55 protein-coding genes (1 of these 55 running past the window's edge) are annotated in these 57671 nt (G+C 47.9%); 20 read left to right on the top strand and 35 right to left on the bottom strand.

Translation table 11 applies throughout. The annotated features are described in order from the left end of the window. The coding region (locus J2X05_RS00005) for a hypothetical protein (RefSeq protein ID WP_310067069.1) at positions 1 to 386 on the top strand (386 nt) is incomplete at its 5' end. A 56-nt stretch (positions 387 to 442) separates the two neighbouring features. Here the strand turns inward: J2X05_RS00005 and tyrS are convergent. Beyond that, entirely contained in the window at positions 443 to 1750 is a 1308-nt protein-coding gene (tyrS, locus tag J2X05_RS00010; protein WP_310067070.1) for a tyrosine--tRNA ligase, read from the bottom strand. Positions 1751 to 1951: 201 nt separating this feature from the next. Between tyrS and J2X05_RS00015 the strand changes: the two genes are divergently transcribed. Both J2X05_RS00015 and J2X05_RS00020 read left to right on the top strand, forming a co-directional pair. Beyond that, complete coding sequence (locus tag J2X05_RS00015) at positions 1952 to 3367, top strand: OapA family protein (RefSeq protein WP_310067071.1); 1416 nt, start codon at positions 1952 to 1954, stop codon at positions 3365 to 3367. Positions 3368 to 3379: 12 nt separating this feature from the next. Continuing rightward, positions 3380 to 4495: an anhydro-N-acetylmuramic acid kinase gene (locus J2X05_RS00020; protein WP_310067072.1), complete on the top strand. Its 1116-nt coding sequence runs from the start codon at positions 3380 to 3382 to the stop codon at positions 4493 to 4495. A 34-nt stretch (positions 4496 to 4529) separates the two neighbouring features. Here the strand turns inward: J2X05_RS00020 and erpA are convergent, their stop codons facing one another. From erpA to argC, 4 genes are all read right to left on the bottom strand, one after another. Then, the gene (gene erpA, locus J2X05_RS00025) at positions 4530 to 4883 is read right to left on the bottom strand and encodes an iron-sulfur cluster insertion protein ErpA (RefSeq protein ID WP_310067074.1); all 354 of its coding nucleotides are present in this window, start codon (positions 4881 to 4883) and stop codon (positions 4530 to 4532) included. A gap of 74 nt (positions 4884 to 4957) precedes the next feature. Beyond that, positions 4958 to 5338 (bottom strand): bactofilin family protein, encoded by a 381-nt coding sequence (locus J2X05_RS00030; RefSeq protein WP_310067076.1) that lies wholly within the window; start codon positions 5336 to 5338, stop codon positions 4958 to 4960. Positions 5339 to 5360: 22 nt separating this feature from the next. Beyond that, positions 5361 to 6125 (bottom strand): DUF6776 family protein, encoded by a 765-nt coding sequence (locus J2X05_RS00035; protein ID WP_310067078.1) that lies wholly within the window; start codon positions 6123 to 6125, stop codon positions 5361 to 5363. Positions 6126 to 6194: 69 nt separating this feature from the next. Continuing rightward, positions 6195 to 7241: an N-acetyl-gamma-glutamyl-phosphate reductase gene (argC, locus tag J2X05_RS00040; protein ID WP_310067080.1), complete on the bottom strand. Its 1047-nt coding sequence runs from the start codon at positions 7239 to 7241 to the stop codon at positions 6195 to 6197. A 273-nt stretch (positions 7242 to 7514) separates the two neighbouring features. On the opposite strand from argC, the gene J2X05_RS00045 reads away from it, so the two are divergent. The 4 genes from J2X05_RS00045 to hemL are packed head-to-tail and all read left to right on the top strand — an operon-like array spanning position 7515 to position 11580. Continuing rightward, positions 7515 to 9224, top strand: a complete 1710-nt coding sequence (locus tag J2X05_RS00045; RefSeq protein ID WP_310067082.1) for a chloride channel protein — start codon at positions 7515 to 7517, stop codon at positions 9222 to 9224. Positions 9225 to 9240: 16 nt separating this feature from the next. Next, positions 9241 to 9663 carry a protoporphyrinogen oxidase HemJ gene (gene hemJ, locus J2X05_RS00050; protein WP_310067084.1) on the top strand — a complete coding sequence of 141 codons (423 nt, stop codon included), beginning with the start codon at positions 9241 to 9243 and terminating at the stop codon, positions 9661 to 9663. Position 9664: 1 nt separating this feature from the next. After that, the gene (gene thiE / locus J2X05_RS00055) at positions 9665 to 10294 is read left to right on the top strand and encodes a thiamine phosphate synthase (RefSeq protein ID WP_310067086.1); all 630 of its coding nucleotides are present in this window, start codon (positions 9665 to 9667) and stop codon (positions 10292 to 10294) included. Positions 10295 to 10296: 2 nt separating this feature from the next. Continuing rightward, positions 10297 to 11580: a glutamate-1-semialdehyde 2,1-aminomutase gene (gene hemL, locus J2X05_RS00060; protein WP_310067088.1), complete on the top strand. Its 1284-nt coding sequence runs from the start codon at positions 10297 to 10299 to the stop codon at positions 11578 to 11580. 90 nt (positions 11581 to 11670) lie between these two features. On the opposite strand, the gene J2X05_RS00065 is transcribed toward hemL, so the two are convergent. The 7 genes from J2X05_RS00065 to J2X05_RS00095 all read right to left on the bottom strand — a co-directional run bounded on the left by J2X05_RS00065 (position 11671) and on the right by J2X05_RS00095 (position 16944). Further along, positions 11671 to 12270, bottom strand: coding sequence for a Yip1 family protein (locus J2X05_RS00065; RefSeq protein WP_310067090.1), 600 nt, complete (start codon positions 12268 to 12270; stop codon positions 11671 to 11673). A 220-nt stretch (positions 12271 to 12490) separates the two neighbouring features. After that, positions 12491 to 13165: an SCO family protein gene (locus J2X05_RS00070; protein WP_310067092.1), complete on the bottom strand. Its 675-nt coding sequence runs from the start codon at positions 13163 to 13165 to the stop codon at positions 12491 to 12493. Further along, the gene (locus tag J2X05_RS00075) at positions 13143 to 13574 is read right to left on the bottom strand and encodes a copper chaperone PCu(A)C (RefSeq protein ID WP_310067093.1); all 432 of its coding nucleotides are present in this window, start codon (positions 13572 to 13574) and stop codon (positions 13143 to 13145) included. The genes J2X05_RS00070 and J2X05_RS00075 overlap by 23 nt, the downstream gene beginning before the upstream one ends. After that, a complete protein-coding gene (cyoE, locus tag J2X05_RS00080; RefSeq protein WP_310067095.1) occupies positions 13558 to 14493 on the bottom strand; it encodes a heme o synthase in 936 nt (311 codons plus the stop codon). The genes J2X05_RS00075 and cyoE overlap by 17 nt, the downstream gene beginning before the upstream one ends. Before the next feature lie 53 nt (positions 14494 to 14546). After that, positions 14547 to 15626: a COX15/CtaA family protein gene (locus tag J2X05_RS00085; RefSeq protein WP_310067098.1), complete on the bottom strand. Its 1080-nt coding sequence runs from the start codon at positions 15624 to 15626 to the stop codon at positions 14547 to 14549. Then, entirely contained in the window at positions 15623 to 16180 is a 558-nt protein-coding gene (locus J2X05_RS00090; RefSeq protein ID WP_310067101.1) for a redox-active disulfide-containing membrane protein, read from the bottom strand. The genes J2X05_RS00085 and J2X05_RS00090 overlap by 4 nt, the downstream gene beginning before the upstream one ends. Further along, positions 16177 to 16944 (bottom strand): SURF1 family protein, encoded by a 768-nt coding sequence (locus J2X05_RS00095; protein ID WP_310067103.1) that lies wholly within the window; start codon positions 16942 to 16944, stop codon positions 16177 to 16179. The genes J2X05_RS00090 and J2X05_RS00095 overlap by 4 nt, the downstream gene beginning before the upstream one ends. 29 nt (positions 16945 to 16973) lie before the next feature. Between J2X05_RS00095 and J2X05_RS00100 the strand changes: the two genes are divergently transcribed. Continuing rightward, positions 16974 to 17183, top strand: a complete 210-nt coding sequence (locus tag J2X05_RS00100) for a DUF2909 domain-containing protein (protein WP_310067105.1) — start codon at positions 16974 to 16976, stop codon at positions 17181 to 17183. A 22-nt stretch (positions 17184 to 17205) separates the two neighbouring features. Here the strand turns inward: J2X05_RS00100 and J2X05_RS00105 are convergent, their stop codons facing one another. The 12 genes from J2X05_RS00105 to J2X05_RS00160 all read right to left on the bottom strand — a co-directional run bounded on the left by J2X05_RS00105 (position 17206) and on the right by J2X05_RS00160 (position 30502). Next, the gene (locus J2X05_RS00105) at positions 17206 to 18087 is read right to left on the bottom strand and encodes a cytochrome c oxidase subunit 3 (protein WP_310067107.1); all 882 of its coding nucleotides are present in this window, start codon (positions 18085 to 18087) and stop codon (positions 17206 to 17208) included. A 44-nt stretch (positions 18088 to 18131) separates the two neighbouring features. Then, positions 18132 to 18659: a cytochrome c oxidase assembly protein gene (locus tag J2X05_RS00110; RefSeq protein ID WP_310067109.1), complete on the bottom strand. Its 528-nt coding sequence runs from the start codon at positions 18657 to 18659 to the stop codon at positions 18132 to 18134. Between the two features lie 38 nt (positions 18660 to 18697). Further along, complete coding sequence (gene ctaD, locus J2X05_RS00115; RefSeq protein ID WP_310067110.1) at positions 18698 to 20302, bottom strand: cytochrome c oxidase subunit I; 1605 nt, start codon at positions 20300 to 20302, stop codon at positions 18698 to 18700. Between the two features lie 3 nt (positions 20303 to 20305). Next, a complete protein-coding gene (coxB, locus tag J2X05_RS00120; RefSeq protein ID WP_310067117.1) occupies positions 20306 to 21466 on the bottom strand; it encodes a cytochrome c oxidase subunit II in 1161 nt (386 codons plus the stop codon). 654 nt (positions 21467 to 22120) lie between these two features. After that, positions 22121 to 22444, bottom strand: a complete 324-nt coding sequence (locus tag J2X05_RS00125; protein ID WP_310067120.1) for a hypothetical protein — start codon at positions 22442 to 22444, stop codon at positions 22121 to 22123. 99 nt (positions 22445 to 22543) lie between these two features. Next, positions 22544 to 23383 carry a putative porin gene (locus J2X05_RS00130; RefSeq protein WP_310067124.1) on the bottom strand — a complete coding sequence of 280 codons (840 nt, stop codon included), beginning with the start codon at positions 23381 to 23383 and terminating at the stop codon, positions 22544 to 22546. A gap of 149 nt (positions 23384 to 23532) precedes the next feature. Beyond that, the gene (locus tag J2X05_RS00135; RefSeq protein WP_310067127.1) at positions 23533 to 24345 is read right to left on the bottom strand and encodes a symmetrical bis(5'-nucleosyl)-tetraphosphatase; all 813 of its coding nucleotides are present in this window, start codon (positions 24343 to 24345) and stop codon (positions 23533 to 23535) included. Between the two features lie 44 nt (positions 24346 to 24389). Beyond that, positions 24390 to 24758 carry a Co2+/Mg2+ efflux facilitator ApaG/CorD gene (gene apaG / locus J2X05_RS00140; protein ID WP_310067130.1) on the bottom strand — a complete coding sequence of 123 codons (369 nt, stop codon included), beginning with the start codon at positions 24756 to 24758 and terminating at the stop codon, positions 24390 to 24392. A 1-nt stretch (position 24759) separates the two neighbouring features. Continuing rightward, a complete protein-coding gene (gene rsmA / locus J2X05_RS00145; protein WP_310067133.1) occupies positions 24760 to 25599 on the bottom strand; it encodes a 16S rRNA (adenine(1518)-N(6)/adenine(1519)-N(6))-dimethyltransferase RsmA in 840 nt (279 codons plus the stop codon). A gap of 16 nt (positions 25600 to 25615) precedes the next feature. After that, positions 25616 to 26617 (bottom strand): 4-hydroxythreonine-4-phosphate dehydrogenase PdxA, encoded by a 1002-nt coding sequence (pdxA, locus tag J2X05_RS00150; RefSeq protein ID WP_374725237.1) that lies wholly within the window; start codon positions 26615 to 26617, stop codon positions 25616 to 25618. 117 nt (positions 26618 to 26734) lie between these two features. Then, positions 26735 to 28054, bottom strand: coding sequence for a peptidylprolyl isomerase (locus tag J2X05_RS00155; RefSeq protein ID WP_310067136.1), 1320 nt, complete (start codon positions 28052 to 28054; stop codon positions 26735 to 26737). A 15-nt stretch (positions 28055 to 28069) separates the two neighbouring features. Further along, on the bottom strand, positions 28070 to 30502 hold the full coding sequence (locus J2X05_RS00160) for an LPS-assembly protein LptD (protein WP_310069399.1): 2433 nt from the start codon (positions 30500 to 30502) through the stop codon (positions 28070 to 28072). A gap of 294 nt (positions 30503 to 30796) precedes the next feature. Between J2X05_RS00160 and J2X05_RS00165 the strand changes: the two genes are divergently transcribed. Genes J2X05_RS00165 through J2X05_RS00175 form a run of 3 tightly spaced genes read left to right on the top strand, consistent with a single transcriptional unit; the run spans position 30797 to position 33528 of the window. Continuing rightward, complete coding sequence (locus J2X05_RS00165) at positions 30797 to 31867, top strand: aminoglycoside phosphotransferase family protein (RefSeq protein ID WP_310067139.1); 1071 nt, start codon at positions 30797 to 30799, stop codon at positions 31865 to 31867. Then, the gene (gene murU / locus J2X05_RS00170) at positions 31864 to 32610 is read left to right on the top strand and encodes an N-acetylmuramate alpha-1-phosphate uridylyltransferase MurU (RefSeq protein ID WP_310067141.1); all 747 of its coding nucleotides are present in this window, start codon (positions 31864 to 31866) and stop codon (positions 32608 to 32610) included. The genes J2X05_RS00165 and murU overlap by 4 nt, the downstream gene beginning before the upstream one ends. Positions 32611 to 32646: 36 nt before the next feature. Further along, positions 32647 to 33528, top strand: a complete 882-nt coding sequence (locus J2X05_RS00175; RefSeq protein ID WP_310067145.1) for an SPFH domain-containing protein — start codon at positions 32647 to 32649, stop codon at positions 33526 to 33528. 79 nt (positions 33529 to 33607) lie between these two features. Here J2X05_RS00175 and J2X05_RS00180 read toward each other — a convergent pair whose 3' ends face one another. Both J2X05_RS00180 and J2X05_RS00185 read right to left on the bottom strand, forming a co-directional pair. Then, positions 33608 to 34288: a hypothetical protein gene (locus J2X05_RS00180; protein ID WP_310067147.1), complete on the bottom strand. Its 681-nt coding sequence runs from the start codon at positions 34286 to 34288 to the stop codon at positions 33608 to 33610. 35 nt (positions 34289 to 34323) lie between these two features. Continuing rightward, on the bottom strand, positions 34324 to 36165 hold the full coding sequence (locus J2X05_RS00185) for a serine/threonine-protein kinase (RefSeq protein ID WP_310067150.1): 1842 nt from the start codon (positions 36163 to 36165) through the stop codon (positions 34324 to 34326). A 264-nt stretch (positions 36166 to 36429) separates the two neighbouring features. On the opposite strand from J2X05_RS00185, the gene rpsT reads away from it, so the two are divergent. Both rpsT and maoP read left to right on the top strand, forming a co-directional pair. Further along, a complete protein-coding gene (gene rpsT / locus J2X05_RS00190; RefSeq protein ID WP_310067153.1) occupies positions 36430 to 36699 on the top strand; it encodes a 30S ribosomal protein S20 in 270 nt (89 codons plus the stop codon). 288 nt (positions 36700 to 36987) lie between these two features. Then, positions 36988 to 37395: a DUF413 domain-containing protein gene (maoP, locus tag J2X05_RS00195; protein WP_310067157.1), complete on the top strand. Its 408-nt coding sequence runs from the start codon at positions 36988 to 36990 to the stop codon at positions 37393 to 37395. 82 nt (positions 37396 to 37477) lie between these two features. Here maoP and J2X05_RS00200 read toward each other — a convergent pair whose 3' ends face one another. The 3 genes from J2X05_RS00200 to gntR all read right to left on the bottom strand — a co-directional run bounded on the left by J2X05_RS00200 (position 37478) and on the right by gntR (position 42629). After that, complete coding sequence (locus J2X05_RS00200; protein ID WP_310067159.1) at positions 37478 to 39844, bottom strand: GH36-type glycosyl hydrolase domain-containing protein; 2367 nt, start codon at positions 39842 to 39844, stop codon at positions 37478 to 37480. Positions 39845 to 39927: 83 nt separating this feature from the next. Continuing rightward, positions 39928 to 41550 carry an MFS transporter gene (locus J2X05_RS00205; RefSeq protein ID WP_310067160.1) on the bottom strand — a complete coding sequence of 541 codons (1623 nt, stop codon included), beginning with the start codon at positions 41548 to 41550 and terminating at the stop codon, positions 39928 to 39930. A 44-nt stretch (positions 41551 to 41594) separates the two neighbouring features. Further along, entirely contained in the window at positions 41595 to 42629 is a 1035-nt protein-coding gene (gene gntR, locus J2X05_RS00210) for an HTH-type transcriptional regulator GntR (RefSeq protein WP_310067163.1), read from the bottom strand. A 119-nt stretch (positions 42630 to 42748) separates the two neighbouring features. Here gntR and J2X05_RS00215 point away from each other — a divergent pair, with 119 nt between their 5' ends. After that, complete coding sequence (locus tag J2X05_RS00215) at positions 42749 to 43318, top strand: gluconokinase (RefSeq protein ID WP_310067165.1); 570 nt, start codon at positions 42749 to 42751, stop codon at positions 43316 to 43318. 97 nt (positions 43319 to 43415) lie between these two features. Beyond that, complete coding sequence (locus tag J2X05_RS00220; protein ID WP_310067166.1) at positions 43416 to 43709, top strand: hypothetical protein; 294 nt, start codon at positions 43416 to 43418, stop codon at positions 43707 to 43709. An 82-nt stretch (positions 43710 to 43791) separates the two neighbouring features. On the opposite strand, the gene J2X05_RS00225 is transcribed toward J2X05_RS00220, so the two are convergent. The 3 genes from J2X05_RS00225 to J2X05_RS00235 form a co-directional block, all read right to left on the bottom strand. Next, entirely contained in the window at positions 43792 to 45774 is a 1983-nt protein-coding gene (locus J2X05_RS00225) for a PhoX family protein (protein WP_310067168.1), read from the bottom strand. A 12-nt stretch (positions 45775 to 45786) separates the two neighbouring features. Continuing rightward, entirely contained in the window at positions 45787 to 47724 is a 1938-nt protein-coding gene (locus tag J2X05_RS00230) for a phytase (protein WP_310067171.1), read from the bottom strand. Positions 47725 to 47795: 71 nt separating this feature from the next. Beyond that, positions 47796 to 50567 (bottom strand): TonB-dependent receptor, encoded by a 2772-nt coding sequence (locus J2X05_RS00235; RefSeq protein WP_310067173.1) that lies wholly within the window; start codon positions 50565 to 50567, stop codon positions 47796 to 47798. Between the two features lie 249 nt (positions 50568 to 50816). On the opposite strand from J2X05_RS00235, the gene J2X05_RS00240 reads away from it, so the two are divergent. The 3 genes from J2X05_RS00240 to J2X05_RS00250 all read left to right on the top strand — a co-directional run bounded on the left by J2X05_RS00240 (position 50817) and on the right by J2X05_RS00250 (position 53758). Continuing rightward, on the top strand, positions 50817 to 51749 hold the full coding sequence (locus J2X05_RS00240) for a GGDEF domain-containing protein (RefSeq protein WP_310067176.1): 933 nt from the start codon (positions 50817 to 50819) through the stop codon (positions 51747 to 51749). Positions 51750 to 51757: 8 nt separating this feature from the next. Further along, positions 51758 to 52816 (top strand): AraC family transcriptional regulator, encoded by a 1059-nt coding sequence (locus J2X05_RS00245; RefSeq protein ID WP_310067179.1) that lies wholly within the window; start codon positions 51758 to 51760, stop codon positions 52814 to 52816. Between the two features lie 168 nt (positions 52817 to 52984). Continuing rightward, complete coding sequence (locus J2X05_RS00250; protein WP_310067181.1) at positions 52985 to 53758, top strand: EAL domain-containing protein; 774 nt, start codon at positions 52985 to 52987, stop codon at positions 53756 to 53758. Between the two features lie 33 nt (positions 53759 to 53791). Here J2X05_RS00250 and J2X05_RS00255 read toward each other — a convergent pair whose 3' ends face one another. Beyond that, positions 53792 to 54580 carry an AraC family transcriptional regulator gene (locus J2X05_RS00255; protein ID WP_310067183.1) on the bottom strand — a complete coding sequence of 263 codons (789 nt, stop codon included), beginning with the start codon at positions 54578 to 54580 and terminating at the stop codon, positions 53792 to 53794. 130 nt (positions 54581 to 54710) lie between these two features. Between J2X05_RS00255 and J2X05_RS00260 the strand changes: the two genes are divergently transcribed. Next, the gene (locus tag J2X05_RS00260; protein WP_310067186.1) at positions 54711 to 55928 is read left to right on the top strand and encodes an MFS transporter; all 1218 of its coding nucleotides are present in this window, start codon (positions 54711 to 54713) and stop codon (positions 55926 to 55928) included. Between the two features lie 121 nt (positions 55929 to 56049). Here the strand turns inward: J2X05_RS00260 and J2X05_RS00265 are convergent, their stop codons facing one another. After that, the gene (locus tag J2X05_RS00265; RefSeq protein ID WP_310067189.1) at positions 56050 to 56709 is read right to left on the bottom strand and encodes a PEP-CTERM sorting domain-containing protein; all 660 of its coding nucleotides are present in this window, start codon (positions 56707 to 56709) and stop codon (positions 56050 to 56052) included. Between the two features lie 244 nt (positions 56710 to 56953). Here J2X05_RS00265 and J2X05_RS00270 point away from each other — a divergent pair, with 244 nt between their 5' ends. Further along, positions 56954 to 57229, top strand: coding sequence for a hypothetical protein (locus J2X05_RS00270; protein WP_374725238.1), 276 nt, complete (start codon positions 56954 to 56956; stop codon positions 57227 to 57229). Positions 57230 to 57332: 103 nt separating this feature from the next. Here J2X05_RS00270 and J2X05_RS00275 read toward each other — a convergent pair whose 3' ends face one another. After that, positions 57333 to 57671 carry the 3' portion of an esterase/lipase family protein gene (locus J2X05_RS00275; RefSeq protein WP_310067190.1) on the bottom strand. The gene runs 414 nt beyond the window's last position, so 339 of the gene's 753 nt are visible here — the last part of the coding sequence; the start codon falls outside the window, past its right edge — the gene reads right to left on this strand; the stop codon is at positions 57333 to 57335.

Below are 57671 nucleotides of genomic sequence, written 5' to 3' on the forward strand. Positions count from 1 at the left end.
CACTGCATCCGATAATTGGTTTTCGCCAATCACCCTCCGCAAGTGCCCACACGCATTGCTTGATCTGTCTTGTTAAAAAACCGGTTAGCGCTTCGGCTCAACCGTGGGAGGCGCATTATACGCACCTTCTTTCTTTTCGCAAGCGTTTTCTTTTTCAGATTTCGCTTGCCGGTGATTCGCACAAAGCATTTTGCTCCCGCTTTTTCACCGCTCGCCGTGAAGCGAGGCGCGCATATTACGCTATTTTTTTTCTTTGTAAACCCTTAATTTTCTTAATTTTTTACAAAACTGCCAAACTTTCCATCACTGCGCTTTCGCGCTCAACCCTGGCTCGGCAAGGGCGCGCACTATACGAATCCGACCGCACCTGCGCAAGCTCTTTTTAAGCGCCAAACATACTTAATTTCATATGCGATCAATCGACAACCAATACCAACAAAAACTACACAACTTCAAATAAGTGATACTTCTTTTTACCCACCCTTACAAGATAAAAGCGATCAAAAAAAGCACTGCCTAACGCAAAACAATTGGCCGATTGCATGTTGTCGCCGATGGATTTGGCAACACCATTAACGAATACGGCACTTCTAGCCAACGCATCCTTAATTTGCTTTCCTGAAGCAGCCAATTCAGCATCAGCCAATAACTGGGTAAGCGGTAAATCAGCAATTTCTGCGCGGATTAATTTTGACGAAGGCAATCCATCCTGCTGCAACTGAAGGAAGTCTGACTCACTCAAGTTAGACAACTCATCGCTAAACAAGGCCTGTGTGATGCGCTGGGCAGCTAATAGACCAGCGTCACCATGCACAAGCCTGGTCACCTCTTCCGCCAGAATACGCTGCGCCTCCGGTTTGCCTTGGCGAGCCGTATCATCAGACTCTATAGATGCAATCTGAGCAACCGATAAAAAGGTAAAGTAGCGCAGGAATTTGTAGACATCCGCATCCGCAGTATTTAGCCAGAATTGATAAAAGGCATAGGGGGACGTTTTCGCGGCATCGAGCCAAACAGTGCCCGTTTCAGTTTTGCCGAATTTTGTTCCATCCGACTTGGTCACCAACGGCATAGTCAGGCCAAACACATGAGCTCCATGCATCCGGCGCGCCAAATCAATACCGCCAGTGATATTGCCCCACTGATCACTGCCACCAATCTGCAGGGTGCAATTGTTGCGCACATACAACTCGGCGAAGTCGTACGACTGGAGAAGCATGTAGGTAAACTCAGTGAAGGAAATCCCCTCGCCTTCGCGCTCAATTCGTTGCTTTACCGATTCCTTATTGATCATGTTATTGACAGAGAAATGCTTGCCAACATCGCGCAAAAAACTAAGCACATCAATTTTGCCAACCCAATCAAGGTTATTAACTACTTCGGCCGATTGGCTACCGCAGTTAAAGTCAATAAATTGGCTAACCTGCGTCTTTAACTTATCCACCCAATTGGCAACCACATCAGCAGTATTGAGTTTTCGTTCCTGCGCCTTGAAGCTTGGATCACCAATCAGGCCAGTTGCACCGCCCACAAGAGCGATAGGTTTATGACCCGCAAGCTGGAAACGCTTCAGCATTAGTAGGGGCACTAAACTGCCAATGTGCAAGCTGTCTGCCGTCGGATCAAAGCCGCAATAAAGCGTGCGACTACCTGAATTGAGATGCTCCGCAAGAGCATCACCGCCAGTCATTTGGGCAATTAGCCCGCGATCCTGCAACTCTTGCAGGAAATTAGTGTCAATAGCTGCCATAACGCACCAACCAAGCTTGTAAAAAGTGTTTCGATTAGGAACAAAAAGGCGGCAAAGATACCGCATCTTGTTCCAATTACAAGACAAAACCAGACGCTTGTTGCAGCAAGATGAAATTTTGGGGTGTTAATGGTGTTTTTTTCTGCTATAAATGCTCTTTCTTGGATCACTTATCTATAAAAAATTGCGAAATTTTTACCCATGCCCCAAATAAAAAATTACTACAAAATCATTCGATCGACCCTGCTTCAATACGTGCCGCGCGGACATCTCGCGGCCGCAGTGGTGCTATCGGCAGGTTTGGTAATCATTTTAGGCAGCAACTCTCAAGAAAACTCCGCAATCGTAAGTATCCCTAGCAAAAACATCCCCGGTTTGGAAATACAAGGCGTAGAAACCCCTGCCACCCCCATATCAGTGCCCGCAGTAGAAACCATTATCCAAACAGTTGCGGCAATTCCTGAAGCAGTAAAAGTACAGGACCAAAAACCAGCAGTACCACAATGGAAAGAGTTCACAGTACAAAATGGCGATAACCTATCGATCTTATTTAAACGCGCAGGCCTGAATGATCGCACTATCTACGAATTATTCAGCGACGCCAAGGATGCCAAAGATTTACGCAATATCCGCCCAGGCCAAAAAATGGCTTTTTTGGTGGAAAATGGGCAGCTGCAAGGCCTGAATTATATTATCGACGAATTGAATAGCCTGAACTTTACCCGCGGCACGAAGGGCTTCACCGGTAAAGAAATCGCACTCAAGCCCGATGTTAAATATGCCTTCCGCCAAGCCTCTATAGATAGCTCCCTCTACATGGCAGGAAAACGCGCAGGGATGCCCAGCAATCTGACCATGGAATTAGCCAACATTTTCGGTTGGGATATCGACTTTGCGCTTGACATCCAGAAAGGCGATAGCTTTAAGGTAATGTACGAAGAACAATTTCTTGAGGGCAAACGAATCGGTACAGGAAAGATAATGGCAGCAGAATTTACCAATGCTGGAAAAACTTTCAAAGCTGTTCGCTATACCGACAAACAAGGTGCAAGCAACTATTACACCCCTGATGGTCGCGGTATGCACAAAGCCTTTCTACGCAGCCCAATTGAATTTGCCAAAATCAGCTCTCATTTTAGTTTGGGGCGCAAGCATCCAGTTCTACACATCATCAGAGCACACAAAGGCACTGACTACGCTGCCGTGCGGGGAACGCCAATACGCTCTACCGGTAATGGCAAGGTAGCTTTTGCCGGCCGTAAAAATGGGTTCGGAAATACTGTTGTTATTCAGCACGGCCAAGGTATTGAAACACTGTATGGGCACATGAACGGATTTGCCAAAGGCATTCGCTCAGGGTCACGTGTCAGCCAAGGCGATGTGATTGGTTATGTTGGTTCTACAGGATTGGCCTCCGGTCCGCATCTGCACTACGAATTCCATGTCAACGGCCAAGTGCGCAACCCTGTGACCGTCCCACTACCCAAATCAATTGGTATCGAAAAAACCGAGCTGGCGCGCTTTAACGAAACCACCCGGCCATTGATTGCCAAATTGGATCAATACAAATCTTCCAGCCGTCTGGCAGTTGCCAAAGGCGGCAGCAATAGCAACTAAGTCAAATAGCTCATGAAGCAGCCCCAGCTCTACATAGGTTTGATGTCGGGCACCAGCGCAGACGCTATTGACGCAGCACTCGTCAATTTACAATCCATTCCGCAACTGCTTGCACAACATACGCTACCGTTCCCAGCAAAGACTCGCCAACAAATCCATTCGCTTTCGCTCCCTGGCAATAACGAAATCGATCGCATGGGGGCACTGGATACGGATTTAGGGAAGCTCTTCGCCCAAGCCACTCTGGCATTACTCGCCAACGCTGGCGTTAGTGCCACACAAATCAGCGCTATCGGCAGCCATGGCCAAACTATCCGCCATCGCCCACCCGGCTCAAGCGAGGGCACATTTACCCTGCAAATTGGCGACCCCAATCTGATTGCCGAATTGACCGGAATTACTACAGTGGCTGATTTTCGCCGACGCGATATGGCGGCAGGGGGCCAGGGGGCGCCTTTAGTTCCCTCTTTTCATCGCGCTATTTTTCATACCCAAGATCATGACCGCGTCATTGTTAACATTGGTGGCATGGCGAACATCACATACCTGCCCGCGCAAGGCCAAACAACGGGTTTTGATACTGGTCCTGGCAACGTATTGATGGATGGCTGGATACATTCTCACTCAGGAGATATCTACGATAAGAATGGAGCCTGGGCAGCTAGCGGCCAGGTGCACGCGGAACTCCTCGAAGCTTTATTGACTGATGCGTATTTCACATTGCCCGCACCAAAAAGCACTGGCAGAGAAAGCTTTAACCGCGCGTGGCTCAATAAAAGTCTCGCGAGACTGCTAACAGCACCCTCCTCCGCAGATGTGCAAGCGACCTTGCTGGAACTAACCGCCGCAACAATTGCAAACAGCATTTCTTGCCTTGGCAAAACAGCAAAAGAAATTTATGTATGCGGCGGCGGTGCTTACAACCCAAGGCTTATGCAGCGATTACAGGATTTACTGCCGACCGACAAAGTGGCAAGTACAGCAGTATTGGGGATAGATCCACAATGGATAGAAGCTATGGCATTTGCTTGGCTGGCACAGCAAACCATAAATCATCGCGCTGGCAATCTGCGCGCAGTGACGGGAGCCAAGCGGGAAGTTATTTTGGGCGGCGTTTACTACGCTTGATAGAACAACCGCGCAGGATTTTTAAGCGAGTAGATTAGACAGTAAAGGAGGAGCCGCAGCCGCAGGTGCTGGAAGCGTTGGGGTTCTGGATCACAAACTTGGAGCCTTGCAATCCCTCTTCGTAATTGACTACCGCACCAACTAGATAGGGATAACTCATTGCATCTACTACCACTTTCACACCATCGCGCTCGACAACTGAGTCGTCATCGGCGACCGCCTCATCAAACGTAAACCCGTATTGAAAGCCTGAGCAACCACCACCGGTAACATAAACACGTAGTTTAAGATCGGGATTATCCTCTTCCTCGATTAGGCTTCTGACCTTGGCGATAGCACTTTCGGTGACAGTAACAACCTGCGGGACATAGATTTCAGCGGTAGACATACATACTCCGGATAACTAGCAAGCCCGACGGGGCAATCTTTATTATCCCTTTACCCTAGTAAAACAGTCAACTATTAAGCTTTGGCGACTGCAATATCCAACACACTGGCAGACTCTTGTTGTTTATTGATCATGCTGCCGTTCACTTGCGCTCCCTTTACCATCTCAATCGAATGATAATGCACGGTGCCGGTCACATTTCCTTTGGCCGCCAGTTCCAGGTGTTTACTGGAGTAGATATTCCCTTGCACCTTACCGTTGACGATCACCACCGGCGCGCGAATCTCCCCTTCCACCACGCCGGTATCGGCGATCACCACTTTTGCGTCCTTTTCATCCTCAGCGATGATATTGCCGGTTACCTTACCTTCCAATTGCAGCTCGCCGGTAAAGTGAAGGTCACCAATTACCTTGGTCGCGCGTGAAATAAGAGTGTGATTATTGGAAAAAGCCATCAGGGAGACTCCTTAGCAAATGCTATTTAATTTCTGGCCATTCAAGTTCTGATTCAACGGTCACTGGATTACGCCTTGAACTGGATTTCACCGCTAACTCAACCCGCGCAGGAACAAAACCGTCCGGCAGCACAATTTCGGTGTCGATATTCTGGAAAAACTTGAAATTGAGTGGAATATCTTCAGCCATAGGTTCGGCGTCAATCTTACTAACGGTCAGCTCATGAAGCGATATTTTGGTCTCAGAACCATCCTTTTGGCCGACCACAAATACCCGCAACTGACCCGAGAAATCATCATCGCCTTCCGCCAGTTTTTGCACGACCAATTTGAATTGTTTTTTGCTGTCCGCCAGTGCTGAAACGGAAAAAATACCGAAACTGATCCCCATAGGATTGGTACTTTTTTTCGAGGTAAGGATGCGATAAACCTCGACATCGCGCTGTAAAGCGGCTTTTTCATCGCGCAAAACCATTACACGCTTGCGCAATTCCTCGCCCGCTTGGCGATCAACCTCTGCACTTAACTGAAATTTGGCCAGCTCGCGCTTTGACTCACTTGCCTCTTGCGTCAATTTTTCCAGCTGCGCACGCAGCTCCTCCGCCTCTTGAGGCGAAAGACGTTCACGGCTTGCCTGATTCAGGGCATAGAAATAGGTGGCGATGAGCGCCGCTCCGATCAACGCGAGCAACGCAAGGGTCATAAATGCATTTTTAAGCGGCCGATGGGGTACCACTTTCATGCGGTAAACCGGGGAGCCTTTTACTTTGGTCTTAGCAGGATTCATAGCTACCATTTTTATTATTCACGGGATGGAATTACACCATCCCGCGCAGTTAGGATCAGCCCGGAAAACTTAGGGCATCAAAGCCACAACATCCAAGCCGGCTTTCTCATCGAACCCAAACATGATATTCATGTTCTGGATAGCCTGGCCGGAAGCGCCTTTGGTGAGATTGTCGATAACCGACAACACGACCACAGTATCGCGCTGTTGCGGGCGCAAAACCGAGATGCGGCAGACATTCGAACCCTTCACACTTCTCGTTTGTGGCAATTCGCCAGCAGGCAATACATCCACAAATGGCTCATTGGCATAGCGCTGCTCGTAGAGGGACTGCAAATCCGGCACTTTATTCGCGTCCAACAGTGTCGCGTAAAGCGTGGCGTGGATGCCGCGAATAATCGGCAGCAAATGAGGTACAAACGTCAGCGCAACCGGTGCAACACCGGCAGGCTGCACATCGCGCAAGCCCTGTTCGATTTCCGGCAAATGGCGATGACCGGCAACACCGTAGGCTTTAAAGCTGTCGCTGATTTCCATCAACAGATTATCAATTTTGGCCTGACGCCCGGCACCGCTGGCACCGCTGGCGGCGTTGGCGATGAGGCGAGTCGGATCAACGAGATTGTTTTCAATCAGCGGCAAATAGCCCAGTTGGGTCGCGGTGGGATAACAACCAGGACAAGCCACTAATTTGGCGGTGCGGATCGCTGCACGATTGACCTCTGGTAAACCATAAACAGCTTGAGCCACAAGATCTGGAGCACCATGGGTTTGGTTGTACCATTTCTCCCACAGGGGCACATCACGGATACGGAAGTCAGCCGACAAATCGATAATGCGTGCTTTGGTATTCATCAGCGCACCCATCATGTTCTGCGCAACGCCGTGGGGCGTGGCAAAAAAGATTACATCACACTCGCCCAATACCGCCACATCCGGCTCAGTAAATGCCAGATCGATATGGCCGCGCAGGCTGGGGTACATATCGGCGACTTTGGTGCCCGCTTCCGCGCGCGAGGTAATCACAGTCACTTCTACTTGTGGATGTTTGGCCAATAAGCGCAACAGTTCTACGCCCGTATAACCAGTCCCACCGACAATCGCTGCTTTAATCACCTCAGTCTCCTCCAATCTTGTTCAATGTTATCGCGGTTAATCCAGTTGCGGAGACTCTGTTATCCTGAGCACCCGCCAACCGATGCTGGCGAAAAATAAAGACGGCTATCATAAGAGCCTTATCGATAAATCAAAAGCAAAAGCTAACGGGTGTTGATAATAGCCCTTTGATAAATCAGAAGATCTGGTCAGTGCCGCCTAAAAAGCAGCCACTTCAATAGGTATAACCGCGTGCCAACAGAGCCATCGCAATCCCCAACGACCAGCAAACGCATGAGCCTGCACGTCGAGTCCATGCGCGACCAGCTTGCAGGCGCAGATTCGCTTCCACTATTGACCCTACTCGGACTCTTGACGGGGCTAATCGCTGGCGCGGTGATTGTGCTGTTTCGCTGGATAGTAGAAATTCCACTCGCCTATTTTTTGCCGGAAAGCTTTGAAAATTTTGAAGCGATAAGCTCAATCATGCACGTTGCCCTGCCTTTAACCGGCGCAGTAGTGCTGGGACTAATCCTGCAATGCGTTGATAAACGTCATCACGCAACCAGTATTGGCCACGTGATGGACCGCCTGCAAAACCATCAGGGGCGTATGCCTCCCGGCAATATGGTGACCCAGTTTTTTGGCGGAGCAGCCTGCCTATTAACCGGGCAATCTGTCGGGCGCGAAGGCCCTGCCGTGCATATGGGCGCCGCTAGTGGCAGTCTGCTGGGCCAATGGTTAAAACTTCCTGCAAATACCTTGCGGCCACTTGCGGGCTGTGGCGTTGCAGCGGCAATCGCTGCTTGCTTTAACACACCCATGGCTGGCGTCATCTTCGCTATGGAAGTAGTGATAATGGAATACACCATCGCCGGATTTATCCCAGTCATTCTTGCTGCAGTCGCGGGTGCAACTATGACTCGCCTCGCCTTTGGGCCGGAGATCGCTTTTATTAACGCGCAATCGGTCATGGGCGACTTGCGCGAACTGCCGTTGATGGGATTGGTCGGCCTAGTAGTTGCTGTATTTGCCGCTGCTTATATTCGCCTGCACGGTGCCAGTTGCCGTTGGGCGCTAAACCGTCCTATCGCCTTGCGCCTTGCCTTGGCGGGATTATTCACCGGTATTTGCGCCCTGTGGATTCCACAGATTATGGGTGTGGGTTACGACACCATCAGTAGCGCCTTGGCGGGCGATATAGGTTTTGCGTTGTTGTTAGCGATTGCAGTGACCAAACTCTTTGCCACATCGATTAGCCTCGGCGTAGGTATGCCCGGCGGCGTGGTGGGCCCGCTGCTGTTTATCGGCGCCTGCGTTGGCGGCGCAGTCGGTAGTGCAGCGCAAATACTTATGCCCGGCTCAGCAAGCGCTATCGGCTTCTATGTGATTTTGGGAATGGGCGCGATGATGGGTGCAACGCTAAACGCTCCACTTGCAGCAATGATGGCAATCCTCGAACTCACCTATAACCCCAATATTATTTTCCCTAGCATGTTAGTGGTAATTGCCGCCTGCCTCACAACTCGCTGGGTATTTCGCTGCGATGGGCTGTTTCAGCATGTATTGCGAATTCAGGGCAAGTTCCGTAGTGCAGAGGCAATGGAACAACTGCTCAGCCGTACCGGCGTGCGCGGATTAATGGACCGACATTTGGTAGTGGCACAAAATCAGATCAGCATTACCGGTGCCCAGCAATTACTTGCCCATCATCCACACTGGATTTTATTACGTGATACCAATCAGCTACTGCAACCCGCCGACCTGCACAGCTATCTACAACAAGCAGAAGACATCGCGGGAGATGGCATCATCAACCTGCAGGATATTCCCGCGCGCCGTTACGACCTTGCGCGTATTACTGCCGATGCTAATTTATTTGAAGCGCTCGATTTGATGAATCGCCAGCAAATCGATGCACTCTGGGTGGAATCACTTAGCGATTCCCATCAGCCACTGGGTATAATCAGCCGCGCAAAAATCGATGACTATTACCGTATTTAACGTTTGAGATGCTCCTATGCTCTGGATAAAAGCCTTCCATATTATTTCTGTTGTCAGCTGGATGGCCGCGCTCTTTTATTTGCCGCGTCTGTTTGTGTACCACAGCACGAGCGAAGACGAGATCAGCCGCGAACGCTTTAAAATCATGGAGCGAAAATTACTGCGCGGCATCGCCAACCCCGCGATGATTGCGACCTATACCTTTGGCATCTGGATGAGCTGGCTCGGTTGGGAGTATTACTCCACACAAATCTGGTACTGGTGCAAAATTGCACTGGTAGTGCTATTGACCGGATATCACCACGCCTGCATCGCCTATTTCAAACAACTGCGCGATGACCGATGCACCAAGAGCCATAAGTTTTTCCGCGTGTTTAACGAATTACCGGTGTTTCTATTAATCGGTATTGTTATTTTGGTGGTGGTAAAACCTTTTTAAGATGAACAATAACCTCTACTCAATTACCGACTCACAATTGCCGCCCGGCGATACATTATTCACCGGTGTTTCAGCTGCGCTCAAAGGCGGTTGCAAGCTGGTGCAGTACCGCGATAAATCAGCAGATCATGCACGCCGCTTATTTGAAGCCAAACGTTTACTCGATCTCTGCAATCAGCATCAGGCGCAGTTATTAATCAATGATGATGTGAGTCTCGCGCAAGAAGTCGGCGCACACGGCGTACATTTGGGCCAAGGTGATACCAATCCTGTTGCTGCACGGATTATTCTCGGCAGCCGCGCAATTATCGGCGTCACCTGTCATGACTCACTGGCGCTTGCGCAGCAGGCTATAAAAGACAGTACCAATTACATTGCATTTGGGCGTTTTTTTTCCTCGAATACAAAACCTGATGCACGCCCTGCGCCGATTTCATTAATCAGCGATGCACGCAAAGCATTTAGCGATACACCTATCGTTGTTATCGGAGGAATTACTCTGGATAACGGCAAGCAATTATTAGATGCGGGCGCCGATATGCTCGCTGTCTGCCACAGTTTATTTTCTGCGGATGACATTACTGCACAAGCCAAAAAATTTATTGCATTATCTTTTACCGATCAGGATTAATTATGAGCCGCTCAGAAGAATTATTTTTACAAGCCCAAAAAACCATTCCCGGCGGCGTCAACTCGCCTGTGCGCGCGTTTAAAGCCGTCGGTGGCACACCCGTATTTTTTGAGCGCGCGCTGGGCGCCTATGTGTGGGATGCAGACGGCAAACAATATATCGATTACGTACAAAGCTGGGGACCAATGGTACTCGGCCACGCACACCCTGATGTGATCAACACCGTTATTGAAACTGCAAAATTTGGTTTGAGTTTTGGTGCACCCACTGAACGCGAAACTACACTCGCAGAAAAACTCTGCAACCTGATTCCCAATATGGATATGGTGCGTTTTGTCAGTTCCGGCACCGAAGCAACCATGAGCGCAATCAGACTCGCGCGCGCGTTCACCAAGCGCGATAAAATTATTAAATTCGAAGGCTGCTATCACGGCCATTCAGATTCTTTATTAATTAAAGCGGGTTCCGGTGCACTGACACTCGGCGTACCCAGCTCACCGGGTGTGCCTGCAGTATTGGCCGATCACACACTCACGCTCGATTACAACAACGCCGAACAAGTGCGTGAATGTTTTGCCAAACTGGGCGACCAAATCGCCTGCATTATTGTTGAGCCTGTAGTGGGCAATATGAACTGTGTTCCACCCGTACCAGGATTTTTGGAATGCCTGCGCGAGGTGTGCGACCAATATGGCAGCGTATTAATTTTTGATGAAGTGATGACCGGCTTCCGCGTCGCACACAAAGGTGCGCAAGGGCATTACAACGTAAATGCCGATATCATCACTCTCGGCAAGGTAATCGGCGGCGGTATGCCAGTAGGCGCCTTTGGTGGCCGTCGCGATATTATGCAAATGATTGCGCCCTCCGGCCCTGTGTACCAAGCGGGAACCCTCTCCGGCAATCCAGTCGCTATGGCAGCAGGTTTAAAAACATTGGAGTTATTGGAGCAAGACGGTTTTTACAACAACCTCTGCGCACGCACCACGCAATTAGTAGAAGGCCTGCAAAAATTAGCGGATGAAGCAGGCATTCCCTTTACCACAAATCATATCGGTAGCATGTTCGGTTTCTTTTTTACCAGCGAGAAAAAAGTCACTAACTTTAAGCAAGTGATGGCCTGTGATATTCCACGTTTTAATAAATTTTTCCACGGCATGTTAGAGCGCGGCGTTTATTTAGCACCGGCGTCTTACGAAGCAGGATTTATGTCGGGTGCACATACTGAAGACGATATTAACAACACACTCAAGATTGCCGCCGAGGTTTTTGCAACCTTGAAATAAGTTCGAAGGGGTACAGAAAACAAAAAGCCGGCGCAACAACAGCACCGGCTTTTTTATGATGTAAAAATTTACCCACAATTAATCCATCGATCAGCCTGTATAGGCAGGACCAAACCCAAAACTCCAGATCAATACGGTAATAGCCATAATCGATACAAACATCACCAAGCCAATAGTGAGAATCGAGCTGGAATAAATAAAGCCCTCATCCTCAGGAATTTTCATAAAAATTGGGATGCCCATGTACAACAGATACACGGTATAAAACACCGCCGCTATACCCACTAGCATTGTGAGAATGACATTTGGATAGAGCGCGCAGAGCCCCGCCACAAACAAGGGAGTTGCTGTGTAAGCGGCGAACACTACGCAGCGGGCATAGCCGGGAGCCGAATCATAGGTGCGCGACATCCAATTAATAAATGCACCTATAACCGCAACACCAGCTAACATTGCCAAATACATCAGCACGCTCATTATTAACGCGCTGGATTCCGTCAACATCACTGGATCACCTTTACCAATTACCCACCCCACTTTGGTTGTGCCAATGTACATTGAGACGGGCGGTATCAGGGCGAGGAACAGGACGTGGGCGAAATACAAATGAGAAACGCTTTCGGGCGTATCGCGAATTTCCTCCCACTCCTGGTGGGGATGGGTAAAAAGACCGGCAACATGGGAAATCATATTCTTTCTCCAACACTGTTATTAGGTATTGACCATTAATTTGGCTACACAAATAATCGCACGGCGAAGAACTGCTATCGTCTTGTCTACTGAGTATATAGCGCCAACCCGCTATCTTCCTGAGAGTGGTTAGACTAAATCAACTTCAAAAAAAAAACCTCCATAACTACAACATCTATATTTATTAACTGTTTGATGAATCGTAACCACATAAAAAAAATTACCTTCCCATCAGTTTTTGCATATCAGATAACATCTCTTCTAACTCGTAAGGGGAAGTAAAGCTACCAATAAATTCGCCTTGGGGATTTACAACAAATACCCGGGTAGAATGGTTTACCTGATACTGCTCCCCCACATTGGTTGGCAAGTTGATGCCAGCGGGAATTGTTATTAATTTACTCTCAACAATCGCCGAGCGATCATAGGCCGCACCAAAAAATTGGGCAAAATTTGCTAACGCAAGATTACTACCGCGCAGGCCGAGAATTTGTGGATGAAAAAAACCTACGTAGTTAGCGAGTTTTTCCTGCCCATCGCGCTCCGGGTCAACACTCACAAATACCACTTGCAGCTCGTCACCAGCGCCCATCAAGTTCAATAGTTTGGCTAACTTTTGCAATTCCAGCGGGCAAAAATCCGGGCAGGAAGTAAACCCAAAAAAAACCAAACTCCAGCGATGACGAAACACATTCACACCAACAGCTTCACTACGATGATTTTCCAACGTAAATTCAGGCAAGGTTTTAGGAGCAGGTAATAACTGCGCAGCAGCCAGTGGTGATGCTGCAGAAAATTGCTGTGCACCCAACACCACTCCCAGCCCCAAACTGGCTACAATCGCCACGGCATATAACAGCTGCCAGCGTTTTTTATGGCCCGGTTTGTTTAACATCAAGACCAAATTCCTGGGTGCTACCATCGCCAAAGCTAAAGGTTATTTTCACTTTACTGTCGAGAGTTAATTCTTCGTGCGCCTCCGTTAACATGAGATGCAAGCCACCGGGTGCCAATTGCACGCGAGCTTGTGCGGGGATCACCAGATGGTCAAGGTGATCCATCATTACCTTGTCGCCCTCACGCCGAGTCTTATGCAGCATCACCCCGGCGCAGCAATCAGCACTAACTCCCACAATGGTTTGCGCACGCAATTGCGGATTATATATCGTCATATAAGCAGCATTTACGGTAGTTGTCGGTGGTGCCAATTGTATCCAGGCATTTTCCACCTGCATTTGTGCCGCACAACGGCCAGCTAGCAGCGCCATCAAAACACACGCGAAAAAATTATTGTAATAATTCACTGAAACTCCACTTCGCATAGTGATCAACTAAAAGCACCAGAAACAACACCATCAAATGCACAATCGAAAAACGAAAGGTTGCCATTGCGGTGTCAGCCTGAGCATTAAATTTTAATATCCAGGCGTGATAAATAAATTTACCGTTGAGATAAATACTGGCAAATAAATAGATAACGCCTGTCATGCCCACCAAATAGGGCAGCAAACACACAAGAAACAATAAGAATGTATAGAGCAAAATAGCCGTTTTGGTAAATTCAATCCCATGAGTGACAGGTAACATGGGTATATTGGCTTTTGCATAATCGTTACAGCGGTGAATCGCGAGCGCCCAAAAATGGGGTGGTGTCCACGTGAAAACTATCATCATCAACAGCAGCGCTTCACCGCTCAAACTACCGGTGATGGCAGTCCAACCCAATACCGGTGGCAGCGCACCGGCAACACCACCAATCACAATATTTTGCGGAGTAGCGCGTTTTAGCAAAAGTGTATACACCACCGCATATCCAAACAAACCAACCAAGGTCAAGAGAGCGGTAAGGGTATTGACGGCCAGCAATAAAATTAAAAAACCGGTAATCGCCAAGGTGCAAGCAAAGGCTACTGCCTGCCCAGTATTCAGCTTGCCTTTCGGTAATGGACGCATATAGGTGCGCGCCATCTGCGCATCAATTTTTTGATCGAGTACATGATTAAATGCAGCCGCTGCGGCAGACACCAGAGCTATTCCCAAACTTGCCATTATGACTAATAACATATCCGGTGGTGCGGGCGTCGCCAGCATCATCCCTACCCATGCCGTGAGCACCAATAGCGCCACCACCTTGGGTTTGGTGAGTTGATAATAAGCGCGGCAGTAACCGGCAATATCAGTGCGCACCAATACCGGTACCAGGGAATTTTTTATTGTCGCCATCACAATCTCCCAATTTCTATTTAATGCAGTTACTCAATGCCGCTACACCGTGTTTATCTATCAATAACGAAATGATTTTTCTGCACACTTTTTATTTCCGATAACGGCTCTCTCACTATTCGCCGCAGATAAATCTGCCGCACAAAAACCACCGTCAGCATCAGCAAATTCGCCGCCACCAAATTGTGTGCGACCGCATTTAACAGCGGAAGCTGCGCAACAATATTGATCAACCCCAGTGTTAATTGCAGCAAGAGTAATCCACCAATGCTGGCCGCTATGACACGTATAGTTTTAGTCACTGCCCTGCGCCAACATAAAAAGGCAAAGCTTCCCAACAACAGCAACGTCACCACCGCGCCCATACGGTGCAAAACATGGATGCTCATACGCGCTTCGTAGGGCAGCACACCATATTCGTAAGTGTCGTGCCCCAGCGGCAAGCTAAAGGCCGACTGCAATGAAAACCTGTCGTTCCAACCAGCTTCACACACGGGTAATTGATAGCAGACCGCGGCGGCGTAATTACTCGATGTCCATCCCCCCAGTGCAATTTGCAGCACCAACACCAAGACTGTCAGATAGCCTAATGGCAAAAGTGAATTCAACCCTGGTTCCCGATATTTTTTTATATCGAGCCCAATTGAATCGGTATTCATTACTTTTATTTTCCACGCAAGCTCCACCCGCAATAAGGCCAACAGCGTGAAGAGTGCAAAACCACCCAGCAAATGGGCAAGAACAACCAGCGGTAATAAATTCAATGTGACTGTCCACATACCCAAAGCCGCTTGAACAATTACCAACAGTAAAATGATTCCACTCAACAACCTGAATTTTTTAAGCCATAAACTGACAATCGCAATCGCCAATACACACAAACCTAATAATCCGGCGATATAACGATGCAACATTTCATTGTGCGCTTTGTGCGGTTCTATTTGCGCATCGGGAAATTTTGTTTGAGCTTCGGCGATATGTCCGTCGTGAAGAGGAGCAGTCAATTTTCCGTAACAGCCTGGCCAATCCGGGCAGCCAAGCCCGGCATCGGTAAGGCGGGTATAGGCGCCCAGAGCGATTACCATCAGGGTTAACGCAAGCGTGACATTCACCAGCGCAGCAAAACGGTTCATGCACCACTCCTGTCGTAATTGATCAAGCGCAATAAATCTGTGCGAATATCGCGTGCGAGATCGCGCATATGCTCAGGATTACTATCAACGGGATAACGTAGTAATACCAAACCACGCTGGTTAACAATCACTATCTGGTTCTGCAATTCAGTCGCCGCACTTTGTTCGGGCTGCCAACCCAGCGCCGGAAATTGTTTTAATTGGGCGGGCTCTTGTGCTGCCATTACCACCGGTTTTATTTTTAATTGTTTGCGCCCCATACCCGCGTAAAGTTGTTGCAATGTAAAAAGTGCCTGCTCGCACTCCTGGTCGCACGCAGCAGCCTGTACATAAACCAAATGCCAATGCACACTTGCATCGGCAAACGTATCTTGTAATGATTTGTCTTGTGATGAATGAGTTAGATCAGGCAACAATTGAATTTCATGTTGCAACCATTGGCCTTTATTGTTGCCGCCTTGGCTAAACCAGCCCATAGATAAACTGAGCTGGGCAGCAATCAGCGGTACCGCAGCACAGGCAATGAACAATATAAAAAATTTTCGGCTACTCATAATTCAATTCCCTGCGGATGTTTGCGGGCGCTTGCAAGCAATGCGATAACGACTACGGCAATGGCCAATAAAAACCATTGCAGAGCATAAGCCTTGTGCCGCTCCGGTGGCAAAATTACCGGGCGATAATGAATCAGATAGGGAGAATTTTTTTCCTGATAAGTAAGGCCATAAATTAATGGCCGATTGAGATGAACGGAAAGGGATTCAATATCGACCTGTTGGATGCGCATTGGCCACGTACCTTTATTTTCAATATTGGTACCCAATAAAACTCCTGTGATCCGCGAGCGGAAAATGCCTTGCACGCGCATTTCAGTGGGGATGTCCAATGCCGGTAAAACATCGCGCTGCAGCGGTGCAGCCACCCAGCCCAAATTTACCAGTAGTGCAGCAGGCTTCTCTTGTGAAGCGCCATGTACAGGGTCTGATGCTGAAACATCTTCAACGGCGATAATGACATCGTAACCAATGCGGCCATTCACCATTTTGTTATCAACTAACCACACCATGGGCGCTAACCAACGGCCCATAAAATCCATTTGTACTCCATCGCGACCAATTGCATTTATTGTCGTTAAGCGCGCAATGTCTACCGCACCCTGCTGCTGCCATTTGGCAATGCGTGCGAGGGTCTGCGTTTTTTCTGCGGCGCGCTGCCATTGCCAAAACGACAGGCCCAACAACAGCGCCAGCACCAATAGATTAATCAACACCCATGGCCAGCGAACTACCCAATAGCGATTAAACGCTATAATGGTCATACACTCATCACTCCTACAGAGGTGTTTCCATGTGGATCAAAATAATTCTGGTAACGCTATTAGCAATTGTAGTATTCAGTTTATTTCAGGCATTGATTGTGATGCTGAAAAATGATGAGGCCGCACCCAAGATGTCAAAATTTTTGGGGCGACGCCTGATCTTCTCCGCCGTCGTCATTTTATTTTTAATCATCTTGTTACTAACCGGTGTTATTACGCCCCATCCACGCCCCTATTGATTCCGGATACTGACAACAACCCTTACAACACATAGACAAACACAAACAGGTTTAACCAAACCACATCGACAAAATGCCAATACCAGGCCGCTGCCTGAAAACCAAAATGACGTTCAGGGGTAAAGTGGCCTTTAATAACAATGCGCAAAAAAATCACAGTTAAAAAAATCGCCCCAAGCGTGACGTGTAAACCGTGAAAGCCAGTAAGCAAAAAGAAAGTATTACCGTAAACCCCCGAGTCAAGACGCAGGCCTAACTCTTGATAAGAGTGAACATATTCATGACCTTGCAAATATAAAAAGCACACACCGAGGATGATGGTTAACAACAGGAAAAATCCTAACTGGGTATATTTGCGCTGCTCTATGCCAACATGAGCAAATTGCAAGGTGACCGATGAGGCAAGCAAAATAAGGGTGTTATAAAGTGGGATCCCTTCCCATGGCATAGCTTGGGTTTCTAAGCCACCCGGGGTTTTAGTCAGCGGCCAGATAGCTTCAAAATTCGGCCAGAGTACTTCAGCAGTCATCACATTATTGCTCGCCCCATCCAACCAGGGCACAGCAATCATCCGCGCATAAAAGAGCGCTCCAAAAAACGCCATGAAAAACATAATCTCGGAAAAAATAAACCAACTCATCCCCTGGCGAAAAGAGCGATCCATTTGCTGGCTGTACAGCCCATCCATAGACTCATCAATAATATTGCTGAACCAACCGAACAACATATAAAACAACAAGGCAAAACCAACAATAATAAATAGCCAGCCAAAACCATGCTGATCTTTGGCGAGCGCATTAATCCAGATTGCAGCACCATAACCGAGCAAAAAAAGGGCTATTGCCCCTAAAATTGGCCAACTACTTTGATGGGGGACATAATATTTTTGATAAACAGTACCCATGGTAATTCCTCCACTAGCACAGATGAACAGTCTACTAACGAAGCCTATCGCCCAACTGTTTGCGGCGTATTGTTATACAAACGATAAGACAACGTGATAGTCGTAAAATGACTCGGCAAATCCGGGTCTATATAAAATTGCACGGGCATGGCTTTAGCCTGATGCGCATCCAGCGGTTGCTCTACAAAACAAAAACATTCTATTTTTTTAAAGTAGCGTGCAGCCTCGCCCGGTGATACTGACGGCACTGCTCTGCCAATCGTCGCTGCGCCACTCAGGTTTTCCACCAAAAAATTAACGATCTTTACCTGCCCGGGATGCACACTGATACGGGTAAGTTCCGGTGCAAAACTCCAGGGAATACCGGCGTCGCGGTTCGCTAAAAACTCCACCGAAATGTCACGACTTTCATCGATGCGGCGCGATGCGGGTGCAGCGGTATTTTCCGTTTTTCCATTAATGCCGGTGTAACGACAAAACACATCGTACAAAGGCACCAATGCAAAACCAAAACCAAACATTGCAATACAAATCAATACCAATTTGCGTACCAGTAACCTGTGCGACACCATTTTTTTCTCCGCCACACGTGCATCAATTTGTTAATTGATCATTTCACATTAGGTGGTGTTTGAAAGGTGTGGTAAGGCGCGGGGGACGGAATTTCCCACTCCAACCCATGCGCGCCTTCCCATACTTGTGTGCTTGCCTTTTCACCTTTGCGCCGCATACAGCGCACCACACACCATACAAAAATTAACTGCGACAAACCAAACAGGGCACCGCCAATACTGATAAAGGCATTCATATCGGCAAACTGCAATGCGTAATCCGGAATACGGCGCGGCATACCTGCTAGGCCAACAAAGTGCATCGGGAAAAACAACATATTCACTGATATTAATGAACACCAAAAATGCCATTGCCCCAAACGCTCGCTATACATCACGCCCGTCCATTTGGGAATCCAAAAATAAACTCCCGAGATAATGCCAAAAAGCGCTCCAGTCACTAACACATAATGAAAATGCGCGACGACAAAATAGGTATCCTGATATTGAAAATCTGCAGGAATAATGGCGAGCATTAATCCCGACAGTCCGCCGATGGTAAACAACACTATAAATGCCACCGCAAACATCATCGGCGTTTCAAAAGTCATGGAACCACGCCACATAGTCGCCACCCAATTAAATACTTTTACTCCTGTGGGCACGGCGATCAACATAGTGGTATACATAAAAAACAATTCAGCAGCTACCGGCATACCGGTAGTAAACATATGGTGCGCCCACACAATAAATGACAGGAACGCAATACTCGCCGTTGCGATCACCATAGATTCATAACCAAATAAAGGTTTGCGTGCAAAAGTGGGAATGATGCTGGAGACGATACCAAAAGCAGGCAAAATCATAATGTACACTTCAGGGTGTCCGAAGAACCAAAAAATATGCTGAAATAAAACCGGATCACCACCACCCGCGGCGTTAAAAAAGCTGGTACCAAAATATTTATCGGTGAGCACCATAGTCACAGTACCGGCAAGCACTGGCATAACCGCAATCAATAAAAATGCTGTAATTAACCAGGTCCACACAAACAGCGGCATTTTCATCCAGGTCATACCCGGTGCACGCAAATTAAAAATGGTGACTATGACATTCATCGCGCCCATGATTGACGAGATACCGAGCAAGTGCACAGAGAATACAAAAAATGCGGTGCTGTCATTACTGTAGGTGGTTGAGAGCGGCGCATAAAAAGTCCAGCCCGCAGCAGGACCACCACCCTCCATAAACAAAGTCGATAACAGAATAAAAAACGAGAAAGGTAAAATCCAAAAACTCCAGTTATTCATGCGCGGCAGTGCCATATCCGGTGCGCCTATCATCATCGGCACCATCCAATTGGCGAGGCCGACAAATGCGGGCATAATCGCACCGAACACCATCACCAACCCATGCACTGTAGTCATCTGGTTAAAAAAATGTGGATCGACAAATTGCAATCCCGGTTGAAATAATTCTGCGCGAATGACCATCGCCAAACTACCACCGATAAACAACATCAGCAGTGCAAATAATAAATAGAGCGTGCCTATATCTTTGTGGTTGGTGGTATATAACCAGCGCGTAATACCTTTGGGTTTGTGATCGTGGTCATCGTGATGACCATCATTAATATCGAGGGCGCTTGAATTTTCTGTGCTCATTACTTATTCCCCTGCTTCTATAGCGGCAGCAACATCCGCCACTTGCACCAAGTCGCCGGTATTATTTCCCCAGGCATTGCGCTCATAGGTAATCACCGCCGCCAGCTCGCTGGTCGTTAATTGTTTTGCAAATGCCTGCATGGCCGTTGCCGGTTTGCCATAAACCACAATGTGAATGTGCGCGGAAATATCCTGAGTGACCATGGCACTGCCTTTAAGTGCAGGAATAGCGCCCGGCAAACCCTCACCTGAAATTTGATGGCACATAGCGCAATGGCTTTCGTATGTTTTTTCACCGAGCGCCATCAGCTCTTCCATGCTTTGGGTTTGTTGCGCTGCTTTTTCAGCTTCGGCTTTTGCCTGTGCTTGCAGCTCTACTTGCTCTGCCGCCCAGCGATCAAATTCTTCCGGTGTCCTTACATCGACGACCACTGGCATAAAGCCATGGTCCTTACCGCACAACTCAGCGCATTGGCCACGATAAATGCCGGGTTTGTCCACCTTGGTCCAGGTCTCGTTAATAAATCCGGGGTTGGCATCTTTTTTTATCGCAAATGCAGGCACCCACCAGGCGTGGATTACATCGTCAGCAGTCACCAGAAAACGAATTTTTTTACCAGTGGGAAGTACGAGAGGCTTATCAACATCGCGCAAATATAATTCGGTTTTTTCCGCGAGGTTATCGATCTGGTCCCGCGGCGTGGCGAGCATGGAATAGTATTCAATTGGATATTCCATGTATTTGTAGTGCCATTTCCATTGCGAGCCTGTGACTAACACCGTGAGATCCGCTTTAGAAGCGTCTTCCATCGCAATCAGGGTTTTGCTTGCGGGAATTGCCATCACCACCAAAATTACCACCGGTATAGCGGTCCATAACAATTCTATTTTTAAACTACCGTGAAACTGTTCAGCTTTAGCACCTTTGGACTTTCGGTGATAGATAATCGACCAAAACATCAACGCAAATACAATTGCACCTATGACACAGCAGATATAAAAAATCGCCATATGCAGGTCATACACCTGATGGCTGATATCGGTCGCGCCGCGTGTCATATTGTATTTTTCAGTTTGCGCCTGTAGCGGAGTGCTGATGAATAACATCCACATCAGCACCGGATAATTCGCCACGCATCTCAAGCTGGATAAATAGCGTTTCACTGCACGACTCCTTCTTATGGCTTTGGTCTTATGGCATTGATCTTATGAGTGTGGAAACGTGTAAACGAACAGATGAGCGAAGCCATCCCACAATCAATGAAGGAATATTGTTCTACTCACAACAATTCATAAAACGGTATATTAAAAATCATGTGCACAAAACGAACGGCAATAACCAAAGAGAATGACCTAAATATTGGCCATTGTTACTGCACCGCTTTTTTAGTAACCACTTTGTAGTAAAAAAGTAGCAACACACAGACGCTGGAAATCATCCAGCAACGGGAATCAGGTGAACAAATCCAGTCAACAAACCAGAACAAGGTGCGACCTGACAACAGAAATAGCCAACTGGCCAAAAAGCGGGGATAGCTACTGAAAAGCACGTTCATCAATCGCTTTTCAAATACCCAAGTCTTTGAAAACAAAGACACACAGCCAGAACACAGGACGTACCAGAAAACCGGACACCTCAATTCCAACAATCATCGGGAAACTTGAGCCACAGCGAGTGATTAAGCTTAAAAACTACTGAGAATAAAAAGCTACCCGATGGATTAACTATAAACCCATCGAGTTAAAACGCAAGGAGTAACACTTAAACAAAACATCAGCACTAAACACATTTTTTTATATAACAAAATAAGCTCAGCTTTATTGGCTTACTGCACTGGCAGCAGAGCTTTTTTCCTCACTCACGGCAACACAATAACTTTTAACTGCATCAGATGAGACTGCCTCAGCTGCAGGAGATTTAACACATTGTTCACCTTCGGCACAGGTCTCTGTGCATTCGGAACTCGCAACAGGCTGTACAACACGGTCATTCTTAATATTGCTTTTCGTTTTTATTTTTTGGTCAGCATAACTGTTACCTGCACTTACAAAAACCAACGCCATTATTGCTGCACACACAGACTTTATACGCATGATGATCGCTATCCTGTAGTTGATGTAAGCGCCAATCGTTAACAGCATTGGCGCTCCATTAAAGCATTTAATGAATTAGCAAGATACACAGAAACCAAATACTTGAAAGTGCAAGACCTAGAAACGCTAAATTTAGAAACGTTGCACTTAGAAACGAATCGCCCCCCCCAACATCAAACTGCTTTCATAATCACCATCGGTATAACTCAGCTCCGCACTTATATTGTCGGTGAAGAAATTACGAGCGCGGATAAAGTAGTCGGTGGTGCTTTCATTATCACTACCGGAATCATAAGAGCTATTGATAAAACCAGCACCCAAGCTCAAATGCCTGTCTAGGTAATAATCTACTGCACCTGTAATAATGTCATCGGTATCACTAATATCCGACTTCTCATAGCTGGCCTCAACATTCAACGCCTGTTCACCAGACAAAGGAATCACGTATTTACCATTGATATTCCACTCATCTGACACATCAACATCTTCAGTAAATTCAGACCAGACTAACAAACCGGTGACGGGTGCTATACCGGCTTTTACAAACCAGCTAGAGTCCCATTTGGATGATTCACTGCCCCCGTCAAAACTGCCCTCTGCTGGCCAGGAATATTTGGATTTGTATTCATTAACGCCAGCGCCCACATAAAACATGGTATTGGGAATATAAAAATCCACACCCAATGTGCGCAGATAAATATCGAGACGATCACCCTCTTCTTTGTATTCGTAATTACCAACTCCCAAATAGACATTGCTCGCCTTTTCAATAAAAGCGGCTTCAGCGAGTGGATGGCTTGCAGTATCTACAGGAGAAAAATAATATTTTCCTTCAAGGCCAACAAAATAACCTTCTTCGGAATCATCATTAACATCAATATCCGCATAAGACGCCGATATTTCACTTTGATAGGTTGCAGCAAGTGCAAAAGGGGCAACTAAAAAACCGGTAGCAGCAATAATGGCAGGCAATAATTTTAATTTCATAATCTATCCTCTGATATAAACAACAGCATCTGTAGTGATGCTTGGAGTCATACTAGAGGAAGAAAATTGAATTGAACCTGAACGTTACAGAGTGTTACAAATGAAGGTTATTTACTGTGCGGAACGCGTACATTAAGAGCAGAAAAAATTTACGCGAGGCAATCGCATGCAAACCAACGTTCATCTTCCAAACGCAATGCAGTGAGCGAACCACCCCATACGCAGCCGGTATCGAGTGCGTAAACATTTTCTACATCCGTACGGCCTTCGAGGGCAGCCCAGTGGCCAAACAGGATTCGTTGATCCCAGGTTTTGCGTTCGGCAAATGAAAACCAGGGCGCAAAGCCAATAGGCGCTGCATCGACACTTTCTTTCGTTTGCAATTCCAATTCACCGTCGGCGCTGCAAAAACGCATGCGCGTAAAGTAATTGGTGATTAAACGCAAACGGTCGACACCGGCGAGATTATCATTCCAGCGATTGGGTAAATTACCGTACATACCAGCGAGAAAGATTTCGACCTTATCGGTTTGCAACACATTTTCCACTTCGCGCGCATGCGCCAGGGCTTCAGATAAATCCCACTGGGGCGGGATGCCAGCATGTACCATAGTGAAATTCAAGAGCGGGTCATGATGCACTAATTTTTGCTGGCGCAACCAATAAACCAGATCGGCGCAATCGGGCGCGCGTAATAGTTCATCCAGCGTATCGTTTTTACCGCGTTTGCGCTGGCCGTAATACACGGCAATAAAATGCAGATCGTGATTACCCAATACGATGGTAATGGAATCGCGCAGCCGATATAAAAAGCGCAGTGTCTCTAGCGTATCCGGCCCACGATTAATTAAATCACCTGCAAGCCAAAGCTTATCTTTGGATGGATTGAATTTGATTTCCTGTAACAGGCATTGCAGCGGTTCAAGACAGCCTTGGATATCCCCAATTGCATAGGTTGCCATATCAATACCTGCTAACTTTTTTATCGAAAATGTTTGGAGAGAAACTAATGTACCGCGTGCGGCGGCACTAAAGCAAAAGTGGGGATAGGTGCATCAAACATAGCGCCTTCGTCAGTGCGCATATGGTAAGTGCCCTCCATTATTCCTGTTTCAGTCTCAAGAATTACACCACTGGTATAAGTGTAACTTTCACCCGGTTTGAGATGCGGCTGCTCGCCAACCACCCCCATGCCTTGCACTTCCTGTAATTTTTCATTGGCGTCGGTAATGCGCCAATGACGACTGATTAATTGTGCAGGCACATCACTTTTGTTCGCGATAGTGATGGTGTAGGTGTACACATAGCGGTGTTCGAGTGGGATGGATTGCGCTTCGACATAATTGGTGCGCACCAGGACCTGGATGTTCGACATGTTAATCAACCTCTTTCAATGGTTGGCCATTCAATGAAAGTTCGCCCAGCAAATTACTCATTGCGACATACTCAGGCAAACTGATTTCTTCCGGGCGCAATTGTAAATTCACCGGCAGGCTTTCCATTTGCTCGGCGGTCAGCAATTGTTTGAGTGAATTGCGCAGGGTTTTGCGCCGCTGCTGGAACGCCACATTTACCAGCGTCTCTAAACTTTTTATATTATTGGCGACATGTGGCAATTGTGCATGCGGAGTCAGACGCACAATGGCTGAATCGACTTTGGGAGCAGGATCAAATGATGTCGGCGGTACATCAAACAAATCTTCTACGGCGCAATAATATTGCACCATAATACCCAAGCGGCCATAAGCGCTATCGCCCGGTTGCGCCGCCATACGTTTGACCACTTCTTTCTGCAACATAAAATGCATGTCTTGCACGCGGTTCGCATAGGTAAGCAGATGAAAAATCAGCGGCGTAGATATGTTGTAAGGCAAGTTGCCGACGATACGTAGCGGTTGGCCATTTTTTATTAATTGTGCAAAATCAAATTGCAGCGCATCGGCCTGGAATAATTGGAAGTTGGGATGCTGCTCAAATTTCACTTTCAACCAGGGCACCAGATCGCGATCCAATTCAATCACGCTTAAATTTTCACAGCTGTCAGCGAGCAATTGCGTAATTGCACCTTTGCCAGGCCCAATCTCGACAATCAGATCGTCTTTTTTCGGGTGAACAGAGCGCGCTATGTCGCGAATGATGCCGTGATCAATCAAAAAGTTTTGGCCAAAACGTTTTCGCGCTTTGTGCTGGGATTCGTCATTAAGAAATTTTTTCATGCACATGTTCCAATAATTAGCGCGCGTGTTTTGCTTGCACCATCGCAAGGGCATAACTTAATGCGGTGCGTAAACTGCCCAAATCGGCTTTGCCAGTCGCCGCCAAATCCAATGCGGTACCGTGGTCTACCGAGGTGCGGATAATTGGCAAGCCGAGGGTAATATTCACCGCTTGGCCGAAACCTTTGTATTTTAATACCGGCAAACCCTGGTCGTGATACATCGCAAGTACCGCGTCAGCGTGATCCAGATATTTTGGTGTAAACAGTGTATCTGCTGGCAGTGGGCCGATTAAATTCATGCCGCGCGCGCGCAATTGTTTAAGTACCGGTTCGATGACTTCAATTTCTTCTCGCCCGAGATGCCCGCCTTCGCCAGCGTGGGGATTTAATCCGCACACCAAAATGCGCGGCTGTGCAATGCCAAATTGCACTTGCATATCGCGGTGCAAAATTTCCGTCACCTGTGTGAGTTCATCTTCCGTAATAGCAGCCGCGACATCTTTCAGCGGCAAATGGGTAGTCGCGAGTGCCACTCGCAAACCTTCCGTGGCAAGCATCATCACTACTTTTTCGGTATGGGTTTTTTCAGCAAGATATTCGGTATGGCCACTAAAAGCGATACCCGCATCATTGATAATACTTTTTTGCACTGGCCCGGTAACCAGCGCGGCAAAATGCCCGGCAACGCAGCCTTCGATAGCCGCATCCAGGGTGCGCAAAATGTAGGACGCGTTGTGCACATTAAGTTTGCCAGGCACGGCAGGTTCAGCGAGTGTAACGGGCAGTATTGCCAACTCACCCGCCGCACTCGGACGCGGCGCATCCTGCAGGTTAACTTCGCGCAACGTCAGGCTGAGCCCAAGTTGCTGTGCACGTGTTTGCAGTAAGTGCGGATCAGCAATGGCGACAATTTCATGTTGCTGCGCCTGTTGTGCGAGCGCAATAATAAGATCCGGGCCTATACCTGCCGGTTCGCCGGGGGTAAGTGCAATTCGATAACAGGGAACCATAATCATCTGAGCCTGAAAAAGTCACGATAAAAACACAGGATTCAAAATGCACAACGGCTAAAAACAAATTGCACATTTTTTCGTGCAATCTATTTTTAGCCGCCGGTAAAAAAGAGCGCTGGCTTAGAGTTTAATTTCGACGTAAGCCTCTTCGCGGATTTGTGTCAGCCAGAGTTGGAATTCTTCCTCAAAGCGACGTGAACGCAATACGTTGGCGGCTTGGTTGCGCTTCATTTTATCGCTCATATCTTCTTTGCGACGCTCGATCACTTGCAAAATATGCCAGCCAAATTGACTTTTGAATGGGCGGGTGATGCCACCTATGGAAGTATTGCCCATCGCCTCTTCAAATTCCGGTACAAACATGCCCGGTGTAGACCAACCCAAATCACCGCCGCTCAACATAGAGCCGGTATCTTCTGAATGCTCGCGGGCCAGCCTGCCAAAATCTTCACCTTTTTCGATCCGCGCTTTTAAATCCAACAGTTTCTGGCGCGCTTGGGCATCGTCCATAATTTCCGAGGTCTTTACCAATATGTGGCGCGCATGGGTCTGCTCAACCAATTGCTCGCCGCCGCCGCGCTGTTCAATATTTTTAAGGATATGGAAACCGGCACCGCTGCGGAAAGGTTTGGAGACTTGCCCTACCGCTAAATTCGCCATTTGGTTGCCAAACAGCTCCGGCAATTGCGCGAGTTTACGCCAGCCGATATCGCCACCTTGCAGGGCGGCTTGGTCGTTGGAGTAGCTAATCGCCATCTGCGAAAAATCGCTGCCACTTTGCAGTTTTTGATAAATATCGTTAGCTTGCTTTTCAGCAGCGGCAATCGCGTCAGCATCAGCGCTACTGGAGACTGCAATTAAAATATGGCCGATATGAAAATCCGGTGAGGTGGCAAATTTGCCATCGCTTGAAGCGAGGAAATTGTTAATGTCCTGATCGGTCACTTTGATGCGGCTATTCACCACACCTTGCTGCAAATGGCTGATGGTCAATTCGTTGCGCATTTGTTTGCGCAGACCATCGAGATTTAACCCCTGGGTTTTTAGATCAGCTTCAAGCTGCGCCAAGGTGATTTGATTTTTTTGCAGCACACGACCAATCGCCTGGTCGATTTCCGCCTCATCCACTTTAATTTCGTAACGCTCGGCCAAGCCCAGCTCAATGCGTTCGATAATCAATTGTTCTAGGATTTGTTTATTGAGCACATCCTCCGGCGGCAGCTGTTGGTATTGGCCTTTCAAGCGCTCCAGGATAGATGCTTTGCGATCATCCAACTCACTTTGCAGTACCACATCTTTATCGACAATCGCCACCACGCGATCCAGTGATACCGCATTGCTTTGGGCCAGGCCGAGCTGGCTGGTCGCCAGAAGCAAACCGCCCAGCAATAGCGTCCAGCCCATATGCAATGAATGTGGCTTGTTTTGGTTCTTACTCATAATTCAATCACTGTTTTATTGTAGAGATGCTTCACGCTCGCCGTAGCCAAACATAGCTTTGTCGAGCAGGTTACTAATACGTTGACTCAAGCTGCCGAAGCCGCGCAATTGCACTTCGATAAACACACCGCGGTCATAATCGTCGCTGCTGAGGTTTTCCATAAAGTCGGGACTAAAATCGAAATCCACCCACTGCCGCGCTAGCACGCGGATGCGGTAGCAGCAATCGGTGTATTCGAGCCCGGCAAAGGTGTCGAGTTCCGCATTGTACGTAAAATCGTAGTTGGCGCGGGCAATTACTGACCATTGACTGGAAACTGGCCAGAGTGTGGTGACATCTATCTGGTTCAGGGTTTCACCGATGTTCGGTGTGGTTTCCAGTGGGCTGAGCGATACCGGATCGCGGCTGTAGCGATAGCCAAGGTTCAGGATCCGGTACTGCTCATCCATATAATTCAAGCTGGTGCTAACGGTGTTCACCTGCTCTTGCTGGTGATCATAAAGTACATCGCTGCTGATGCGCAGGTGATCGCCAATCAGAGTACTTGCCTGCCCTGCCACTGCCGAGCTGGTACGGGTATTGGCATAGGCGTCATCGTCATTGAGGATGCTGACTTCACGGTCTTCAAAATAGGTGATCTGACCAATACTCAGGCGCAAGCGCTCAACGCCGGTGTCGGATTCCACGAAGCGGCTGGTAAGGCCCAATGCGAGATGATTGGTGTCATCGATACGGTCGCCACCAGAGAAGCGCGAGTCACGAAACAACTGCTCGTAGGTGAAGATCAGATCCGATGTGTCAAAGTTGACATAGCTGGCATCAGAGGTGAGAGCGTAGAGCGAATCCTGATTTTCGTAATCGCGGTAGAGATAAAACGCGCGCGGCTCCAGAGTCTGGGTAAAGGCATCACCAAATAAGGCTTTGTCGCGCTCAAAATACAGCCCCATATCAAGCGAGCCTTGCGGGGCAGTGAATTGTTGGCTGCTTTCCGCATCAGTGCGCAGGTTAGTGGCTTCTAATTCATAGCCAAGGGTTTTCAAACCCACGCCCGGTTTTACATAACCAGCGGTGTATTCTTTATCCCAACTCAGTTTGTAATTGGTGCGCAAACGCTCGCCAACGATAAGGTTGGCCTCATCGCCCTCAAAGTAGCGGTTCATACCAAAGTGAGTATATTCATTATCCAGCTCGACCAGCCAGTCATTCACCCGGTATTGACCATCGGCATGCAGACGCGGCAATTCGCGATAAGGTAATTGCGTGCTGGTCAACAAACGAAACTCTTCCGCTTTGGCGCCCAGTTGCCAATGCTCGCTGTTGTAACCAGCGGCTGCGCGCTGGCGGATGTAAGCCTGGCGATTTAAATCCACGGCACTGCCGTCTACATCGCGGATGTAGTCGGTATCACTGACATCGGTGTAATCAATTTCAGTTGACCAAGGCTGGTTGCGCCCGCCGGTTTGCACCAGGTTGTACTGCCAGCGATCTTTGCCGAGATACTGTGGGTTGATCTCATCGTCGTCGCGGCCGGTATCTCCGCTGCGATCGTTATTCAGCGCGCTGCCGCTCAACTCACTATCAAACAATTCGGATTTGTGGCGCAGCTCAGTCGCGAGCATATAACCGTGTTCGGCGAGGTAGCGCGGCGTAATAGTGGCATCGTAATTAGGGGCGATATTCCAATAAAAGGGCGCAGAAAATTCGCCGATACCATCGCTCTCATCAAAGCCGATCGAGGGAAACAAAAAGCCTGTCAGACGGTCTGGCCCTACCGGAAAACGAAAATAAGGCGCATAGACAACTGGCACATCTTTGATATGCAAGCGCATATGTTTAGCCGTGCCGTAATGTTTATCGTTGTGCAGGGTGATATTCGAGCCTTTGATCAGCCAGGTATTATCGCCCGGCTCGCAGCTGGTAAATGTACCCTGATCAAGGCTGATAACAGCATCGCCAAATTTTTCCAAACTCTCCGCGCGACCGCGCACACGGGTTTCATAGAGCACAAAACGGGCGTTATCCAAACGGGCGTTGCCGGTGTTGGTATCGACATAAGCTTTGTCAGCACGCAACAATACTCCCGGCTCGCGCACCTGGATGTCACCATCCAGCTCCGCTTCTCGCGTAGTTTTATCAAAGGTGAAGGTATCCGCGCGGAACGAGCGGCGCCCTTGGGTCAGGCGCACATCGTCGCGCATGATGAATTTGGTTTGCTTTTCGGATTCCGAGTAATCGGCGGTACCAAAGATATTGGCTTTTTCCGGATCCATCTCCGACTCAACATCGTCGCGCGGCGGCGCCACATAGGCACCACAACAGGCGGTGGGCACCTGCGCTTTCTGCTCCGGGGTAAGCTCTTCCATGGGCACCCAATCCAATTCGCGCAGCTGCTCGTTGGGGTCTTTTTTAGGCGCCGATGCAGTGTCATCAGCCCAGGTTAAAGGCACAGACAATAGCAAAATCCCCGCGCACTGGGCTGCAACACACAGGGCTAGGCGGGAGCGAAGGAATTTATTGCGCAGATTCTGTTTGGAATGATTCTGGGTTGGAGCCATTAACCGCGGTCTCAAATAGGCGCGCCATACATATGCCGCCGAAAAATTGAGGCGATTCTACTGTAAACCGTCTGTACTGGGAATGAATTGGGGGAAATCACCTGACTGGGGTAGAATCCGCCCACTGAGGCACCCACACCCAACGCCCAACGCCCAACTAATAATTGACATAACGCCGGATCCCGCATGACCACCAATCACACCAGAGACAGCCCCAGCGCGCCAATCGATACCCGAAAGTTAGCCCTCACCAACTGGGTTACACAGCAAACATCTTTCGCGGAACACCCGATAGAACTGTTTAGCCTGGGCAGTGATGCGGGGTTTCGCCGCTACTTCCGCTATCAAACCCCATCGCAATGGCTGGCAGTCGATGCACCGCCCGCCAGCGAAGACACCCACCAGTTTCTCGCTATCGCCCGCCTTATCGAGCAACAAGGCGTGCGCAGCCCACGTATTGCCACCGCGGATGCAAACCAGGGCTTTTTGCTGGTAGAAGATATGGGCGACCGCTTGTTCTTCCGCGCAGTGAACACCGGTAACGTCGATGACCTCTATCAAATGGCGCTCAGCACCCTGCTGCAGCTTCAGCACATTCAGGATGATGCCGCACTTATCCCGCGTTACGACCGCGCACTTTTGCGCCGCGAGCTGGAAATTTTCAGCGAATGGTTTGCCGGTAAACTGCTCGGTCATCCACTCGCTACTGCAGAGAAAAAATTGCTCGATGAATTATTTATCCGGATGGAGGACAATGCACTCGCGCAACCGCAAACTTTTGTGCATCGCGACTACCATTCGCGCAATCTTTTATTGTTGGATGATAACGCGCTCGGTGTAATTGATTTCCAAGGCGCGCTTTGGGGCGGCGTGACTTACGATCTGGTCTCGCTGTTGCGCGACTGCTATCTGCACTGGCCAGCGGAAAAGGTAACAGGCTGGGCTTTGGATTATCGTCAACAGGCAATCAGCGCAAACATTATTCCGGATGTCAGTGAAACGGAATTCCTGCGCTGGTTTGACTGGCTCGGCTTACAGCGCCATATAAAAGTGCTCGGTATTTTTGCACGTTTAAATCTGCGTGATGGCAAAACCGGCTACCTGAATGATTTGCCGCTAGTGATTCGCTATACACTGGAAGTCGCCGAACAATATCCGGAACTAAAAGCCTTTGTGACTTGGTTTAAACAGACTTTATTACCACTCGCGCAACAACAATCCTGGTATCGGGACTATCAATCAGCAGGCGACCAATGAAAGCCATGATCCTCGCTGCCGGGCTCGGCAATCGCATGCGCCCACTCACCGATCACACCCCCAAACCGCTGCTGTGTGCGGGTGGCAAACCGCTGATTGAATACCATTTGGAAAACCTGCAGCGCGCGGGTATTCGCGAAGTCATTATCAACCTCGCCTATCTAGGCGAAAAAATTCGCTCGCACTTGGGTGATGGCCAACAATTTGGATTAAAGATCAGCTATTCCACCGAGCCCGAGCCACTGGAAACCGGCGGCGCTATTTTGCATGCGTTGGATTTACTCGGTGAAGAACCTTTTTTATTGATTAATGGCGATGTCTGGTGCGATCTGGAGTTTGCACAATTTATCCACCAGCCTATTGCTGAAAATATATTGTCGCAAAACCAGCTGGGGCATTTGCTGCTGGTACCTAATCCGGAATTTCATCCGCAGGGTGATTTTGCACTTGCCAGTAGCGGGCTATTACTTAATGATCCCGAAAAACCTGATGGCCCAAAAAAAATAGCCCCACAGCGATTCACTTTTGGTGGTATCAGCTTGCTCAAACCGGAATTAATCGCCGCCTACCCGGATAAACGCAAAAAATTCCCCTTGGTAGAAGTGTTACGCCGCGCAATAAGCAACGAGCAAATCACAGGACAAGTCCATCGCGGACACTGGAGTGATGTTGGAACCCCGGTGCGATTACACCTACTGGAAGATTATCTTTCAGCCAAATTAATCAACACTGAACATAAATAATCAATCTCTACCACCACAACACAAAAAGGACGCATCATGTTAAAAGCCGATTTCAGTTCACCCAACCCAATCAGCTTGGGCAAAATTATTCCCGCGATTGTTATACTTTTTCTTATCACCGTGCTTTATGGCAGCTGGTACACCGTTGACCAGGGCGAGCGCGGCGTACATTTGCGCAACGGCAAAATCATCGGCACTGCAGCACCGGGTTTGGGCTTTAAAATTCCCCTTATCGATTCAGTAGTAAAAATATCTACCCAAACACACACGGCAAGCTATCAAGAATTACAGGCCTACAGCCGCGACCAACAACCCGCCACCATCCGCGCCTCGGTCACCTTCAGTGTCCCCGCAGATAGAGTGGAAGAAGTGTATGAAAATTTCAAAAGTATCGATTCAATGATCGCGCGTCTTGTCGATCGCCAGGTACCCACCCAAGTGGAAAATATTTTTGGTAAATATACCGCCATCTCAGTTGTGCAAGAGCGGATTAAATTCGGTATCGATGTCACCGATGCCATCACCAAATCTATTAACGGTCCAATCGTGATCAATTCGGTGCAGATTGAAAATATCGATTTCAGCGCGGCCTATGAAAAATCGGTTGAAGACCGCATGCGCGCAGAGGTGGAAGTACAGACGCAAAAACAAAACTTGGAAAAAGAGCGTGTGAGTGCGCAAATTGCAGTGACCAAGGCACAAGCCGAAGCAGATTCACAACTTGCACGCTCCAAAGCCGAGGCAGAAAGTATTCGGATAAAGGGTGACGCAGAAGCCTCAGCAATTAAAAGCCGCGCGGAAGCATTGGCGCAAAACCAAAATTTGATCGAATTGACCAAGGCAGAAAAATGGGACGGACAGTTACCAAAAACCATGCTGCCCAACGGCACCTTGCCATTTTTTAATACCAACAAATAGAAACTCTTGCGACAGATACAACAAGGGCGCCCTTATCGGCGCCCTCTTTATATTCGATGTTGATTTGCTTCAAGAAGAACTAATTCATCGCCAACAATTGCATTGCGCCCAGCTCATTGACATGTAAGACCAATTGAATATCGTTGTTTGATGTATCCACCACCTTACCATTGAGCAGCAATTCCGTTTTAATCGGATACACCCCCTGCGGCAAACCTTCGGGCAAGGTAAATGAAAATTCATTTTGGTAGCGCCCACCTTTTTTGGTTTTTTCATTGACCGGTTTGGTGAAGTTTTTTAACTCTTTGGTGTTGTCTTCATTGTCATAAATAACAATGCTTTCTTCGATCAATGCTGTTTTTTGTTTAGTGCCCGGGACTACCACTATATCGGATTGGATAATTACCTCTTTGCCAGGCTCAACCACGTTACCGGGAAGGGTTTTGGTGGTGTATTCAGTCGCGGTAGGTTCGGTCGGCAGGTTATTATTTTGGGCTTTATATTCCTCGGCAACTTGCTCTTCTTTAGCAATGCGCTCGGAGCGATGCTTGATAATCATTTTAGTGAGTACTGTCACCGCAACAGCAACCGCCGCCACACGCGCAACCGCTTTAAGATGCTCGCGATTTTTACAGCCCTGGTCACCACTTTTACATTTATGCGAGCGGTCGATATTGTCTTTCAGATCGCCCAAACTAAATGCCTGCGCCGGATTAACCAAGACACAAAACAACATAAAGATTATCGCTTTGGTTTTCATAATTGCCGCACCTTGACCTATTGATTATTGGATACTTATTTAATGGTAAACCCTGTTTCTTTTAGCTTGCGCTGGGTTTCCTGTGCGCGGCTTTTTAAAGTTGTCGCCGGTTGGTAGCCCGCATCCAATTCCAGCACCGATTCTGCTTTGGCGATAGCGCAGGAATAATTTTTCTTAGCCATGCAGTTTTCGGCATCGACCATCAAGCGGCTGACTTTTCCGGCTAACGCACCTTCCTGCTCCTTGGCCGAAGCGATTTTTTGCTTCAGTGCGATGGCTTCGGCATGTGCTGGGTCCAACGCCAAAATGCGGTCAACTGAATTAACTGTACACGTATAATCCCTGGCGGTGAAACAACTGTTAGCCCGCGCCAAGGCATCATCTATCTCCGCCTGCTTTTGTGTCGCCGATTGCGCCTGCTGCGCGCGCGCCACACTTAACGCCTCATGAAAACTGACCACTTGCGAATTGTGCACACCGACTGCCTCGGCTTTTTGCAAATACACAGCCGCACACTCCAAATCCTGTTGTAGTAAACACCGCTGCGCCTCACCAATCAGTTCGCCGATTTTATCGTCTTGAAGACGCTGCTCTTGCGCTTGCTGGGCGGCCAACAATAACTGGCGCGCCACAGAATTATCGGGGGCAAGATTGGTCGCCACCAAACTCTGTTCAATTGCGCAGGCAAAATCCTGAGTTGCAAAACAGCTTTGCGCTTGTGTTATTTTTTCGGCGATGGTTGCCTGCACTTTTTGCTGCGCCTGATGCTGGCTAAAGCCAAACCAAGCCGCACCTGCAAGCGACACCAACGCCATCCCCACTGCGGCAGTCAACATCAAGGGGTTGCGACGGGGAAATAACTCATCGACAAATTGCGTAATGCTCGCAGTGCGCTCAGCTTTGGTGAGCGCGAGCGCATGACTCAAGGCTTTCCACTCACGCGCGCTGAGTTTATCCAAACGTTTAGGTACCAGTTTTTGCTGGTATGCCTCTAGTGCGGAACGATTATTGTAAGGATGGCGCCCAGCCAACATCTCATAAATCACACAGGCGAGCGCGTAGACATCATCGCTAAAGCCGAGCGGCTCATCTTTTACCATTTCGATAGTGGCATAGGCAGGCGTCAGCGCGCCCAATTGCCCAGCATCAAACTTGTGTTTTTGCGCCTCCTTCGAGGCTGCGCGGGCGATGCCAAAATCCAACACCTTGGCGCTACCGTCGGTGTTCACAAACACGTTGCCGGGTTTGAAATCCGCATGAATTAATTGGCGCTGGTGTGCATAAGCCAGGGCGGCACACAGGTCTTTAGCTATTTGCCACACTTGTTCTTTGGGCAAGCCCTTACTGCGCTGCGCTTTAATGAGTTGATCCAGCGGTTGCCCTTCGAGCAGCTCCATGGTCATGAACAGCGTGTCGCCTTCGCGATCAAAATCGTGCACCGTAACTATATTTGGATGTGCGAGCGTCTGGGATTTAGCCGTTTCCTGCTGCAGCGTTACAAACGCGTCGGGGTGATCTTTGAAATCCTGGTTGAGGATCTTGGTGGCGATATACGGATTGGGGTCTTCTGCTTCGACTTTGCGCAAATCTTTGGTCTTGTAGACGGTCCCCATACCGCCGTGCCCCAGCACATCTTCTAACAGGAAACGCTTTTTCAGCAGCCTGCCTTTACCACTTTGGGATTGCTTAACCAGTTCGCGGGCTTGCGCAAACCCGGTCGAGTGATTGTGTGGAGCACTGTATTGGGTGAATTGAGTGGCGTAAGCTGTATCGGCGACCGGCAACGAGGGTTCCGGGCGCCCCAGTGCAACGCGTGTTTCCCCCTCCTCAACCGAGGCCCTGAGGCTGGTCTTATTCGATTCTTCGTTGTCGGCCACGCAAAAATCCCCTGAGCTTTTGGCGTATTTATAACCACGAATACTAACACGGCCGCGGGTTTTACGGCATGTTGCTCCAAGCGGTAACATAGACGAATAAACAAGCGGGACAAAGTAGGCCTGCGCCCCGCCAAGTACCAACTCCAGTAAAAGATCGCAGTTTCTTCGGTTGACAAACGAATCGAACACGGCATAATGTCGCGTCCTTGAATCCCGACCCCTTTTCGACAGTTTTGTCCAGAATTTATCTATAGGAGCACTAAGGTGGCAAACTCACCCCAAGCCAAAAAACGCGCGCGTCAAAATGAAAAAGCTCGCAAGCACAACGCAAGCATGCGCTCTATGGGGCGTACTTACCTCAAGAAAGTGCTTGCCGCTATCCAAACTGGTGACAAGGCAGCAGCCCAAGCCGCTTATGTTTCAGCTGTTTCAGTGATCGATCGTATCGCTGACAAGGGCCTGATCCATAAGAACAAGGCAGCTCGTCACAAGAGCCGCTTGAACGCCAAGCTCAAGGCATTGGCAGCAGCCTAATTGCCTACTTGGTTTCAAGCGTGAAAAAGCCGGCTCAAGCCGGTTTTTTTATGCCCGCAATTTGGTCAAAGTGCTGCCTTAGGCACCACAAAGCATAACTTTAGCTCTATACACTGTCACAAAAACAGATTATCTTCGGCAGCAACTTTTGCCCGGAACCCTTTTCCGGCATTACAAAAAGAGAGCTGGGGTTGGGCGATATCACCAGCGAGCAACCACAACCAAGACGCGGCTGTTTGCAGTTAACGCCTCACCCCGAAGTGCACATACTAATAATGGAGATACTCTATGCTGCCGCGTGATCATTATCTGAAACAGACTTTTCAAGACACTGTTAACTTTCCTGATGGTTTTGAAAAAGGTGGGCTCTCGGATATTCAGGCACGTCTGATACGCAAACAAGGGGTGCTAGTTAATGCTCTGACAATGGATGAAGTCTCGGATCCAACACCGGATGACTTACACATTCTCAAAGTGATTGCCAATCAAAGCGCCCCCAAAAGCCCCATTGAGCAGGCCTGGACTAAATATCTCTCCATAGTTAAAGCGCGCCAAGCATCAGCACCAGCTAAATCCAGCAAAACCAAGGCAAAACCAAAACCAGCCGAACCCGCAGCGGCAGAACCTGCAGCTACCGATCCGGAAGCCAAACCCGCAAAGGCAAAAGCCGCCAAAAAAACCGCCAAAACAGAATAAATGCACACTCGCAAAACAAAAAAGCGCACTCGATTGTGCGCTTTTTAATTGTGCTGATTTTTTCGGGAGCAACACTGGCAATCTAGAGCGGAATCAATACCTGCACCGAATAGCTGCGCCCTGCTTGGATATTGTCAATACAGTTACCGCTGAGCAATTCACCTTCACAGCGAATTTCGGTCGCCGCAATATTTACCCGCTCAATCGACACATGAAACTCAGCACCACGAAATTGCCTCACTGCTTTTGCGCCCGGCCAACCTGATGGCAATTGCGGAGCAATTTGCAAACCCCTTTCACTACCCTGCAAACCAAACACGCCTTCAACCAAACAGCGATACACCCAGGAAACGGTTCCAGTATTGAACAATTGCGATGAACGACCTGCTGTGCGCGGATACTGATGATAAGCGCCGCGATAATAATTGGGGATATACACCGGCAATTGCCCACGCTGCAAATAATCCGCTTCTGTTGGACCAGGAATCATTTGGCGCAGCAACTTATAGGCGCGATCTTTTTCAGCAATGGTGAATAAACTGTAGATATAAAATATCGCTGCATGATTATAAACCGAGCCGTTTTCCGCCGAGCCGGGATGCTTTTGCGTAACACGGCCTACGTCATCACGCATCGCTGTATAAGCGGGTGCAAGCATAGTAACGCCGTAAGGCGTTTCCAATTGAGCTTCAACTGCAGCGATCATTTTTTTGCGCTGCTCTGCATTTGCCGCACCACCCAAAATGGCCCAGCTTTGCGGATTTAAAAAGATGCGCCCCTCTTTATCTTTACTGATGCCAAACACTACATCATCGTCGGTAATACCGCGCCCGAACCATTCGCCATCCCACAGATATTTATTCACTGCAGCATTCACTTCTTGGGCGCCCGCAATAAACTCTTGTTGCAGATCAGGTAGCGATTTTTTTGCGCAGACATCTGCCCACAAATTTAATGCATAGGCAGTAGCCACAGATAACCAACCGGAAACCCCTTTGCCCTTGTAACCCACCATATTCATTGGATCACACCAATCGCCCTGCGCAATAAAACTCAGGCCGCGATAATCGCGCGCTTGCAACAGCCAGCGCATAGCATTGGAAATACGCTCAAATACCGAAAGGGTTTTGCCATCGTGACCCGCCACCACTTCTTGCAGAATAGCGTAGTCATTGGTCTCGTCCAGATAGGTTTTTAAACATACTGGTAGCCATACACAGTGGTCGGTGTGGGGAATCTGGTTGATGTATTTCAGCTCCGCTCCTTCCGCCAACAAAATACCGTCCGGCATTGCGCCCGATTCTTCCTGTTGGCTTAACGCATGCAGAAATGCGGCGCGGGTAACTTCGGGCTTAATAAACGTCATGCCCATGTTATCTTGCAGATAATTGCGCGTTTGCGGGTCAGTGGTTAAGCGATTGACATCACCGTGATAAAACACCTGGCGCGGCAGCCAATTGTTTACAAAATTATTCAGCTCGGCATCCGGTGTCTCAATCTGTAAACAGCCACTGCCAGCGGCGATATAAGCTGCGTAATCCGCTTGTGCTTTGGCAAAACCCGATGCACTTAAATAGGTATCGCGCAGTTTTGAAATTTCTGCATCGTCAAACGCCGGGCCAAAAATAAATCGATAATCCTGCTGCGCCTGATCAGGCATTTCCAAGCGATACTGCAAAATTGCAGCAGGCGTTTCATAGCGCGCATCACCACAAGTCAGCACGTCAGCCCGCAAAGCCGTTGGATTATGCAAGCCACCCTCACCTTCAAATGTTTCCTGTTTTGCCTCCCAAGCAACCGGGTTAACTTCATGCAGGAAAAATGTTTTGTCTTTAAAGTTTTTATTTTTAAAGTAATCGGCAACTTTTTGATAAGGAGTAACGCAAGTAGCAACAATACCGCCCAGATCAGCGCGATACTCGGCCGATTGATTCATCCAGGACATATAGCCAACAGGGAAATAGGGGTAAATACTTAGCTTGCGCACACGACCGGAATTATTAATCACACGCAATTGCCACAACTCCACCACATCTTTTACTGGCAGTGACAACATTAACTCGGCGCGCACACCATCGCACTCAATCACCCATTGCAAATCGCTTTTGCCAACGGAAAAAGAATAATCGTCATAAGGCGCACGCACCGGCTCATAAGGCGCAGAAAAAATCTTACCCGTATCTTCATCTTTGATATAAAAAAAACGGCCCGGATGATGTGCGTAATATGGCTGCTCCGGCTGCATAAATGTTTTTGCTTCCAGATTTGGAGCATACGCATATTTGGCAGGTTCTGGCTGCATAAATTGTGCAACTGCATAACCGCGACAAGTTACCTGGATCATCATTTGCTGATTCCACAGGAACCCGGCAGCGCGCGGCATAGCTGTCGGAGTTAACAAATCATAGCGTTCACCAGCCTGGCTGGGGGTCAGTAAAGCGTTAGTCATGAGGGTATCCTATCGAAAACAAATAATAAGAGGGCCAAAAATAAAAAGCGCCGCAGCGCGGCGCTTGATTAAAGCTGTAAAAATCAGGTGTGACGCGCTTCAAGATCCTGTTGGATCGATTCAACTTTTGCATCACTCAGGTTATAAAACACCAGCGACAATGCAGTGAGTAAAGCAAATAATCCAGGCACAAGCGTTTGCATATAGATGATGCTGTCGAGCGATGCGCCCGCCTGCATCTGACCCGCTTGATAACCCATTACCGCGAGCACAGAGAGCATTAATGCGGAACCAATTGCACTGCCAATTTTTTGCGAGAAGGTCGTTGCAGCGAAAGTCATACCGGTCGCACGGCGACCATTTTTCCATTCATTGTAATCAGCGACATCGGCATACATCGCCCAGGTAATTGGCGGTTTAAAGCCCAGTGCAATACTGATCAAAATATTCAGCGCAAACATCCAGATAATTTCTTTCGGTAATTCTGCACTATCGCGCACACTGCCATCCGCCCCTGTACGTATCACACTGATGACCTGTCCTTTTGCATCAGCCAGATTCAAATTCGGCCCGGTTTCACCCAGAGGAACACGCACCTTAATAATCCAGAAAATTTTGTCGTGGCGCAGCCACTGATAGGTATCACCTTCGGCATGTGACTGCCCAAGCAGCGTGCCCGCATCAAGTTGAATCTCATTTGATGCAACATCCAACACACCATTGGATTGCGGTTTGGGAACAAATGTAAATGCAATCGATAATATCGCCACCACACAGAGCAACGACATCATCAATTTGCGCTTATCAATGTATTTAGTGACTGTTGACGCGAACATTGCACCGACCATCAAGCCCGCCATTTGCAAACCTATGTAATTGCCAAGCAAATCCGGGCGCTCGACGAAATAGCGAAAATAATAAGCCGCTGAACTTCCGCGCAGTGTCATAGTGATCATGAATACCAGTGCCAACACAAAAAGCACCAACCATGGGCGACAGGTGAATAAATCTTTAAGATCATTCAGCGGATTGGTTTTTTCCTGGGTTATCGATGGCTGGATTCGCTCGCGTGTAGTCAAAAAAGTCACGACAAATAAACAGCTAGCGATTATTGAATAAACCACCATAGTCAATTGCCAACCGCGCGCACTGTAACGATCACCATCACCAAAATACTCCGCTAATTCCGGCGTGGCTGCTCCGACAAAAATACTACTGAAATAAGCGAAGAAGAAACGCGTACTATTGAGTTTGTTACGTTCCTGTGTGTTAGCTGTTAACACTGCCGAAAGCGAGTTGTAAGGCATATTCAATACGGTATAACAGAGCATCAGCAAACTGTAAGTTGCATAAGCCCAAATCAGCTTGCCCGTCTCATCCAAATCGGGCGTACTCATGGTTAAAATGCCTGCCCCCATCATCGGCAGTGCACCCCAAAGCAAATAGGGGCGAAATTTACCCCAGCGAGTATTGGTGCGGTCCGCAATACCCCCCATGATCGGGTCGGTAATCGCATCAATAATTTTGGTAACGGTAATCATGGTCGCCGCTGCCGCAGCGCCAATACCAAATACATCCGTATAAAAAAATACCAGATAAGATCCGATAATTGCCCAGTAGAAATTAAAACCGGCATCACCCAATCCGTAACCGATGCGTTCACGCGAGGAGAGCTTGGCCAAACGATCACTATTGCGACTAGTCAAAAGAAAACCCCGTTATAGATTTATTATGTAATTGCAAAAAGAAACTACAAACGACTGGTCGAAGCGCGTTTTTTAATTTCGTAACCCATATCGACTTTCTTCGATTCGATTGGCTTTTCATTGAGCACACGAATAATCATTTCCGATGCTTTTACACCCATCTCATAACGGCCAACGGACACGCTGGTCAATGAAGGGTTCACATATTCAGCCGCTTCAATATCGTTAAAGCCACAAATGGCCATATCCTGCGGGACACGAATATTCATCCGCTGCGCTTCAAACAATGCGCCGAGTGCCAGGTCGTCGTTCACGCAAAACACCGCATCGACAACACCGTTCGTTGACGCCATCAGGCTCTTAAATAATTCACCGCCCACACCTATGGATGAAGGTTCAGGCGTGGTGACGATGTAGTTTTTCTCAAACTTACCCACCTGCTCCAATGCCAATTTGTAACCCTGCATACGCTGTTGCACACGCGGATCCATACGCGCGCCGATAAAACCAATGCGCTCGTACCCCTGCCCCAACAGATGCTTGACCACATCAAAACCGGCGCGACCATGGGCAAAACCGACATTCATATCGATAGGATCGGCAAGCAATTCCATGATCTGCACAATCGGGATACGCGCCTTGTGCAGGAAGTTCTGGCAGGCCTTGGTCTGATCGCCACCGGTAATGATCAATCCTTCGGGGGATTGGCTCAGCAGGGTGCGCACCATTTTTTCCTCTTCCAGCGGCGAGTAATGGGTGTCCACTAACAGCACCTTGTAGCCCGCCGCACCCATCACCTCATAAATACCGCGCAAGACCTCGGTAAACACGATGTTACTTAATGATGGAATGGCAACGCCTATCACCCGGGACTTGGATGAAGCCAGGGAACTGGCGTGCTGGTTGGGTATATAACCGAGCGAATCAATGGCTTTTTGGACTTGAATCCGCAGGGATTCCGAGACTTTTTCCGGCTGGTTGATCACCCGCGATACAGTGATTGCACTAACACCCGATGCATCGGCGACGTCAACCAGGGTAATTTTCTTATCTGAACTTCTTTTTTTTGCTGTTTTCATAGGCAATATCTGCACTTGGCTATTATTTTTTGCTAACATACCACAAGCGTAATGATTGCGCTATCATCAGCATGTATACTACCTTGCTGGTCATTAGGTGTACACGAGAAAACCTGCATATGCCGCACTTAACCGCCATCACCAATCCTGATGCCGATACCAACCTCATTATTGTGATGGGCGTTTCTGGTAGCGGTAAATCATCCTTGGCCAAAGCACTGGCTGATCACTATGGTTATGAGTACCTGGATGGCGATGATTTTCACAGCCAGGAAGCACGCGACCGCATGGCAAAAGGCCTGCCGTTGACCGACACCATGCGCCTACCTTGGGTCATCCGCATGCGTGATTACTTCCGCAATGCTGCGCGCAATCATCAGCATTCGACCTTGGCCTTCTCCGGGCTAAAACGCGCCCATCGCGACGAGCTGCGCAAAGCCGGGCTGAAAACGATTTTTCTGTTTCTGCACAGCGATAAAGACACCATCCAAACCCGCGTCAATAAACGCGCCGGTCATTTTATGGCGCCGAGTCTGGTCGACAGCCAATTCGAGAGCCTTGAAGACCCGCGCCATGAAGCCGATGTTTACACCATTGATGTGAACGCTCCGCTCGATCAAGTGCTGGCACTGGCGATTCACGTTGTTGACCGCGAGCTTCATCATCAGGCAGATGCACTGCTCGCCTGAGAAATCAGGCTTGGCATTAGGCGCCACACCAGCGAGAATGTGAACTCTTGAGCCGGATCTTGATCCAATGATCAACATCAACCACGGAGAATCACAGATGCCATATTCCAAAGTTATTCTTGTCAGTAGCCTGGTAGCAGTTGCCGCAACCCTCTCCGCCTGCGCAGGAAAAACCCAATACCGCAGCGCCTGCGATCAAGAACTCGAAGCCGCCTGGAGCGAATTATCTATCGCCAAAGCAGACGGTTTTAGCGGTACAGTCAGCTACACTAAAGCGTTGGGATTAATTACTTCAGCGCGCACCATGCAAACCGTAGAAAATTTTGACAACTGCTACAATCAAGCCAAAGATGCCCGCTTTTATATTCGCGAATCGCGTAAGGGGCAGTAACGATTATCTGCAACTAAAAATTCTTACCAAAAAAAGCTCGCACATTTGGCGAGCTTTTTTATTGGCGACGGTATATTTTTATTTAAGTACCAATCACACCGCCATCATCTTTCGTCACTAATACCGTCGTGGATCGTGGACGGGTTTTTCCATCGCTAGCAGGATAACTAATACCAGGGTGTTGGATATTCAACCACAAGCTTTTTCCATCCGGTGTCCCTGTCAAACCAGTAATTTCACAGCCACGCGGCCCCACTAAAAAACGTTTTACATTGCGCGACAAGGGATCAGCACAAAGCAGTTGATTACAACCCATCGGCTGATACACATCTTCTGCATCATCAAAATCGGTTTCAATCCACAGGCGACCATCCGCATCAAACCAAAGTCCATCGGGGCAGGAAAACAGATCGCCGCGAATATTGCCCTGTTGGTTTTCCGGCGCTGAGGATTGCGCCGAATTACCGGCAAGTAAAAAAATCTCCCAGGTAAATTCAGTCGCTGCAGGATTGGATTTTTTTTCCGCCCAGCGCAGGATTTGTCCATGATGATTTTCCTTGCGTACGTTTGCTGCATCGACTGGCTGATCCACTTTGATGCCGCGTTCAATATTATTAGTGAGCGTGACATAAAGCTCGCGTGTGTGCGGATCAACCGCAACCCACTCGGGACGATCCATCGGTGTTGCGCCGAGAATATCGGCTGCAGCACGGGCATTTATCACCACATCGGCCTGGCTCATAAAACCATTACGCGCCGTTAAGCCGCGCTCACCCCATATCAACGGTAGCCATTCGCCGCGACCATCGGCATGAAATACCGCAACGTACAAAGTCCCCTCATCCAATAAATCGGGTGTTGCTTTGGGGTTGTTTTTATCAAAACGCTGTTGAGCAACAAATTTATAAATATACTCGCCGCGCGTATCGTCACCCGAATAAATTGCTACCTCACCCTCATCGCCAATGACCACCGTTGCACATTCGCGTGCATAGCGGCCTAACGCGGTACGCTTTTGTGGCAATGAATCCGGATTAAAAGGATCAAACTCCACCACCCAACCAAAACGATTAGGTTCATTCACAAAACCCTTAAAATATTGTTTGTCGGTGGGTGTTGCATCAAAACGCGGATCAACCGTCTCCCAATAATATTTACTGCTATTTAACCCGTTGGAAATACCGTAGCGTTTATGGGATACGCGCTGCTGCCAATCGGCAGTGTTGCGATTCACAAAATAATTATTCCAGTTCTCTTCGCAAATTAAATAGGTGCCCCAAGGGGTTTTTCCCATAGAGCAATTATTTAAGGTGCCCAGCACGCGTGTACCAGTTGGATCCTGCGCCGTTTTTAAATGTTCCGATCCAGCGGCCGGGCCCGTAATGCCCATTGGCGTATTAGCAGTCAACCGGCGATTGAACGAAGAATTTTTTACTCTCTGCCAAAGATTTTTCTGGTCACGCTTAATTTCAATCACGCTTACACCGTGCGCCGCCTGCTCTTTTAATACCTCATGTTCCGGGCGACGGATAACACCTTGAGCATCACGCGTTTCTGTGGGGCCATTGGGATGCAAAGTCGGATTAGTGTATTCGTGGTTGATTACCAGTAACCCGTGATCGTTCGGTGCATCGGTAAAGGGAAAATAAGCCATACCATCGTGATTTTGCCCTGCCTGCAATTGCTGCTCCTGCCAGCTATTGCTCGCATCAGCCTTCCAGGGCACAGCGCCAGTCACCACTTCATCACCCCATGAAAAAAACGCGCGCGCAGTGTAGCCATCGGCGACCAGAACACGGTCAAAATCCTGCGCGTGCTGAAGCGGTACTGAGGTGAATCCAATTTTTGGCGATACATTTTTTAATCCAACGGATGGCGATGCATTTTTATTGGTTGCTGCACAGCCCGATAAATGTCCACCCAAAAATCCTCCCAGCGCCAAACCCAATCCACCTTTCAATAAATTGCGACGGCTGGCGATAACCTCTGACAACCAGGGATTGTTGGACGGATTTACCGGAATATCATCGATATCCACCACCGGCATTTCATTTTTATTACTCATTGGCCATCACCATTATTCGAGTGCTAATACTGTGCGAATTTTTTCCCAGCTCACATATTTAAAATTCTGCGGCGCTTCCGGCATCACTTTATGACCATCCTGCACCACCAACATGCCTTCGCCAAAAGCACCACCGAGATTGGCATGGGTAACTTCAAGGCCGTCCGTTTCCGACACACCATCAATGCCACGCCCTGCATCCAGATCCACTCTAATCACACCGCGCGTTTTATAGGGCGCTGTTGCATCCAGAATCACATAGCTGTTGTTGCCTTGACTGGATACTACAAGATAGTTTTTATTCTTACCTTGATAGATGCCCATGCCTTCCACATCGGCAACCAACACATCACCGGCACGCAATACCAATTCCACTTGTGTGCCCGCGTTTGGCTCAGCGCCAATTGTCCACACAGCTTCGTCTTCTTCACCGACAAATAAGCGCTGATTTTTATCGTCAGCTACACAACCTTCCGGTTGGCTCTTTACAAAAAAACTGCGTACTTTCTTTCCTTGCCAGACATGAGAATTTCTATCTTTTTGATCAATCACAGCACTTAATTGAATTTGCTGAAACTCACCGCTTTTTCCGTTGGGAATCGCATAGGTAACTCCACTGCCATTTTGATACAAACAAAATCCATAAATTTCTTCAAGATCCGTTGCAACACTGCCAGAGAAACGTAATTTACCGTTTTTAGGATCAATCGTGTAAATCGCCAAACTGTTATCATCGCGATTGGTAGCAACGGCAATATCGACAACTTTTTTACCAAATTGCACTCCATAACGGACATCCACATTATTTAATTTGCCCGTATTGAAATGCTGTACTTCACGACCTTGCATGTCGTACACAAATAATCCCTGTTGCTTATTAGTACCAATCACCAGACTTTTTTGCGAGCGTTTTTTATTGACCCAAATTGCGGGGTCATCAGCCGCATCGCCAAAACGCGCCATAACCTGGGTTTGCACATCGGGTGTGATGCTCACTATGGTGTGTGGTGATTTTTTTTGCGGCACTGAGTCCCAAGGCAAGAATAAAAAATGATTCCCGGTTTTTTCATCGCCGACTACCAGTGCAAGTGAATTTTTGTCAGCAACACCGACAACTGCTTTAACTACTTCCGGCTCATCGGTATTGGGGAGATCGACTAACTGCTGCTGTTTGAATTTACTTTTATTGGTGCTGTAGAGCGCAAGTTGTTTTTCTTCTGCCACCGCAGCAACCAAACCTTGTGGAATTATCGCCAAGGATTCCACACTGCCGGATAAGGAACCGAAAGGTTTTTGCAAATCTACCGCGACACGACCGGGAGCAGATTCTTCTGATGCACCTTGCGCCCAGATACCAATGCCTTCTTCTGCGACAAACAATAAATCCTGTTCATCATCGACCGCGCAGGACTTGCAGTTGGGCGCGATAGGTAAACGGCGCAGCAGTTTTGCATTCGCCGTGCCTTTTGCATCTACGACCAACCAGTGCTCAGCCGTGCCGCGCTCATCCAATAAATATAGAGAAAGATGACCATTTACGCGGCTTAGGCACAGGTTTTCAATTTTAAATTCTGGCGTGGGGAGTCGCAGCAATTCGCGCAGCTTTCCCGATTCAGGATCAAGCGCAACCAGCCCCGGTTGTTGTTCCGGCAAAAATACCGTTGCCGCAACCAATTCGGACGATATTATTTTTCCAGTTTGTAATTGCACCGGATAACGCCAATCCAACAGCTCTGCCGGCAGTTTGAGTTGCGCGAGAGATTTACCGCTGGCATCGCGCCAGTGAATGTCATCGCCCAGCGCCAGAAAAGTAGATTGGTGTTGCAGCAAGGTGGGCAGAGGCGCGATCAACCCGTCTTTTAATGATGGTGGCAGACTAGCATCTGCAATAACTGACGAACATAAACCTGTAAACAAACAGGCAAGCAAGGATTTACGCAAACTGATCATAATCAAGACCTTTTTTATAAAATGGCTCCAGCAGGAGCCATTCAGACTACAAATGCACACTTAATCAAAACTTAAAACTGCATAAAAGTAATGCCGAGTTTGTAAGTGGCACCGTAGCTTTCGTATTGCGCATTGTATTGGGTATCTTTCACGTAGGAATAATAAACTTCATCGGTCAAGTTCAGCGCTTCAAAATGCAGCTTGATAGATTCGGTCAAATAATAACGCAGTGAAAAATCCAGCTGCATTTGATCATCGACATAAGCATCATAATCCACTTCCATCGGCTCTAACACTTCCAACAAATAATTGGATTTATAATTAGCTGACAAACGCATGCTGATTTTGTCCGACTCATAACCGATCATAAAGTTAGCTGAAGTATCGGATTGGCTGGGCATGGGAATATCGCGCGCAACAAACTCACCATCGTCATAACCGCCAATTTCTGCAGTCGAATCAACAAAGGTCGCGTTACCACCAATCAGCAAACCATCCCAAGGCGATGGCAAGCTGGTGAATTGTTTGGATGCAGCCAATTCAAGCCCCAGAATATCCGCTTTATCGCCATTGACAAAGGTTACCGCTTTATCAAAATCTTCGTAGCCCGCTGTGCCGCCCAAATCGGTTTGATAAACAAAATTATCGATAGCTTTGTAAAACGCAAACGCGGAAATAACGCTGGCTACACCAGGGTAATGTTCAATACCAAAATCGATATTGCTGGATTCCAGCGATTTCAAATCCGGGTTGCCGAATTCCGCTTCAATATCGCCATCGTCTTCTTCAATTAAACGACCGGGTGATAGCTGTGCAAAACCGGGGCGCACCACTGAATTAGTCCAGGCTGCACGTACTTGAGTTTTATCGCTAATGCTATAGCGGATATGCAATGCTGGTAAAAAATAGTCATCGGAATTTTCAAAGGATTGTGCATTTAATTCGTCAGCATCACCATCATAAGAATTACCCTGCGCGGTGAAATCGGTATTTTCATAACGCACGCCAGTCAGGATACGCCAGTCATTAATATCCACGCGCCCCATCACATAAGCGGCACTGGTATCTTCAGTAATCAGATAATCACCGATACTGCTTTCCACTTCGTCTTCTTCAGCATCTTCGATGGCGGATTTCACCTGTGCGGCATTAATGGTGCTGCCAAACTGACCCAGTTGATAATCCACTTCACTGGCAGAAAATTCGGTGAGCGACGTATCGCCAGTAAAATCTTCGGCAATCCAGATATCAACATTATTGTCTTTTTCACGCTCAGCGTGTTTGACACCGAACTTCAATTGCGCTGAATTACCTGCTAATTCGAGATCGCGCGTAAAATCCATATTGATCGCAGTGCTCTCATCATTGGTGTTGGTGCTACCCAATTCCACTTCGTCCAATTTATAGCTGGCGGATTGATAATATTCAGCCGGAGCGGAAATCAATATCTTGCCAGTATTGGTGTAGGAAAGATCGAAAGCTTCATCGGCAATAACATCGTCATCTATTTTAAATACGGCGCCAGCGACGTTTTGCGGTTCATCTTCACTGGATTTGCTGTAGGCCACACGATAATCTACAGTCCACTTATCCAAACGGGTTTGACCGCCCAAAGAAGTCGAGAGAATTTTTTGTGTTTCCGTGCGATCTTTTAATTCGCGCTGAACTTCAGCCGAACCTACTTCACCTTCGGCAAGCGCATCTTCAAACTCAATGACATTCGCCAAGCGAATTTCTGAATCGGTGTATTCACTGTAAAGGTTGCGCCAATACAAATCCGTATCATCACTTGGCTTGTAATCCAGATTTAAGGTCACACCTGAGCGTTCGCGGGTAATGCGATAATCGCGCTGTTCCATTTCTTCCAGGCGCGCTTCGCCATCTTCAAAATCCCATGCACCGCCAGTCTCGACGTTATCGGAACCGAATTCACGTTTGAATGAACTTACACCAAATGCAACACCGAGATTATTGTCGTCGCCACCGAGGCTAAATTGGTTACTTGCAGTGGCTGCTACTTTCGGGCTTGTCTCTTCGGTATTTTCATCGTAACTGCCTTCTGCAGTGAGCTGATAAAAGAAACCATCGCGATCAAATGCTGAAAGGCTTTGCACATCAATACTGCCACCGAGTGAATTGGCATCCATATCCGGCGTTAAACTTTTAGTAACAGTTAAATTTTCTAACAAATCCGATGGGATTACATCCAATGCAACTGCGCGGCGATCCGCATCCGGACCCGGCACGCCCACACCATTAATAGTCACTGCATTGTAATCCGGCCCCATTCCGCGTACGCGCACATAGCGGCCTTCGCCTTGATCGCGTTCAATCGATAAGCCCGGTAAACGCTGCAGAGATTCGGAAACGTTTGTATCGGGAAATTGGCCAATCGCATCCGCTGATACCGCAGTGAGAATATTGTCGGCGCTGCGCTGTTTATTCAGCGATTTGTTAATGCCTGCCGCTTGCCCAATCACGATGACATTTTCAACCAGACCGGATACACCCACTAATTGAAAATTTTCGCGTGTGGTTTGTTGATCCTGTACAACCACCGAACGCTTAATATCATCCGCACCGATATAACTGGTGACCAAAGTGTAATTACCCGCCTTCACATCCAAAAACACAAAACGCCCATCGCGTTGACTTACTGCTTCGCGATTTAATTCCAGGATACGAATTTTTGCTCCCTGTAATGCAATACCTTGCTCAGTAGCTTTAATTTGCCCTTCTATACGGCCGTCAGCCAGAACAGTCCCGGCAAGGCCAGCAACCACTACCGCCAACGCCGTCTTAACAAAATTTTTGTTTTTGGATATGGATACAGTTTTTTTCACAGTGTGCTCCCCGATCTTTTTTAAAAGACTCGATAGTTAAAACGCCAAGAGATTTAGACGACGCCAAACTAGGGGGAATAAATGACACTTCTGTGACGAGCAGGCTCTGCAGCCAACAAATAGGCTGAGCTGATTTGCCTCCCTGCAACTAAGCGAGCGTTTTTTTTCAGACAAAACCAACATTCATAAAACTGTCATATTGATCTGTTATCGGTGCAGCACTTTTATCCCAATGGGTTGCGAGCCGTTATGTTGAAACACCATAAATGGAAACTGTTTTTTGTCGGCATGGGCGCCAATGTGGCCCTGATCGCCAGCCTTGCCGTTGCCGACGTAAAAGTATTGGCCGAGATAAATTGGCTTGACGTACTCAGTGAGGGCGGAGCCGCGATGCTCGCGCTGGTATGGTTGGGATTGATTTTGCATAGTCGCCCGGCCGGACGCGTCACGCAATATTTAAGTTTGGGATTAAGCGGAATTTTTTTGGCAGGCTTTCAGGATCTACTTGATGAATTTATTCGTTTCCCTGAGGCGGCTCGATGGGATCATTGGATAGAATCGGGCTGTATGCCATTTGGTTTGGTGTTACTTACACTCGGTATTTACCACTGGCACAAAGAACAGCTCAGTATTAATGAACAATTGCGTAAGCGTGAACGATTGTTTCGCGAACACCGCAGCCTGGATTTCACTACCAACTTAAGCGGTGCCGATTATTTACGTAAGCAACTACTACAGGCGCTGCCGGAGCATCGCAACACTGAACAATCACTCGCACTCTTGTTTATTGACGTGGATAATTTTCGCGCAATCAATCGCCGCTACGGCCATCAGCAGGGCGATCACCTACTACAGTCGTTGAGCGAATTGATTTTATTGAATATTCGCCGCAATGATGTGCTGTGCCGATATGCGGGCGACCGCTTTGCATTGATATTACCCAACACAGGACGTGCAGGCGCAGAAAAAATCGCAGGCGAAATTTCTGCTGCAGTGCAGCATTTTGCCTACAAACCCCAGAATCAGGATGAAAGCCTGTTTCATTCAGTTAGCTTAGGGATTGCACTTACCAGTACCGATACTACAACACGCGACTCGGCAGAAACCTTGATTGAGCGCGCCAATCTGGCGCTGCTACATGCCAAAGAAAAACATCATGCCACTTTGCAGCGCGCGGCTTGATGAACAGCATGAATAATACTGCTGATGAATGTATTGCAGAGGTGAGTAGTTGCTATCATCCTACGCCCTACTTTGAAATAGATACGCCGTTTATTCCGGCGCATGAATGGCCACTCATGCTGATCGATATGGCGCTCAGCCGTGGTGTAGAAGAATATAAATTACTGCGTAACACTGGCATTTTTCGCGAAGATATTCCGAGCAAAAATCTGCAGCTATCACCGCAACAGTGTTTCCAATTAATCCACAATATCCAAAAACAGCATCACCATCAGGAGCTGGGTTTTTTATTGGGACACAGTCTTTTTTCCTCACTGGAAACTACTGCAACTAGGGCTTTGAATAGGGCCACCAATTTGCAGGCGGCAATTGATATTCTCGTTGATCAACAAACACAGCTGATGCCGCTGCTACAGTTACGCACCTGTTATGAACAGGAACACTTGGTGATTTACTGGCAAGACGCCTGTGGTGCAGAAACTACGCTGATTTTTCTTGTGGAAATGATATCTACCGCACTCAGTTCACTCACGCGTTGGCATTGTGATGAAAATATCCCTTGGCAGTTTTATGTTACCCACAGCAAACCTGCTTATATTGAACAATACGAGGTCCATCTACACAACAAAGTGCAATTCTCCAGCCACGCGAATGCGATGTCGATTGCGCGCGACTATTTATACATCCCCTGGAAAAATAATTGCGCAGCTACACCAACTGATGCATTACCAATTACTCATCCGAACCTACAATCAATGCCCTTTCATCGCGGATTTTTAAGCGAGCTATATAATTACCTGCATAGCAACATCCACCACAATCCGAGCCTCGATAAAACCGCAGCCGCCTTTGGCATGAGCAGCGCCAGCCTCAAACGCAAACTGAAAAAACACCATAGCCATTTTCAGGAACAATACGATCTGGTGCGCAAAGATCTTGCGCTCTATTGGTTGCATCAAGCAGGCTGGAGTAAAGACCAAGTGGCACAAGCACTTCACTTCTACGACGTTGCCAATTTGCGCCGCGCATTTAAAAAATGGACCGGTGGCCTATCGGCCAGCCGCTAACCTGACAACCTATCGAAAACAACAAAAATCCTTCACGAATGGCAAATCCCGGCATTCGGTCTATGATCAAAAGTGGTAGTTGATATCCCCTCATGCCCTTGAATGGTTGAGGGCAACAACAAACTCCCCTCTTGACGCTTACAAATCCTTTCAAAAAAGATCTTTACAATGACAGACCAAAAACAATGCCGCCCCACGGGCTGTGAAGAATGCACCAATGGTGAAGGCCTGGATTTTGAATTCACCATGGCATTCCAACCCATAGTAAACGCGCACACTCGCAGCATATATGCGCACGAAGCACTCGTGCGTGGATTAAACAACGAAGGCGCCGGAACGATTTTTGCGCATGTAAATGATGCTAATCGCTATCGCTTTGATCAGGCCTGCCGCACTACGGCCATCAAGCTAGCCGCTGAATTAGGTATGCAATCGCTGCTCAGTATTAACTTTATGCCTAATGCAGTTTATCGCCCTGAATTGTGTATTCGCACCACGCTTGCGGCGGCAGAAAAATACGGCTTTCCTATCGAGCAAATTATTTTTGAAATCACGGAAAGTGAAAAAGTTGATGACCTTGCGCACCTGCGTAATATTGTTGATTACTATCGCCAACGCGGCTTTAAAACCGCCATTGATGATTTTGGTGCAGGCTATGCAGGTTTGAATCTGCTTGCTGAAATTCAAACCGATATTATGAAACTGGATATGGCCTTGCTGCGCGATATCGATAAACGCCGCTCAAGCCAAATTATCGTGCGCGGCATCATTCAAGTGTGTAACGAACTGGGAATGACGGTTGTAGCAGAAGGTATAGAGACATACGAAGAATTTGCCGCGTTGCAAGATATGGGCGTTGAATTGTTCCAGGGATATTATTTTGCGCGCCCTGCGTTTCAATCACTCGCTACAATAACGGAAGAGTGTTTTTTGGCGAGATAGATTCCTCACATCATAGCAGCCAATGTCGATCACTTAATTAGTGCTTGCGCGCTGAAAATACTGATTCGGTGTCACTCCAAAATTGCGTTTGAACATAGCCGAAAATGCGCTAGGGCTGGCGTAGCCGAGAAAGCCTGCAATGCGCGCAATGCTCTCGCCGCGCCCTAAACGGCAGAGCGCTTCGGCGAGTTGGACTTGCTGCACCCACTGGTGATATTTCAAACCAGTTTCTTTGGGAAATAACCGGATAAGCGTGCGTGTACTTGCACCCGCCATAGCGGCGAGATCATCAATAGTGTGGCTGACGCCGGGTGAGTTCATTACGAATTGGCAAACGGTTTGTAAGCGTCGATCCTGAGGCCAGGGAATTTCCACCGCTTGGGTTGCAGCGCGATTAATCTCCATCAAAATTAACGCCACCAGATGTTCGCCGCGACCCGGAATAGGATATTCCGCCGGCTCCTGCAGCAACCCCAAAATCAATTCGCGCAGCAAACCCGAGACCGAAATCGCGCGGCATTCTGTACCGAGCGAGAGCGGAACATCGGCGCTCACATAAAGCGTGCGCATTTGCAGATCGCTCATCATAAATGAATGATGCTCAACGTTCGGCGGCACCCAGAGCGCGCGGTGCGAAGGAATTGTCCACACACTATTCGGCGTTAACACCCGCATTACCCCTTCAACGGCATAGAGCAACTGCGCACGCGGATGGGTGTGCGGGGGAATTTCATCTCCATTTTTGTAATGCCCACCCCACGCCACAATCGGGCGCGGTACATGTTGCAACTCTTCCGGACTGCGCGGCAGAAGTTTATTCATAACGGCTCCAAATAAGCGTTGACCAAATTGTCACTTATTCGACAGTTTATGTCATATCTGCTTTTTTCGTCATTTTATACTGTGCGACTGCATTTACTGTTTACGCCCCGCCCCGGAGATACCCACAGCCATGAGCAAGATGGAACCCATTCCAAACCAAACTCTCACGCCCACCGAATTTGATCCCACCAAAACGATTTTGCCGGTCGTGGGTGCGGTGAGTTTTGTGCACTTGCTGAATGATTTAATCCAGGCAATTTTGCCCTCGATCTACCCCATGCTGAAAACCAATTACGAGTTGAGTTTTACGCAGATCGGGATGATCACCCTCGCCTTTCAAATGACCGCCTCACTCCTGCAACCAGGCATTGGGCTCTATACCGACAAACATCCCAAACCCTATTTATTGCCAACCGGAATGCTATTTACCTTGTGCGGATTAGTGATGCTGGCGCTCGCCGATAGTTTTACCTGGCTGTTAATTGCATCGGCCATGATTGGTTTGGGTTCATCAACATTCCACCCGGAAGCATCGCGCGTTGCGCGCATGGCATCGGGCGGACGTTTTGGCTTCGCGCAATCCTTTTTCCAAGTCGGCGGCAACGCGGGTTCTGCGTTCGGCCCGCTGTTGGCAGCGGCGATTATTCTTCCGCAGGGGCAAGGCGCGATTGGTTGGTTCACGCTCTTTGCGATTCTCGGTTTCAGCGTTTTATTTGGCGTAAGCCGCTGGACAATCCGTTCACGCGCATCACTTAAAAGCGTCAAAAAACATCCACATTTTGCACACTTAACTCGCAAGCAAGTCATAGGTGCACTCGTGATATTAGCGCTGCTGGTATTCTCCAAATACATTTACATGGCAGCCTTTACTAACTACTACACCTTTTATTTGATCGAAAAATTTTCAACCTCAGTCGCTAATGCGCAATTGTTTTTATTTTTGTTTCTCGCTGCCGTTGCCATAGGGACATTTGCGGGAGGCCCGATTGGCGATAAGGTGGGGCGCAAAGCAGTAATCTGGATTTCTATTCTCGGTGCCGCACCTTTTACGCTGCTATTTCCCTACTGCAATTTGTTTTGGACAGCAGTATTGTCGGTCGTGATTGGCTTGGTTTTATCGTCGGCATTTTCGGCGATTGTGGTGCTCGCACAGGAATTGGTGCCCAGTAAAATCGGTATGATTTCCGGTGTGTTTTTTGGCTTGATGTTTGGGATTAGCGGTATAGCGGCGGCAGGATTGGGCGCGATTGCTGATGCGACTTCGATTGAAAATATGTTTAATTACTGCGCGTTTTTGCCATTACTGGGCATCATCACAATTTTATTGCCTGCGATGAAACGGGATTAATGGTATTGTGTGTGTAATTGGCAGGATTGATGGGTAATTGAATAAACAGACTGCATTGTAAAAAAACAAAGGCGGCAATTGCCGCCTTTGCTGAATCCAACTTTAACGGTTTAAATAACAATCAAAAATCAGATATTGATTTGCGTTTACGACGCACAACGAAAAATAAAGCCGAGGACAACAACAATAAGACCAGACTGCTTGGCTCGGAAACGCTAGAAGAGGTGCCGCTAACAAACATTCTATATCTACCCTGACTACTCACTGATGAGTCCCACGTTAACAACGAAGAGTTATTTAGCGATAGCACTTCGCCTTTGGGGTTAGATACCTGATAGGGCTGAATAAGAGTTAAGGCAGAATGACCATTGGCGCCAAACAGGCCAGAGCCAAAAATCAAACCGTAAACCCCAGCTTCAAGCTCCACATCAACAGATGCGAAAGTATTTGCTGAATTTAATGGATTGAATGTGGTGTATGCCAATACGTTACTCAAACCTGTCAATGTACCAGTTGGCAAGCCGAACTGATCCAACTCAACAATTGCCCCAAAGATGCTGCCAGATGAGCCATCAAAGTTGCGAAAGTGGCCTCCTATGGCATCAATTTTCGTTTTCCCCGTTAGACTAAAAGTAGTGCCTATAAATTGATCTTTAGCGATAGATGATCCGCAGCAGACAGTTGAATCAAATGGTCCTGTTCCTGTTTCAAAGATAATGCCTGCGTTAGCATTAGAGGCCAGAATAACGGTTGTAAAAAACAAAGTAATTAGCGATTTCATTTCCTTTTTTCCTTTCCTGAAATTGGACATAAAGTTTATACGGCCGAATACCAGCCGACGGCATTGTACTGCATACCTTTCGCATTACACCAAGAGATTCAAAACAAAACACACCGAATTAGCGCTTAAAACACGCCCGCCTGGCGATATAGTTGGGTGTAAAGCGTAGATCTGGATATCTATTCTCGGCGCAGCTCCCTTCACTTTATTATTTCCCTACTGTAATTTGTTTTGGACAGCAGTATTGTCGGTCGTGATTGGTTTGGTTTTATCGTCGGCATTTTCGGCGATTGTGGTGCTCGCACAGGAATTGGTGCCCAGTAAAATCGGTATGATTTCCGGTGTGTTTTTTGGCTTGATGTTTGGGATTAGCGGTATAGCGGCGGCAGGATTGGGCGCGATTGCTGATGCGACTTCGATTGAAAATATGTTTAATTACTGCGCGTTTTTTGCCATTACTGGGCATCATCACAATTTTATTGCCTGCGATGAAACGGGATTAGATATTTGCAACAAATAAACTGCTAGGGCTGGCTTGAGTGACCAGCCCTCTGCATATTACTGATCGGGCTTTTTAAATATAGAGGAGATAAACGGGGGTTCGCTAAAAAGTGTTCGCAAACCTATACCTGATTCAATCCAGAATTTTCTGTTTCACCAAGGCCACTTGTTGTGGTTTTTTCAGCACCCTTATCGAACTTTCCATTTTTCAAAAAGAATATTGCCTGATTAATAGCTCTCGCGTCCTTCATAATAAATGGATGACTGACCGGAATCGTAATGTGATCAGCCATACCTTCAAGCTTTGTATTTTCAACGGAAACTTTTCCATCATCAGGGTTAGGCAGCATAGTAGATAGAATTAAGTTAATACTTTTTGTTCCTGCAATTATACCCACCTCAAAATCAGCGCACCCTAATTTAAAGGGCACCGACTCTATATCGGTTCCCAGTTGCATTCC

Source organism: Cellvibrio fibrivorans (genome assembly GCF_031457055.1).
Taxonomy (GTDB): domain Bacteria; phylum Pseudomonadota; class Gammaproteobacteria; order Pseudomonadales; family Cellvibrionaceae; genus Cellvibrio; species Cellvibrio fibrivorans.

Coding starts and splice junctions, on each gene's coding strand:
- J2X05_RS00030 (WP_310067076.1), bottom strand. CDS start 5,338: ATGGCTTTTTCCAATAATCACACTCTTATTTCACGCGCGACCAAGGTA.
- cyoE (WP_310067095.1), bottom strand. CDS start 14,493: ATGGCGACAATAAAAAATTCCCTGGTACCGGTATTGGTGCGCACTGAT.
- J2X05_RS00100 (WP_310067105.1), top strand. CDS start 16,974: ATGTGGATCAAAATAATTCTGGTAACGCTATTAGCAATTGTAGTATTC.
- J2X05_RS00260 (WP_310067186.1), top strand. CDS start 54,711: ATGAGCAAGATGGAACCCATTCCAAACCAAACTCTCACGCCCACCGAA.
- J2X05_RS00230 (WP_310067171.1), bottom strand. CDS start 47,724: ATGATCAGTTTGCGTAAATCCTTGCTTGCCTGTTTGTTTACAGGTTTA.
- J2X05_RS00095 (WP_310067103.1), bottom strand. CDS start 16,944: ATGACCATTATAGCGTTTAATCGCTATTGGGTAGTTCGCTGGCCATGG.
- J2X05_RS00215 (WP_310067165.1), top strand. CDS start 42,749: ATGCCGCACTTAACCGCCATCACCAATCCTGATGCCGATACCAACCTC.
- J2X05_RS00035 (WP_310067078.1), bottom strand. CDS start 6,125: ATGAATCCTGCTAAGACCAAAGTAAAAGGCTCCCCGGTTTACCGCATG.
- J2X05_RS00225 (WP_310067168.1), bottom strand. CDS start 45,774: ATGAGTAATAAAAATGAAATGCCGGTGGTGGATATCGATGATATTCCG.
- gntR (WP_310067163.1), bottom strand. CDS start 42,629: ATGAAAACAGCAAAAAAAAGAAGTTCAGATAAGAAAATTACCCTGGTT.
- J2X05_RS00135 (WP_310067127.1), bottom strand. CDS start 24,345: ATGGCAACCTATGCAATTGGGGATATCCAAGGCTGTCTTGAACCGCTG.
- J2X05_RS00175 (WP_310067145.1), top strand. CDS start 32,647: ATGTTAAAAGCCGATTTCAGTTCACCCAACCCAATCAGCTTGGGCAAA.
- J2X05_RS00245 (WP_310067179.1), top strand. CDS start 51,758: ATGAATAATACTGCTGATGAATGTATTGCAGAGGTGAGTAGTTGCTAT.
- J2X05_RS00250 (WP_310067181.1), top strand. CDS start 52,985: ATGACAGACCAAAAACAATGCCGCCCCACGGGCTGTGAAGAATGCACC.
- hemL (WP_310067088.1), top strand. CDS start 10,297: ATGAGCCGCTCAGAAGAATTATTTTTACAAGCCCAAAAAACCATTCCC.
- J2X05_RS00165 (WP_310067139.1), top strand. CDS start 30,797: ATGACCACCAATCACACCAGAGACAGCCCCAGCGCGCCAATCGATACC.
- J2X05_RS00155 (WP_310067136.1), bottom strand. CDS start 28,054: ATGAGTAAGAACCAAAACAAGCCACATTCATTGCATATGGGCTGGACG.
- ctaD (WP_310067110.1), bottom strand. CDS start 20,302: ATGAGCACAGAAAATTCAAGCGCCCTCGATATTAATGATGGTCATCAC.
- pdxA (WP_374725237.1), bottom strand. CDS start 26,617: ATGATTATGGTTCCCTGTTATCGAATTGCACTTACCCCCGGCGAACCG.
- rsmA (WP_310067133.1), bottom strand. CDS start 25,599: ATGAAAAAATTTCTTAATGACGAATCCCAGCACAAAGCGCGAAAACGT.
- J2X05_RS00255 (WP_310067183.1), bottom strand. CDS start 54,580: ATGAATAAACTTCTGCCGCGCAGTCCGGAAGAGTTGCAACATGTACCG.
- J2X05_RS00090 (WP_310067101.1), bottom strand. CDS start 16,180: ATGAGTAGCCGAAAATTTTTTATATTGTTCATTGCCTGTGCTGCGGTA.
- J2X05_RS00045 (WP_310067082.1), top strand. CDS start 7,515: ATGAGCCTGCACGTCGAGTCCATGCGCGACCAGCTTGCAGGCGCAGAT.
- tyrS (WP_310067070.1), bottom strand. CDS start 1,750: ATGGCAGCTATTGACACTAATTTCCTGCAAGAGTTGCAGGATCGCGGG.
- J2X05_RS00200 (WP_310067159.1), bottom strand. CDS start 39,844: ATGACTAACGCTTTACTGACCCCCAGCCAGGCTGGTGAACGCTATGAT.
- J2X05_RS00070 (WP_310067092.1), bottom strand. CDS start 13,165: ATGTTAAACAAACCGGGCCATAAAAAACGCTGGCAGCTGTTATATGCC.
- J2X05_RS00020 (WP_310067072.1), top strand. CDS start 3,380: ATGAAGCAGCCCCAGCTCTACATAGGTTTGATGTCGGGCACCAGCGCA.
- maoP (WP_310067157.1), top strand. CDS start 36,988: ATGCTGCCGCGTGATCATTATCTGAAACAGACTTTTCAAGACACTGTT.
- J2X05_RS00240 (WP_310067176.1), top strand. CDS start 50,817: ATGTTGAAACACCATAAATGGAAACTGTTTTTTGTCGGCATGGGCGCC.
- J2X05_RS00065 (WP_310067090.1), bottom strand. CDS start 12,270: ATGATTTCCCATGTTGCCGGTCTTTTTACCCATCCCCACCAGGAGTGG.
- J2X05_RS00015 (WP_310067071.1), top strand. CDS start 1,952: ATGCCCCAAATAAAAAATTACTACAAAATCATTCGATCGACCCTGCTT.
- J2X05_RS00265 (WP_310067189.1), bottom strand. CDS start 56,709: ATGAAATCGCTAATTACTTTGTTTTTTACAACCGTTATTCTGGCCTCT.
- J2X05_RS00110 (WP_310067109.1), bottom strand. CDS start 18,659: ATGGTGTCGCACAGGTTACTGGTACGCAAATTGGTATTGATTTGTATT.
- J2X05_RS00220 (WP_310067166.1), top strand. CDS start 43,416: ATGCCATATTCCAAAGTTATTCTTGTCAGTAGCCTGGTAGCAGTTGCC.
- apaG (WP_310067130.1), bottom strand. CDS start 24,758: ATGTCGAACATCCAGGTCCTGGTGCGCACCAATTATGTCGAAGCGCAA.
- J2X05_RS00085 (WP_310067098.1), bottom strand. CDS start 15,626: ATGAACCGTTTTGCTGCGCTGGTGAATGTCACGCTTGCGTTAACCCTG.
- J2X05_RS00125 (WP_310067120.1), bottom strand. CDS start 22,444: ATGCTGTTAACGATTGGCGCTTACATCAACTACAGGATAGCGATCATC.
- erpA (WP_310067074.1), bottom strand. CDS start 4,883: ATGTCTACCGCTGAAATCTATGTCCCGCAGGTTGTTACTGTCACCGAA.
- J2X05_RS00105 (WP_310067107.1), bottom strand. CDS start 18,087: ATGGGTACTGTTTATCAAAAATATTATGTCCCCCATCAAAGTAGTTGG.
- hemJ (WP_310067084.1), top strand. CDS start 9,241: ATGCTCTGGATAAAAGCCTTCCATATTATTTCTGTTGTCAGCTGGATG.
- murU (WP_310067141.1), top strand. CDS start 31,864: ATGAAAGCCATGATCCTCGCTGCCGGGCTCGGCAATCGCATGCGCCCA.
- thiE (WP_310067086.1), top strand. CDS start 9,665: ATGAACAATAACCTCTACTCAATTACCGACTCACAATTGCCGCCCGGC.
- J2X05_RS00180 (WP_310067147.1), bottom strand. CDS start 34,288: ATGAAAACCAAAGCGATAATCTTTATGTTGTTTTGTGTCTTGGTTAAT.
- J2X05_RS00130 (WP_310067124.1), bottom strand. CDS start 23,383: ATGAAATTAAAATTATTGCCTGCCATTATTGCTGCTACCGGTTTTTTA.